48 protein-coding genes (1 of these 48 running past the window's edge) are annotated in these 55,862 nt (G+C 71.8%); 28 read left to right on the forward strand and 20 right to left on the reverse strand.

All coding sequences use genetic code 11. The annotated features are described in order from the left end of the window. From JMV16_RS06555 to JMV16_RS06590, 8 genes are all read left to right on the forward strand, one after another. Nucleotides 1–4,245: filamentous haemagglutinin family protein (locus tag JMV16_RS06555; RefSeq protein ID WP_201493385.1), on the forward strand; the 4,245-nt coding region annotated here is incomplete at its 5' end. A 162-nt stretch (nt 4,246–4,407) separates the two neighbouring features. Continuing rightward, nucleotides 4,408–6,258 carry an SLBB domain-containing protein gene (locus tag JMV16_RS06560; protein WP_201493386.1) on the forward strand — a complete coding sequence of 617 codons (1,851 nt, stop codon included), beginning with the start codon at nt 4,408–4,410 and terminating at the stop codon, nt 6,256–6,258. Beyond that, nucleotides 6,258–7,433 (forward strand): lipopolysaccharide biosynthesis protein, encoded by a 1,176-nt coding sequence (locus JMV16_RS06565; protein WP_201493387.1) that lies wholly within the window; start codon nt 6,258–6,260, stop codon nt 7,431–7,433. Before JMV16_RS06560 ends, JMV16_RS06565 begins: the two co-directional genes overlap by 1 nt. After that, nucleotides 7,430–8,863 carry an oligosaccharide flippase family protein gene (locus JMV16_RS06570; protein ID WP_201493388.1) on the forward strand — a complete coding sequence of 478 codons (1,434 nt, stop codon included), beginning with the start codon at nt 7,430–7,432 and terminating at the stop codon, nt 8,861–8,863. The genes JMV16_RS06565 and JMV16_RS06570 overlap by 4 nt, the downstream gene beginning before the upstream one ends. Beyond that, nucleotides 8,860–9,972, forward strand: coding sequence for a glycosyltransferase (locus tag JMV16_RS06575; RefSeq protein WP_201493389.1), 1,113 nt, complete (start codon nt 8,860–8,862; stop codon nt 9,970–9,972). The genes JMV16_RS06570 and JMV16_RS06575 overlap by 4 nt, the downstream gene beginning before the upstream one ends. Beyond that, the gene (locus JMV16_RS06580; RefSeq protein ID WP_201493390.1) at nt 9,972–11,255 is read left to right on the forward strand and encodes a hypothetical protein; all 1,284 of its coding nucleotides are present in this window, start codon (nt 9,972–9,974) and stop codon (nt 11,253–11,255) included. Before JMV16_RS06575 ends, JMV16_RS06580 begins: the two co-directional genes overlap by 1 nt. After that, the gene (locus tag JMV16_RS06585) at nt 11,252–12,466 is read left to right on the forward strand and encodes a glycosyltransferase (RefSeq protein WP_201493391.1); all 1,215 of its coding nucleotides are present in this window, start codon (nt 11,252–11,254) and stop codon (nt 12,464–12,466) included. Before JMV16_RS06580 ends, JMV16_RS06585 begins: the two co-directional genes overlap by 4 nt. Further along, the gene (locus tag JMV16_RS06590; protein ID WP_201493392.1) at nt 12,454–13,110 is read left to right on the forward strand and encodes a class I SAM-dependent methyltransferase; all 657 of its coding nucleotides are present in this window, start codon (nt 12,454–12,456) and stop codon (nt 13,108–13,110) included. Before JMV16_RS06585 ends, JMV16_RS06590 begins: the two co-directional genes overlap by 13 nt. A 21-nt stretch (nt 13,111–13,131) precedes the next feature. Here JMV16_RS06590 and JMV16_RS06595 read toward each other — a convergent pair whose 3' ends face one another. Both JMV16_RS06595 and JMV16_RS06600 read right to left on the reverse strand, forming a co-directional pair. After that, nucleotides 13,132–13,923, reverse strand: coding sequence for a WecB/TagA/CpsF family glycosyltransferase (locus JMV16_RS06595; RefSeq protein WP_201493393.1), 792 nt, complete (start codon nt 13,921–13,923; stop codon nt 13,132–13,134). Nucleotides 13,924–14,076: 153 nt separating this feature from the next. Continuing rightward, nucleotides 14,077–15,081, reverse strand: a complete 1,005-nt coding sequence (locus JMV16_RS06600; protein WP_201493394.1) for a class I SAM-dependent methyltransferase — start codon at nt 15,079–15,081, stop codon at nt 14,077–14,079. Between the two features lie 187 nt (nt 15,082–15,268). Between JMV16_RS06600 and JMV16_RS06605 the strand changes: the two genes are divergently transcribed. Next, nucleotides 15,269–17,089: a GGDEF domain-containing protein gene (locus tag JMV16_RS06605; RefSeq protein WP_236580390.1), complete on the forward strand. Its 1,821-nt coding sequence runs from the start codon at nt 15,269–15,271 to the stop codon at nt 17,087–17,089. A 33-nt stretch (nt 17,090–17,122) separates the two neighbouring features. Here the strand turns inward: JMV16_RS06605 and JMV16_RS06610 are convergent, their stop codons facing one another. From JMV16_RS06610 to JMV16_RS06630, 5 genes are all read right to left on the reverse strand, one after another. Next, entirely contained in the window at nt 17,123–19,477 is a 2,355-nt protein-coding gene (locus tag JMV16_RS06610; protein ID WP_201493395.1) for a phosphocholine-specific phospholipase C, read from the reverse strand. A 183-nt stretch (nt 19,478–19,660) separates the two neighbouring features. After that, a complete protein-coding gene (locus tag JMV16_RS06615) occupies nt 19,661–20,641 on the reverse strand; it encodes a Bug family tripartite tricarboxylate transporter substrate binding protein (RefSeq protein ID WP_201493396.1) in 981 nt (326 codons plus the stop codon). Nucleotides 20,642–20,649: 8 nt separating this feature from the next. Further along, on the reverse strand, nt 20,650–21,969 hold the full coding sequence (locus JMV16_RS06620; protein ID WP_236580391.1) for an esterase-like activity of phytase family protein: 1,320 nt from the start codon (nt 21,967–21,969) through the stop codon (nt 20,650–20,652). Next, complete coding sequence (locus JMV16_RS06625) at nt 21,939–22,907, reverse strand: alpha/beta hydrolase (protein ID WP_201493397.1); 969 nt, start codon at nt 22,905–22,907, stop codon at nt 21,939–21,941. Before JMV16_RS06625 ends, JMV16_RS06620 begins: the two co-directional genes overlap by 31 nt. A gap of 14 nt (nt 22,908–22,921) precedes the next feature. Then, nucleotides 22,922–23,539 (reverse strand): hypothetical protein, encoded by a 618-nt coding sequence (locus tag JMV16_RS06630; protein WP_236580392.1) that lies wholly within the window; start codon nt 23,537–23,539, stop codon nt 22,922–22,924. 258 nt (nt 23,540–23,797) lie between these two features. On the opposite strand from JMV16_RS06630, the gene JMV16_RS06635 reads away from it, so the two are divergent. Next, nucleotides 23,798–24,682, forward strand: a complete 885-nt coding sequence (locus tag JMV16_RS06635) for a hypothetical protein (protein WP_201493398.1) — start codon at nt 23,798–23,800, stop codon at nt 24,680–24,682. Here JMV16_RS06635 and JMV16_RS06640 read toward each other — a convergent pair. From JMV16_RS06640 to JMV16_RS06655, 4 genes are all read right to left on the reverse strand, one after another. Further along, on the reverse strand, nt 24,643–25,608 hold the full coding sequence (locus JMV16_RS06640; RefSeq protein ID WP_236580393.1) for a HupE/UreJ family protein: 966 nt from the start codon (nt 25,606–25,608) through the stop codon (nt 24,643–24,645). The two genes, JMV16_RS06635 and JMV16_RS06640, sit on opposite strands and share 40 nt — an antisense overlap. Then, entirely contained in the window at nt 25,605–26,495 is an 891-nt protein-coding gene (locus JMV16_RS06645) for a peptidyl-prolyl cis-trans isomerase (protein ID WP_201493399.1), read from the reverse strand. Before JMV16_RS06645 ends, JMV16_RS06640 begins: the two co-directional genes overlap by 4 nt. Before the next feature lie 103 nt (nt 26,496–26,598). After that, a complete protein-coding gene (locus JMV16_RS06650) occupies nt 26,599–28,881 on the reverse strand; it encodes a hypothetical protein (RefSeq protein WP_201493400.1) in 2,283 nt (760 codons plus the stop codon). Nucleotides 28,882–29,044: 163 nt separating this feature from the next. Next, nucleotides 29,045–29,485 carry a copper chaperone PCu(A)C gene (locus JMV16_RS06655; protein WP_201493401.1) on the reverse strand — a complete coding sequence of 147 codons (441 nt, stop codon included), beginning with the start codon at nt 29,483–29,485 and terminating at the stop codon, nt 29,045–29,047. Between the two features lie 190 nt (nt 29,486–29,675). Here JMV16_RS06655 and JMV16_RS06660 point away from each other — a divergent pair, with 190 nt between their 5' ends. From JMV16_RS06660 to JMV16_RS06670, 3 genes are all read left to right on the forward strand, one after another. Beyond that, a complete protein-coding gene (locus JMV16_RS06660; RefSeq protein ID WP_201493402.1) occupies nt 29,676–30,299 on the forward strand; it encodes a putative 2OG-Fe(II) oxygenase in 624 nt (207 codons plus the stop codon). Further along, a complete protein-coding gene (locus JMV16_RS06665) occupies nt 30,289–32,889 on the forward strand; it encodes a fused MFS/spermidine synthase (RefSeq protein WP_236580394.1) in 2,601 nt (866 codons plus the stop codon). Before JMV16_RS06660 ends, JMV16_RS06665 begins: the two co-directional genes overlap by 11 nt. A gap of 68 nt (nt 32,890–32,957) precedes the next feature. Next, nucleotides 32,958–33,449 (forward strand): hypothetical protein, encoded by a 492-nt coding sequence (locus tag JMV16_RS06670; RefSeq protein ID WP_201493404.1) that lies wholly within the window; start codon nt 32,958–32,960, stop codon nt 33,447–33,449. 117 nt (nt 33,450–33,566) lie between these two features. On the opposite strand, the gene JMV16_RS06675 is transcribed toward JMV16_RS06670, so the two are convergent. Both JMV16_RS06675 and JMV16_RS06680 read right to left on the reverse strand, forming a co-directional pair. Then, nucleotides 33,567–34,331, reverse strand: coding sequence for an alpha/beta fold hydrolase (locus tag JMV16_RS06675; protein WP_201493405.1), 765 nt, complete (start codon nt 34,329–34,331; stop codon nt 33,567–33,569). After that, complete coding sequence (locus JMV16_RS06680; protein WP_236580395.1) at nt 34,325–35,374, reverse strand: M14 family zinc carboxypeptidase; 1,050 nt, start codon at nt 35,372–35,374, stop codon at nt 34,325–34,327. The genes JMV16_RS06675 and JMV16_RS06680 overlap by 7 nt, the downstream gene beginning before the upstream one ends. Nucleotides 35,375–35,476: 102 nt before the next feature. Here JMV16_RS06680 and JMV16_RS06685 point away from each other — a divergent pair, with 102 nt between their 5' ends. Further along, entirely contained in the window at nt 35,477–38,416 is a 2,940-nt protein-coding gene (locus JMV16_RS06685; RefSeq protein ID WP_201493406.1) for an ExeM/NucH family extracellular endonuclease, read from the forward strand. Nucleotides 38,417–38,433: 17 nt separating this feature from the next. Next, a complete protein-coding gene (locus JMV16_RS06690; protein ID WP_201493407.1) occupies nt 38,434–39,006 on the forward strand; it encodes a PEP-CTERM sorting domain-containing protein in 573 nt (190 codons plus the stop codon). Between the two features lie 12 nt (nt 39,007–39,018). Here the strand turns inward: JMV16_RS06690 and JMV16_RS06695 are convergent, their stop codons facing one another. Further along, nucleotides 39,019–39,594, reverse strand: a complete 576-nt coding sequence (locus JMV16_RS06695; RefSeq protein WP_201493408.1) for a YceI family protein — start codon at nt 39,592–39,594, stop codon at nt 39,019–39,021. A 138-nt stretch (nt 39,595–39,732) separates the two neighbouring features. On the opposite strand from JMV16_RS06695, the gene JMV16_RS06700 reads away from it, so the two are divergent. The 4 genes from JMV16_RS06700 (at nt 39,733) to JMV16_RS06715 (ending at nt 43,130) form a co-directional block, all read left to right on the forward strand. Beyond that, nucleotides 39,733–41,154 (forward strand): sensor histidine kinase, encoded by a 1,422-nt coding sequence (locus tag JMV16_RS06700; protein WP_201493409.1) that lies wholly within the window; start codon nt 39,733–39,735, stop codon nt 41,152–41,154. Then, on the forward strand, nt 41,126–41,734 hold the full coding sequence (locus JMV16_RS06705; RefSeq protein WP_201493410.1) for a response regulator transcription factor: 609 nt from the start codon (nt 41,126–41,128) through the stop codon (nt 41,732–41,734). Before JMV16_RS06700 ends, JMV16_RS06705 begins: the two co-directional genes overlap by 29 nt. Before the next feature lie 101 nt (nt 41,735–41,835). After that, on the forward strand, nt 41,836–42,354 hold the full coding sequence (locus JMV16_RS06710) for a GlcG/HbpS family heme-binding protein (RefSeq protein WP_411565013.1): 519 nt from the start codon (nt 41,836–41,838) through the stop codon (nt 42,352–42,354). Between the two features lie 89 nt (nt 42,355–42,443). After that, complete coding sequence (locus JMV16_RS06715; protein ID WP_201493413.1) at nt 42,444–43,130, forward strand: ankyrin repeat domain-containing protein; 687 nt, start codon at nt 42,444–42,446, stop codon at nt 43,128–43,130. Between the two features lie 30 nt (nt 43,131–43,160). Here the strand turns inward: JMV16_RS06715 and JMV16_RS06720 are convergent, their stop codons facing one another. Continuing rightward, complete coding sequence (locus JMV16_RS06720) at nt 43,161–43,880, reverse strand: hypothetical protein (protein ID WP_201493414.1); 720 nt, start codon at nt 43,878–43,880, stop codon at nt 43,161–43,163. Nucleotides 43,881–44,041: 161 nt separating this feature from the next. On the opposite strand from JMV16_RS06720, the gene JMV16_RS06725 reads away from it, so the two are divergent. From JMV16_RS06725 to arsB, 4 genes are all read left to right on the forward strand, one after another. Beyond that, the gene (locus tag JMV16_RS06725) at nt 44,042–45,085 is read left to right on the forward strand and encodes an ArsJ-associated glyceraldehyde-3-phosphate dehydrogenase (protein ID WP_201493415.1); all 1,044 of its coding nucleotides are present in this window, start codon (nt 44,042–44,044) and stop codon (nt 45,083–45,085) included. Between the two features lie 16 nt (nt 45,086–45,101). Then, nucleotides 45,102–46,394, forward strand: a complete 1,293-nt coding sequence (arsJ, locus tag JMV16_RS06730) for an organoarsenical effux MFS transporter ArsJ (RefSeq protein WP_201493416.1) — start codon at nt 45,102–45,104, stop codon at nt 46,392–46,394. A gap of 23 nt (nt 46,395–46,417) precedes the next feature. Beyond that, nucleotides 46,418–46,753: an ArsR/SmtB family transcription factor gene (locus JMV16_RS06735; protein WP_201493482.1), complete on the forward strand. Its 336-nt coding sequence runs from the start codon at nt 46,418–46,420 to the stop codon at nt 46,751–46,753. Nucleotides 46,754–46,849: 96 nt separating this feature from the next. After that, nucleotides 46,850–47,914, forward strand: coding sequence for an ACR3 family arsenite efflux transporter (gene arsB / locus JMV16_RS06740; protein WP_201493418.1), 1,065 nt, complete (start codon nt 46,850–46,852; stop codon nt 47,912–47,914). 111 nt (nt 47,915–48,025) lie between these two features. Here the strand turns inward: arsB and JMV16_RS06745 are convergent, their stop codons facing one another. Beyond that, nucleotides 48,026–49,090 carry a tartrate dehydrogenase gene (locus JMV16_RS06745; protein ID WP_201493420.1) on the reverse strand — a complete coding sequence of 355 codons (1,065 nt, stop codon included), beginning with the start codon at nt 49,088–49,090 and terminating at the stop codon, nt 48,026–48,028. A gap of 151 nt (nt 49,091–49,241) precedes the next feature. Next, nucleotides 49,242–49,889, reverse strand: coding sequence for a class II aldolase/adducin family protein (locus JMV16_RS06750; RefSeq protein ID WP_201493422.1), 648 nt, complete (start codon nt 49,887–49,889; stop codon nt 49,242–49,244). A gap of 105 nt (nt 49,890–49,994) precedes the next feature. Here JMV16_RS06750 and JMV16_RS06755 point away from each other — a divergent pair, with 105 nt between their 5' ends. Further along, on the forward strand, nt 49,995–50,933 hold the full coding sequence (locus JMV16_RS06755) for a DMT family transporter (RefSeq protein ID WP_201493423.1): 939 nt from the start codon (nt 49,995–49,997) through the stop codon (nt 50,931–50,933). Nucleotides 50,934–51,039: 106 nt separating this feature from the next. Further along, nucleotides 51,040–51,255 carry a hypothetical protein gene (locus JMV16_RS06760; protein WP_201493424.1) on the forward strand — a complete coding sequence of 72 codons (216 nt, stop codon included), beginning with the start codon at nt 51,040–51,042 and terminating at the stop codon, nt 51,253–51,255. Between the two features lie 51 nt (nt 51,256–51,306). Here the strand turns inward: JMV16_RS06760 and JMV16_RS06765 are convergent, their stop codons facing one another. Beyond that, a complete protein-coding gene (locus JMV16_RS06765) occupies nt 51,307–51,768 on the reverse strand; it encodes a thioredoxin family protein (RefSeq protein WP_201493425.1) in 462 nt (153 codons plus the stop codon). Between the two features lie 150 nt (nt 51,769–51,918). Here JMV16_RS06765 and JMV16_RS06770 point away from each other — a divergent pair, with 150 nt between their 5' ends. The 3 genes from JMV16_RS06770 (at nt 51,919) to JMV16_RS06780 (ending at nt 54,412) form a co-directional block, all read left to right on the forward strand. Further along, nucleotides 51,919–52,806 (forward strand): amidohydrolase, encoded by an 888-nt coding sequence (locus JMV16_RS06770; protein ID WP_236580396.1) that lies wholly within the window; start codon nt 51,919–51,921, stop codon nt 52,804–52,806. A 68-nt stretch (nt 52,807–52,874) separates the two neighbouring features. Continuing rightward, nucleotides 52,875–54,014 (forward strand): DSD1 family PLP-dependent enzyme, encoded by a 1,140-nt coding sequence (locus JMV16_RS06775; RefSeq protein ID WP_201493427.1) that lies wholly within the window; start codon nt 52,875–52,877, stop codon nt 54,012–54,014. A gap of 11 nt (nt 54,015–54,025) precedes the next feature. Then, nucleotides 54,026–54,412 (forward strand): RidA family protein, encoded by a 387-nt coding sequence (locus tag JMV16_RS06780; RefSeq protein WP_201493428.1) that lies wholly within the window; start codon nt 54,026–54,028, stop codon nt 54,410–54,412. A 63-nt stretch (nt 54,413–54,475) separates the two neighbouring features. Here the strand turns inward: JMV16_RS06780 and JMV16_RS06785 are convergent, their stop codons facing one another. After that, a complete protein-coding gene (locus JMV16_RS06785; protein ID WP_201493429.1) occupies nt 54,476–55,390 on the reverse strand; it encodes an NF038132 family protein in 915 nt (304 codons plus the stop codon). 274 nt (nt 55,391–55,664) lie between these two features. After that, nucleotides 55,665–55,862: the end of a hypothetical protein gene (locus JMV16_RS06790; RefSeq protein WP_201493430.1), read on the reverse strand. The gene runs 246 nt beyond the window's last position; only the last 198 of its 444 coding nucleotides appear in the window; its start codon lies beyond the right edge, outside the window; its stop codon occupies nt 55,665–55,667.

The raw sequence follows: 55,862 nt of genomic DNA on the forward strand, positions 1-55,862 counted from the left end.
CCGATCTTGCCGGGCGCCACGCTGCCCGCCCAGGCCGGCGCTGCCGCCACCGCCCGCGGCGGCCGGCTCGAGATCGATGTCGCCAGCCTGGCCGACGCCGACGCGCTGCTGCGGCTGGCCGGCGCCGGCGGCGCCACGCGCAGCTTTGCGCTGCGCCAGCGCAGCGGCGATCTGGCGCTGAGCGGCCAGCTGCAGGCCGAGGACATCCGCATCGCCGCCGACGCCGGCAGCCTGGCGCTGGCCGGTGCCACGCTGGATGCCCGCGCGCCCGGCGGCGGCGTGGTGCAGCTGGCCGCCGCGGGCGACCTGCGCCTGGACGGCACCAGCCGCATCCTGGCCGGTTCCAGCCGCGCCGGCGCCCAGGGCGGCGACGTGCTGCTGGCCAGCGGTAGCAACAACCGCAGTGGCCTCGTCGCGCTGGCTGCCGACGCCGTGGTCGACGCCCAGGGCGACAGCGCCGCCGACGGCCGCATCGTGCTGCGCGCCGCGCGTGGCGCCGACAACGCCTCGGTGGCGGTGGACGCGCTCAACACCGCGAACCTGCGTGCCGGCGAAGTCGACATCGAGGCGGTGCGCCGCTACAGCACGGTGACGGTGGGCAGCGAGACGCGCGCCATCGCCACCATCGCCGCCGGCAACAGCCTCATCAGCGGCGTCGGCGCCGCACGCGCCGCCACGCTGGGCCAGACCACGCTGCGCAACGACAGCGCCGCCTTCATGGCCGCCGCGGCGGCGATCAACCGCGCGCTGGGCCTCACGGCGGCCGACAGCGGCCGTGTGCAGCTGCGCGCCGGTGTCGAGGTGCAGGCCGCCGGCAATCTGAATGTGGCCGCCGACTGGGCGCTCAACGCCGACCGACCGGGCGGCGACGCCGGCTTTCTGACGCTGCGCGCGGCCGGCAACCTGAGCGTGAACGGCTCCATCAGCGACGGCTTTGCCAGCGCCGCCACCACCGCGGCACTGAACGACAACGCGCGCTCCTGGTCCTTGCGCCTGGCCGCCGGCGCCGACCTCGCGGCGGCCCACCCGCTGGCCACCCGCGACTTCTCGGCCGGCGCGGCCGAGACCGGCAACCTGAACATCGCCGCCGGCCGCCTGCTGCGCACCGGCGCCGGATCGATAACGCTGGCCGCCGGCCGTGACATCGTCTTCGGCGCCGGCAATGCCAACACCGCACCCGGCCTGGCCTATGTGGCCGGGCGCAAGACCGCCGACCTGGCCCCCGTGCTGACCAGCCTGTTCGCGCCCCAGGCCGCCAAGCCCGCCTTCACCGAGCAGGGTGGCCGCCTGGAGCTGCGCGCCGCACGCGACATCAGCGCCTTTGAGTCGACCCAGCTCGTCAACAACTGGCTCTGGCGCAGCGGCCTGCAGAGCACGCGCGCCGGCGAGGAAGGCCTTTATGCCAACGGCGCCCAGCTGGCCTGGTGGGCCGAGTTCAGCCGCTTCCGCCAGACCCTGGGCTCCTTCGGGGGCGGCGCGCTCAGCGCCAGCGCCGGCCGCGACGTGCGCAATCTGCAGGCGATGCTGCCCAGCGCCGGCTGGGCCGACAGCCGCGTGATGGCCACGGCCGGCCTGCACACCTTGGGCGGCGCCGACCTCGAGGTACGCGCCGGGCGCGACCTGCTGGGCGGGCAGTTCCTGGTGGCGGCGGGCGCGGGCCGCATCGATGCCGGCCGCAGCATAGTCGCGGCCGGCGGCAACCTCGGCATCGCCGACCCGGTGCTGGCGCAGATGGACGGTGGCCGCTGGCAGCTGCAGGCGCGCAACGGCCTGCAGCTGGTGGGCAGCTTCAACCCGACCGCCGCGCCCGCCTCGGCGGCCGACAACCGCGCCAATGTCTCGGGCTTCTTCTACGGCTGGGGTGACGATGCGGCCCTGGTGCTGCGCGCCAACGCCGGCACGCTGAGCCTGACCGGCGGCCTGAGCGCGTCGCAGACCACGCGCTACGGCCTGCAGGGCGGGGTTGAGACGCCCGACTACTTCCGCGTCCTGCCGGCCACGCTCCGGGCGCAGGCCCTGGGCGGCGATCTGCAACTGCTGGGTGCCGAGACCGCCGGCGCGCTGCTCTTCCCCTCGGCGCGCGGCCAGCTCGACCTGTGGGCCGCCGGCGCGCTGCGCCTGGGCGGCAGCGGCAACACGCCCAACTTCGCCATGGCCGACAGCGACCCCGCGCTCTGGCCCGACGCCAGCCGCCCGGCGGGGCGCACCGCCAGCCTGCTTGCCGGCCTCACCGGCCTGGTGAGCAACACGCTGGCCGACACCCAGCCGCGCCAGGCCTTGCACAGCGGCGACAGCGAACCGGCGCGCCTGCACGCCGGCGGCTCCATCAGCATGAGCGGCGACGCCACTCTGCTGCTGGCCAAGCCGGCGCGCCTGGACGCGGGCGACGACATCGTCAACCTGCGCCTGGTGGGCCAGAACCTGGCCGCCGGCGACACCACCACGGTGACGGCCGGGCGCAATCTGCTGGCCGGCCTGCAAGGCCTGATCGCGATCGGCGGCCCCGGCGCGCTGGAAGTCAACGCCGGCCGCGGCATCGACCTCGGCGCCTCGGGCGGCATCGTCACCTCGGGCAACCAGCGCAATGCGCGCCTGCCAACCCAGGGTGCCGACATCCGGGTCGCCGCCGCCACGCGCGGCGTGCTCGACCTGGCCCAGTTTGCCGCCACCTACCTGGACGGCGTGGACGGTGCGAACGGCTTGGATGGCAACACCACGCCGCGCTACCGCGACGCGCTGACGCGCTTCATGCGCGCCGCGCTGGCCAGCCCCACGCTGGACTACGACAGCGCCTGGGCCCAGTTCCAGGCCCTGCCGGCGGCCGAACAGGCGCGCTTCGGCGAGCAGGTGCTGGCGGCCGAGTTCGGCCGCCTCTACCTGGCCGCCACGCCGCCCGACGCGGCGCAGATGAGCGCGGCGCTGCGCAGCGGCTTCGAGCGCCGCAAGGCCCAGGTGCTGGAGGCCGGCACCAAGGCGCTGGCCGGCGGCGGCGCCCTGGTGCTGCCGGGCCGCGAAAGCCTGGCCGGCGCTGCGCTGGCCGACTACCTGGCCGAGCTGCGCGGGCTGGACTTCGGCCGCCTCGACATCGACAGCACGCTGCAAGCGCGCGTGGCCAGCCGCGCCGCCGTGTACGACGGCTGGCGCGACGCCGTCGCCGCCCGCCTGGGCGGCAGTGCGGCAGCGCTGGAAGCGATGGCCGCGGCCGACCCGGCGGCGCCGGCGGCCCTGGCCTGGCGCGGCGCGCTGGCGCAGCGCAGCGGCGCCTTCTTCGAGGCCTACCGCCAGCAGGTGCTGGAGACCGAGACCGCCAGCGCCGCGGCCGCGGCCTCGCTCTTCGGTCGCCGCTCGCTGCCGCTGCGCCTGGCGCTGTTCGACCAGGGCTTCGCGGTGGCCACGCTGGCGCTCGCCGGCAGCTTCACGCCGCAGCCGGTGTGGCCGGGGCAAACCCCGGTGATCGCCTACAGCGGCACGCTGGAGATGACGCAGAGCGCCGTGCTCAGCGAGCGCGGTGGCGACATCCGCATCGTCAACCCCGGCGGCGGCATCAGCGTGGGCCTGAAGGAAAGCGGCGCCAACGCCGGCCCCAAGGGCGTCATCGCGCTCGGCGGTGGCCAGGTCTATGGCTTTGCACGCGACGATTTCCAGGTCAACACGCAAAGGGTGTTCATCGTCGGCGAGGGCAACATGAACATCTGGTCGTCGCGCGGCGACATCGACTCCGGCCGCGGCGCCAACACCGCGGTGGCGGCGCCGCCGCTGGCGGCGCGGCGCTCGGCCGACGGCGTGGTCTTCGAGGTGCCGGCCACCACCACCGGCAGCGGCCTGGGCATCCTGGAAGACGCGCGAGGGCGGCGCCTGGGCACGATAGGCCTGTACCCGGCCTTCGGTGAAATCCTGGCACTCGACGCCTTCATCCGCGCCCCCAGCGTGGTGCTGGGCTCCACCATCAAGGGTGCCGACAACCTGCAGGCCGCGGCCGTGGGCGGCGCCGTGGCGGCCGTGGGCGCGCCGGCGCTGGCGGTGGCCGCGCCGCCGGCCACGGCGCAGAAGACCGAGGGCGAGGGCGCCGCCAGTGGCGCCACGCAGACGGCGCAGGCGCGCCAGCGGCAGTCGCTGCTGACGGTGGAACTGCTGGGCGTGGGCGAGGAGGCCTGCAGCGACAAGGATGAGCGCGAAGGCAAGTGCAATCGCCCCGCGGATGGGGCCTGCACGCCGCAGCAGAAGGCCGACGGCCGCTGCTCCTGAGCGAGGTGGCGGTGCCCCGGCACCGCCACCAAAGCGCCATCGAAGCGCCATCGAAGCGCCATCGAAGCGCCATCGAAGCGCCATCGAAGCGCCATCGAAGCGCCATCGAAGCGCCACCAAAGCGCCACAGCCCTGCAACACGGGCGCCCTAGAGTGGGCCGAATGGTCCATCTTCTTGCTTCGCGCGGCGCGCTCGCCGGACGCGCGCTCTTCGGTTGTCCACGCGCCCTGTGTGGGCTGGTGCTGACCCTGGCCGCCACCGCGCAAGCGCAGTCAGTGCCAGCCGTCACGCGCCTGAGCGCTGGCGATGCGGTTACCACCGTGGTACAGCCTGCGGCGGCCACGGCCACCGCGCCGGCGCGGGTGCAGGCCCTGCGCGAACCCGATCCCAAGCCCGAGCCCGGCGACTTCGAACGCCTGGCCACCGAGGCCAATGGCGGTCAGCCGGTGTGGCGGCTGGGCACGCAGGCGCGGCGCGGCGAGGCCACGCTGGCACACCTGGAGACGCCGGCGCGTGTGCCGCCCAGCTATGTGGTGCAGGTGGGCGACGAGATCTCGGTCACGGTCTGGGGCAGTGTCGACGCGCAATGGACGCTGCGCGTCGACCGCGCTGGCCGCATCACGCCGCCCCGCGTGGGCCCGGTGGCGGTGGCCGGGGCCACGGCGGGCGAACTCGATGGGCTGCTCAAGGCGCGGCTGGAGCGCGTCTTCAAGGGCTTCGAGCTGAGCGCCGCCGTCACCGACCTGAGCCCGGTGCGCGTCCACATCACCGGCTTCGTGGCGCGGCCCGGCGACTACCTGGTGCCGGGCCTGACCACCGTCTCGGGCGCGCTGGCCCTGGCCCAGGGCCCGGCCGCCGGTGGCAGCTGGCGCCGCATCCGCCTGCTGCGCAACGAGGCGCCGGTGACCGAATTCGACCTCTACACGCTGCTGGCCAGCGGCAGCCGCCGCGACGACCGTTTGCTGCAGCCGGGCGATGTGCTGCACGTGGAGGCCGCCGGCCCCCAGGTGGCGGTGCTGGGCAGCGTCAACCGCGCCGCGGTGTTCGAGTTCCTGCCCGGTGAAACGGTGGCCGACGCGCTGCGCCTGGCCGGCGGCTCCACTCCGGTGGCCGAGCGCGGCGCGCTCACGCTGGAGCGACTGCAGCAGCGCAACGGCGCCGGCGCGGTGGAACTGGCGCTGCCGCGCGACGCCGCCGCGCCGCTGGCCAATGGCGACATCCTGCGCGTGCGCTCGCAGGTGGCGGCCGGCGCGCCGACGCAGCTGCGCAACAAGCGCGTACTGGTGGAGGGCGAGGTCTACAAGCCCGGCGAGTACCTGTTGCCGCCGGGCTCCACCCTGGCCGACGCCGTCGCCGCGGCCGGCGGCGCCACGCCTGGAGCCTGGCTTTACGGCACGGCCTTGAAGCGCGAGAGCGTGCGCCTGACGCAGGAGGCCAATTACGCCCGCGCGCTGCGTGAGTTCGAGGCCGAGCTGGCGCGCAGTGGCGCCACCCGTACGGCCCGCGACGACGGCAATGCCGACGCCGCCGCTGCCAACCAGCAGATGCTGGCCCGCCTGCGCACCCAGCGCCCCGAGGGCCGCATGGTGCTGGAGCTGACGCCGCAGTCGACCACATTGCCAGCCGTGGCGGTGGAAGACGGCGACCGCATCCAGCTGCCAGCCTCGACCCAGGGCGTGGGCGTCTTCGGCAGCGTCTACAACGGCGGCAGCTTTGTGCATGACGGCGGCCGCACCCTGGGCCACTATGTGCAGCGCGCCGGTGGGCCCAAGGGCAATGCCGACTACGAAGCCGCCTTCGTGGTGCGCGCCAACGGCAGCGTGATCAGCGCCAGCCAGGGCAGCCTCTGGAGCCGCGCACGCGAGTTCGACAGCCAGCCGGCCCTGCCCGGCGACACCGTCTTCGTGCCCGAAGAATCGGCGCGCGTGACCTGGGTGCAGGGCGCCAAGGACTGGACCCAGATCCTCTACCAGCTGGGCGTGGGCATGGCGGCGCTGTTCTGGACGCGATGATGAGCCCCGACCTGCCCCTGGCGACGCCGGCAACGGCTGGCGCACCGGCCGCCGCTTCGGCCGCCAGCGCCGGCCTGCTGGAGATCGCGTTGCCCCTGTGGCACAGGCGCTGGCGCCTGCTGCTGGCCACGCTGCTGTGCGGGCTCTTGGGCCTGGGCCTGAGCCTGGTGCAGACGGTGCGCTTCACCGGCCAGGCCAGCTTCGTCGTGCAGCCGCTGCTGCGGCCCTCGCAATCGGTGGTGTCGAGCGCGCTGCCGGCGCTGGCCGGCCTGGTGAGCACCAGCAGCGGTGCCGTCGACCTGCACCTGGCCATCCTGCGCAGCCAGACGATTGCTGACCGCATCATCGACCGCTTCGACCTGCAGCGCGGCTGGGAGCTGCCGCTGCGCGCCCAGGCGCATGCCAGGCTGGCCCGCCGCGTGAGCTTTGGCGCCGGCCGCCGCGACGGCCTGGTGCAGGTGCTGGTGGAAGACGAACACCCGCAGCGCGCCGCCGCCATGGCCAATGAATACATCGAGGAGCTGCGCCACACGCTGCGCGGCTTTGCGCTGGAAGAGGCGCGCCAGCGGCTCAAGTTCTACGAGGCCCAGCTGGCGCGCGCACGCGGCGCGCTGGACGAGGCGCAGAAGAAGCTGCAGGCCAGCGGCTTCGACCGTGCGGCGCTGCGCAGCGAACCCCGCGCTGCCGCCGAGGCCTATGGCCGGCTGCAAGCCGAGGTCACCGCGGCCGAGATGCGCCTGGCCGCCACCCGCCGCGTGCGCGCCGAAGGCAGCGCCGAGGTGCAGCAGGTGCAGTCGGAACTGGCGGCGCTGCGCGCCCAGCTGGCACGCGCCGAAGTGCCGCGCGACGACGGCCCCGGCGCCTTCGTCACGCGCGTGCGCGAATTCCGCTATGCCGAGACGCTGGCCGAATCGATAGCCCGCCAGGCCGAGGCGGCGCGCGTCGACGAGGCCTCCGATTCGGTGCCGCTGCAGGTGCTGGACCCGGCGCGCGTGCCCGAGCTGCCGAGCAGCCCGCGCATCCCGATGTGGGTTCTCGTGGGTGCGTTGCTGGGCTTTAGCGGGCAGGCGGCCTGGGTGCTGCTGCATCACCGCATGCGGCTGGCGCGGCTGGACCCGGCCTACCGGGAACGCATCGCGCTGATCCACTCGACGTTGCCGCGGCGCGGCCCATGAGTCGCGGCGTGCTGAGCCTGGCGCTGGCCCAGGCGCTGGCGCTGCTGGCGGCCCTGGTCTCGGCGGCCTGTTACGCGCGCTGGCTGCGGCCGGATCAGCTGGCGGTGTGGGCGATGGCGCTGGCCGGTGCCCGGGCCGGCCTGCTGCTGCTGGACGGCGGGCTCAAGACCGCGCTGGTGCGGCGCGACGATCTCCCCGGCGCGGCCACGCTGCGCCGCCTGGGGCTGGGCTGCGCCGGGGCCGCCGCTGTGCTGACCGCGCTGGCGGTGCTGGCGGCGCTGGCGCTGCAGGCCGCGGGCCGGGTCGACGTCGGCGGTGCCTGGCTGCTGGCCGCCTATCCCGCGGCCTATCTGCTGGCCTATCCGCCGCTGTTGACGGCCTTGGCGCGGCTCGAGCGGGCGCAGCAATTCGGCCCCGTGGGGCGCGCCGAGGGCGCCTCGGTGGTGCTGGAGTTCGCGCTGCCGGCGCTGCTGATCGCCGCCGGGTTGGCCTGGTGGACGGCCTTCGCGGTGGCGGTGCTGGCGGCGCGCCTGCTGCGCACGGCCTGGATCGTGGCCGCCGCCCGCGGCCTGGCCGATGCCGCCCCGGGCGCGGGCGCAGCGCCGGTGCGCCAACTGCTGGCCGAAGGCGCGGGGGTGCAGGTGGTGGCCGGCGTCTCGATGCTGCGCGACCAGATGCACCTGTGGCTGCTCGCGCCGCTGTTCGGCGCCGTCTGGGCCGGCGTCTACAGCCTGGCGCTGAGCGCCTGCGCCCTGGTGGCCCAGGTCGGTGCCGCCACCGCCGCACGCGTGGCGCTGCCGGCGCTGCGTGCCAGCGCGAGCGCGGCGCAGTGGCCGGCGGTGCTGGCGCAGACGCGGCGCCTGGCCATCGCCACGCTGCCGCCGCTGGCGCTGCTGCCGGCCTGGGTGGCCCATGCCGACAGCCACTGGTGGGGCGGGCAGTGGCAAGAGGCGGCTGCGCTGATGCCCTGGCTGGCCCTGCGCATGCTGCCGGGGCTGGCGGCCACGACGCTGGGCGCATGGCTGCTGCTGGCACGCACGCCGTGGCAGGCCGCGTGCGTCCACGGCGCCTGGTTGCTGGCCGAGCTGGCGCTGGCGCTGCCGGCCGTGCTGCTGCTGGGGGCGCCGGGGCTGGCGGTGGCCGGCGCGTTTTCGGCCTGGGCCGGCGTGCTGCTGTTCCTGGCCGCCGTCGCGCCGGCGGCGCCGCTGTGGCCGCGCTTTGGCGACCTGTTGCAGGCCCTGCTGCTGCGGCCTTCGCTGGCCATCGCGCTGGCGCTTGCCGCCTGGGCCTGGGCTCGGCCAAACGATTTGTTCCTGGCCAGCGCGGGCATGGTGCTGGCCTGGTGGAGCGAGCCGACGCTGCGGCGCTGGGCGCAGGAGCTGATGCGCCCGCAGCCGGCCGTCGCTGCCCGCAGGCCTCAGGCGCTATGAGTGCCGCCGATGCCGACTTGTGCGTGGCGCTGACGCCGCGCGAGCCGGGCGGGCACGAGGTGGCGCTGTTCGGCTGGCTGGCCGATGCGCGGCGCCTGGGCCTGCTGCGGACCACGGTCATCGCGCCCACGCCGGCCCTGGCCGAGGCCTGCCGTGCGGCCGGCCTGGAGACGGACGCAGGCGGCGCCGCGCCGGCCGGCCGGCCCCAGCGCCGCGATCTGCTGCGCAGGCTCAGCCTGTGGCCACGCCACAAGCCGTTGCTGCTGGCGCCCGGCGTGCTGCATGCCGACGCCTGGCTGCTGGCCGCGGCCGCCTGGCAGCGGCGTCCGCTGTGGGTTTACGTGCCGATGGCCCACACCGCCGCGGCCATGGGCTACCGCGCCGCGCGGCTGCGCGACAGCCTGCTGGCACCCTGGCTGCGCGCGGTCGACGCCTGGATCACCATCGACGAGCAGCAGGCGGCGTTGCTGGCCGGCACCTGGGGCCTGAGCGTGCCGGTGCATGTGCTGCCCAATGTCGCGCGCTTGGCCAGCCCGGCGCCGCTGCCCGAGACCGTGTCCGCCGACGGGCGTCTGCGCCTGGCCTTCGTCGGCCGCTTCGATCTGCACCAGAAGGGCCTGGACTGGCTGGCGCAGACGCTGCAATCCGACCCCGCATGGGGCGCGCACCACCGCTGGCGCTTTCAGGGCCGCGGCGCCGGCGAGCTGGCGTTGCTGGAACTGGCCTCGGCGCTCGGCCCCGGGATCGTCACGGTGCATGGCCATGCGCCCATCGAGCAGGCACTGGCGGCCAGCGATGTGCTGATCCTGCCCTCGCGCTACGAGGGCCTGCCGCTGGTGGCGTTGGAGGCCACGGCCTGCGGGCGCGCGGTGGTGGCCAGCCGCGAGGCCAACCTCGGCGCGATCCTGCCCGCGGCCTCGCTGTTCGACTTCGGCGACGCCGCCGGCCTGCGGCGCGCGCTCGACGGCCTGCGCGCGCCCGTCGCGCGCGCCGCCGCCGTCGCCCATGCGCGCAAACGCCTGGCCGCGGCCCAACCCGAGCAGTGCTATCGCACGGCGCTGCTGGGCCTGGCCCGGGCCTTGCGGTCCGGTGCCGGTGCCGCTTGCTGATGCCGCCGCCGCTGCCCCGGCCGGCGCCGGCCAGCGCCGCGGCGCCAGCCTTCGCGCTGGTGGTGCTGCTGATCCTGGCGCTGCAGTTCGGGCCCCTGGTGGGGCTGCTGGGCTTTCGCCTCACTGCCGATCCGCAGTGGGCGCTCAATGGTGTCGTGCGCGACGCCGCCGTCGTCGCGCTGTTGCTTCTGGGCGCCATGGCGCTGGCCGGCGCGTCGCCCGCGCCGCCGCTGCCGGCGTCGGCGCGCTGGGCCCTGCTGATGGTGCTGGTCTACGGCGTGCTGGCGCTGCGCTCGTCCAGCGGCCTGGTGCTGACGGCGCTGAACCTGCGCCGACTGGCGCTGGTGCCGCTGCTCTTCGCGGCGCTGCTGGCCATCCCCTGGTCGCGCCCACAACTGGAGAGGCTGTTCGCGCTGCTGGTGGCCAGCAGCGTGGCAGTGGCCTTGCTGGGCCTGGCGGAACGCGCCGCGCCCGAGTCGTTGTGGACCGGGTGGCTGGACGTCGAAAGCTATACCGCCGCCAATGCGCTCGACCGCTTCGGCAGCCTGCCCTACGCGCAGAGCGGGCGCTTCTTCACCTGGGATCTGGAGCCCTGGACCGGCGTACCGCTGCGGCGCATGGTCTCCAGCTACCTCGAGCCCACCACGCTGGCCGCCGCGATGGCGGTGCTGCTGGTGCTGGCCCTGGCGCGCCGGGCGCGCGGCCACGCTGCTGCCGCTGCGGTGGCGCTGGCGCTGCTGTGCGGGCTGGCCACCTGGTCCAAGGGCTTCGTGCTCTTCCTGCTGGCGCTGGCCGGCTGGCGGCTGCTGGGCCTGCCGTCGCCGCGCCAGGTCTGGAGCCTCGCCATCGCGGCGTCGGCGCTGGCACTGTGGGCCGCCGCCACCGGCCACCTGGAAGGGCCGCTGGAGCATGTGGAAGGCCTGGCCTCGTCGCTGGACTATCTGCGCGCCGGCAACTGGCTGGGCGAGGGCGTGGGCGCCGCCGGCAACTACACCGACACCGACACCGACTTCGGCAACGAAAGCGGCTTCGGCAACGTCGTCGGCCAGGTCGGCCTCGCCGCCCTGCTGCCCCTGGCCTGGGTGGCGGCGCTGGCGCGCGAGGTGCTGAGTGCCGCGGCCGCGCGCGGCGACAGTGGCGGCCCCTGGCTGGCGGGCTGGCTGCTGTACTGGACCCTGTCCTACCTGCTGTCGGCATCCAGCCTGGGCGTGGGCGGCAATGCGCTGGGCTTCGCCATGCTGGCGCTTTACCTGCATCCGGCCGCCGGCCGCATGGTGCGATGAACATCGCCTTCGTGACCCCGCGCCTGTTCGACCAGCCGGGCAGCGGTGGTGAGATCTGCAGCGCCCGCCTGCTGGCCGCGCTGGCCGCCGGCGGCCACGGCCTGCACTGCCTGGGCCGCGGCGCGGCGGCGGCCCCGGCTCTGTCGCTGGGGCCGGTGGTGCGGCCCTTCGACGAGCTGTCGCCCTGGCGCCGCGCCGGCAGCCTGCTGGCCGCCTTGGCCAGCGGCCAGGCCTCGACGGTGCAGCGCCTCGATGCTGGCGGCGCCGGCCGTGCGGCGCGGGCCGGGCTGGCGCGCGGGGCGGGCGCCGACGTGCTGGTGGTCGACCATCTGCAGGCCTGGGCTTGGCTGGAACCTCACCAGGCCCGCCTGCCGGCGCCGCTGCTGGTGATGCACAACCTGGAGGCCGAAGGCTATGCCGAGCGCGCGGCGCAGATTGCGGGCGGCGCCGGAGCGCGCCTGCGCCGCGCCGTGCTGGAACGCGAGGCGCGGCTGTTGCGGCGGCTGGAGGAGCGTGCACTGCGGGCAGCCGCGGTCGTGGCCTGCCTGAGCGAAGAGGACGCGCAGCAACTGCGCCGCCAGGCCGCGGCCTGCGGCGCGCGGGCGCCGGTCGAGGTTTTGCCGGGCTATCCGCTGCAGGCACCGGCCGCGCCGCGCCCGCCGCCGTGCCATGGCCGCCGCATCGGCATGATGGGCACCTGGACCTGGGGCCCCAACCGCAGCAGCCTGGACTGGGTGCTGCAGCAGGTGCTGCCGCTGCTGCCGCCCGACTGCCGCCTGGTGCTGGCCGGCGCCGGCCTCGAAGGACTGCGGCTGCCGCCACGCGTGCAGGCCCTGGGCCGTGTTGCCCGCGCGCAGGATTTCTATGACGCGGTGGACGTGCTGGCCATCGCCTCGCTGGGCGGATCGGGCGTGCAGGAAAAGTCCATCGAGGCGCTGGCCACGGGCCTGCCGGTGGTGGCCACCGCTCACGCGCTGCGCGGGCTCGCGCCCGGCCTGCCGCCGCAGTTGCAGGTGGCCGACGGTCCGGCGCGCTTTGCCCAGCTGTGCCAGCAGGCCACCGCGCCTGACGCACCGGTGGTGCAGCAGTGGATAGCGGGCCGGCGGCGCGCCTACCGCGACGCGCTCGGCCGCTGCCTGGAGATTGCCGCGGCCCGCCACGGCCGGCCTGCCGCAGACCCGCGCCCGGCGGGCTCCGCATGCGGCGCCTGAAGCGTCGCCGCCTCGGCCTGCTGCAGCGCGACTACCTCGTGCACCGGGCGCTGTGGCCGGCCATCGAAGCCGCCGTGGCCGGCGTGCTGCAGGGGCGTGATCGCGCCGGGCTGACGGTGATCGACCTGGGCTGCGGCGAAGGGCCCTATGCCGACCTGTTCGAGGGCTGCCGGCGCATCGCCATCGACCGCAGCTGCGAAGGTGCCGCGCCCGACCTGCTGGCCGATGTGGCCGCACTGCCGCTGGCCGGCGGTTGCGCCGACATCGTGTTCTGCACCCAGGTCATCGAGCATGTGCCGCGGCCCGACCGCCTGCTCGCCGAATGCTGCCGCACGCTCAGGCCCGGCGGCCAGCTCGTGCTCACCGGCCCCTTCTACTGGCCGTTGCACGAAGAGCCGCACGACTACTACCGCTATACCCGCCACGGCTTCGCCCATCTGCTGCGTGAAGCCGGCCTGCTGCCCTTGCAGATCGTGCCTGATTGCGGCTCGGTGACGCAGGCCGCGGTGTCGCTGATCGAGGCGCTGCCGCGCTGGGCGCTGGTGCTGCTGCCGCTGATCAACGCGCTGACGCCGCTGCTGCAGCGCGGCTCGAACGATTGCCGTTCGCCGCTCAACTACGTGATCGTGGCGCGCAAGCCCTGACGACGGCCGCTGCGGCCTGGCTCAGAAGCTTCCGAGCGCCAGCGCCGGCAGCACCCTCAACACGCGCACGAAGCGCGCCGCCCGCGCTGGCTGCTGCAGCACGCGGTAGATGCCTTCCAGCCCCAGGCGCTGCCACCCGATGGGCGCGCGCCGCACCACGCCGCTGGCGAGGTCGATCGCGCCACCGAAGCACAGCAGGCCGTGGGTGACGCCGTCGAGTTCCGGCGCGGCCTGCCAGGCGAAACGGTGTTCCTTGGTGGCGCCCAGGCCCAGCACCACGTAGTGCGCACCGAAGTCGCGTATCGCCGCCAGCGACGAGGCCTTCATGCGCGCCTCGCTGGCCTCGCCGATCTCGTAATGGGGCGGGGCATAGCCGGCCACTTCCAGCGCCGGCCAGCGCTGGCGCAGCACCTGCACCGCGCGGGCATTGGCCTGCGGCGTGCTGCCCAGCAGCAGCAGGCGCTGGCCCTTCTGCGCGCAATGCGCGGCAATGCGATGGATCAGGTCCGATCCCGAAAGCTTTTCCAGCGGCCGCGTCGGGTACTTGCGTCGCAGCGCCCACCACAGCCATTGGCCGTCGACGCTGACGCGCACGCGCGGCGAATGCAGCAGGCTTTGCAGGCCGGGGCTGTGCGGCAGCGACAGCGAAATCTCGGCGTTCAGCGTCACATAGGCCCAGCACTGGGCGCGGCTGGGGGGCGGAAAGCTCTGCGTCTCGGTGATCGCGAATTCGCCGAAGTGCATCACGTCGCCAGCGGCCGGCTGAGCCAGCGCCAGGTCGTCGTAGGTGGTGCCGGCGGTGGTCATCTGCATCGTGCGGGCGAGTCGTACAGCCCCCAGTGTCGCGACGCACTGTGCAGGTTTCGTGATCGCGCGCCGGAGTCACCCATGCCCGCAGGGTGATGGCTGGAAAGCCGCGCCGGACGGACTCTTTCGGCGCTTGTGCCCGCCGCGTCAGCGTTAGGTCTATGGGCCGAAAGAACCAGGCTTGCGCATCACCACGGTCACGGTGTGGCCGCGCCGGGGCGCTGATCGCAGCCGCAGCGCGGCGCGCAAGGGCAGGGCGGCGGCACCCAGCGCGCGGCGCAGCAGGCGCTGGCGCGACAGCATCACCAGCGGTGGCGTGCGCCGCCCCACCAGCCGCGCCACGCCGCGCAGCACGCGGGCCAGTGCGTCGGCACGGCCATGGCCGGGCGCGAGCGCTTCGTTGAGCGCCTGCACCGCCTGCAGGCCCAGCAAGGCAGGCAGGCGCGCCAGCGTGGCATCGGGCCAGCGCGTGCAGTGGTGGGGCGGCATGTTCAGCACGTTGTTGACTTCGCGCCCCAGAAAGCTGTCGTCGGCCGGCACCGAGACAATGACCAGCCCGCCCGGCCGCACGCAGCGCGCAAGGTCTTGCAGGAAGGCCAGCGGCTGCGGCACATGCTCCAGCACCTGGAAGGCCAGCGCGACGTCGAAGCGCTCGGGGTCGCGCTCGGCAAGCCGCTGCAGGTCCAGCGAGCGCACGTCCAGCCCCTGGGCGCGGGCCTGCGCCAGCGCCTCGGTGTTGGATTCCAGCCCCAGGTAGGCCACCCGTGGCGGCAGAAAGCGGTGGAACTTGCCGCTGCCACAGCCCACTTCCAGCACCGCCTGGCCGGGCCGGATCTGCGCCGCCGCGGCGCGGAACTCGGACTTGTCGGCCTGGTAGTACCAGGGATGGACCTGCAGCGCGCGGTAGACCGCCGGCGGCGCTACCCAGTCGGGCGAGAACTGGCGCAGCCGGCAGCCCGGGCATTGCAGCAGGTGGTAGCGGGCGGCCGGGGGCGCGCAGCCGAGAGCGGCCAGGTCCATGCCCAGGTCCTGGCGGTAGAGCGCCTCGATATCGGCCGCCGTGACGGTCTCGCCCTCGGCGGGCAAGGCCTGGCCGCAGAGCCGGCAGGGCGGCGCAGCTTCGCGGGGCGGGTCGAGTCTGGCCGTCGGCAAGTCGCTTCGCATGGTCTGGGGCCGGCGAGCACAAGGCCTGCGGGCCGGTCATCCTGAACGTCAGGCATGACCCGTTGATGACCGTCCAAGACTTTGTACAGCCCGCGTTGCAGCCCTTATTCGGGCCTTCATTCCATGTGTTCGCAGACGATATTGCGGCCACACCAGGCTCGCCGGCCTGCCCTGGAGCTGTACCCCCATGATCGCCCTCAGCCCGACGCCGGCCCTGGCCGCAATGCGCCGCAGCGTCGAAGACGCGCTCAAGGTCCACTCGGTGGCCCAGGTGCTGTCGCGGCGGCTGCTGCACGCCGTCTACCAGCCCATCGTGGCGCTCAAGGACGGGGCCGTGGTGGCCCACGAGGCCTTGATCCGCGGCCCCGCCGACAGCGATCTGCACGGCCCCGATGCGCTCTTCGCTGCGGCGCGCACCGAAGGCCTGGGCCTGGCGCTCGAGCAGGCCTGCCTGCGCCAGGCCCTGCGGCAGTGGACGCCGCATGGGCAGGACCGGCGCCTCTTCGTCAACCTCAGCGCCCAGGCGCTGGCCGAACTGGTGCAGACGCTCACGCCCGGCGGCTTGATGCACCTGCTGCAAGAGCTGGGCGTGGCACCCGCAGCGTTGGTGGTGGAGATCACCGAGCATGAGCGTGTGGCCGACCTGCCGCGCCTGATCGAGGCCACCACGGCGCTGCGCGCCCAGGGCGTGCGCTTCGCGCTCGACGATTTCGGCGATGGCCGCTCCAGCCTGCGCCTGTGGGCCGAGCTGCGGCCCGAGCTGGTGAAGATCGACAAGTACTTCGTCCACGACCTCGACCGCGAGGCCGTCAAGGTGCAGACGCTCAAGGGCCTGGCGCGCTTTGCCGAGACCTTCTGCACCGCGCTGGTGGCCGAGGGCATCGAGACCGAGGCCGAGCTGCAGGTGGTGCGCGATCTGGGCATCGAGCTCGGCCAGGGCTGGTTGCTGGGCCGGCCGGCGGTCGATCCGGCCACGGCCGTCCTGCCGCGTGCGGCGGCCATCATCGCCAGCTCGCAGATTGCGGTGCTGCCCGAATTGAAGCGCGCCGCCGGTGCCGACTTCACGGTCGAGCGCCTGTCCATCCAGGTGCCGCCCATCGCACCCGACACCCCCATCGACGAGCTGGCGCGCCGCTTTGCCGCCGACACCCTGCTGCGCGGCGTGGCCCTGGTGGAAGGCGACAGGCCGGTGGGCCTGATCAACCGCCAGTCCTTCGTCGACCGCTATGCCAAGCCCTTCTTCAAGGAGCTTTACGGGCGCAAGCCGGTCTCGCTGTTCGCCAATGCCACCCCGCTGATGCTGGACAGGCACACCGGGCTCGACGCCATGACCGCGGTGCTGACCTCGTCGGACCAGCGCTACCTGACCGAAGGCTTCATCGTCACCGAAGGCGGGCGCTACCTGGGTCTGGGCACGGGCGAGCAGCTGGTGCGCGTGGTCACCGAGGTGCGCATCGAGGCCGCCCGCCATGCCAACCCGCTGACCTTTCTGCCCGGCAACATCCCCATCAGCGAGCACATTGCACGCCTGCTGGCCAGCGGCGGCGAGTTCGTCGCCTGCTATGGCGATCTCAACGACTTCAAGCCCTACAACGACCACTACGGCTACTGGCGCGGCGACGAGATGATCCGCCTGGCGGCGCGCACGCTGATCTCGCACTGCGACCCGCGGCGCGACTTCGTCGGCCATGTCGGCGGCGACGATTTCGTCGTGCTGTTTCAGAGCGACGACTGGATGGCGCGCTGCGAGCGCATCGTCGATGCCTTCAACCTGCTGGCGCTGGAACTCTACGACGTGGCGGCGCTGGAGCGCGGCGGCATCGAGGCCGACGACCGCCAGGGCATCAAGCGCTTCTTCGGCTTCACCACGCTGTCGATCGGCGCGGTGCCCGTGCGCCCGGGCCTGTATGCCCGCGCCGACCAGGTGGCCTCGGCCGCCGCGATGGCCAAGCACCAGGCCAAGCAGAGCAAGCGCGGGCTGGCGGTGGAGCAGGGCGCGCCGCGCTGAGGCGGCGCGCCGAGGACGGGGGTTGGCCCCGCTTCAGAAGCTGTCGGCCAGGCCCATGGCCGGATCGCTCACCGAGTGGCGGCCGGTCTCCATGCGGCCGGCCAGGCGGCGCAGAAAGCTGGGGTCGGCAGCGCTGGTGACGATGAAGTCGTACCACCAGCCGGTGGCCTCCAGCTTCCAGTGCAGCGATTTCTCGTCGCGGCCGTCCAGCCTGATCTCCCAGGCCGTGCCGCGGCCGGATTTGCCGGAGCCGCCCGCGGCCAGCGCGCCGTAGCGCTTGTTCGAGCGCACCTGCAGCACCACGGGCGCATCGCCCTCGTTGCGCGCTTCCAGCTTGAGCACGCCGCTGCGCCCCTCGTAGCTGACCCGCACCTCGGGCGCTGCCGCCTGCCGGCCGCGCAGCGCCGTCAGGTCGCCCTTGAAGCGGCGGTGAAAGCCGTTGGGGCCCAGCACCCACAGGTCGTAGCGGCCGCCGTTCTCGGCCTGCACGGCCCAGACGTCGTCGAGCTGCTTGTCCGGTTGCACCATGTAGCGGCGCGGACGCGGGTACTGGCGGTCGCGGAATTCGAGCAGAGCCAACGGGTCGGCCGGCACCGGCTGTCGGCTGGGCATGGCGTCGAGCTTGAGCTTGTCGTAGACGTGGAACACGGCGCCGGCGCGGCCGGTGTTGCGCAAGGCCAGGCGCACGCCGCCGCTCGGCTGATCGATGTGCGAGGTGACGTGCAGCTCATAGGGCAGGGCGCGCGACGGGCGGTAGCCCGGGGCCTGCACCGGCAGGCCGCGATCAGCCGGCGGCCTGATCTGCGGCAGTGCCTGCTGGGCGGCGCGCAGCGCATCGGCTTCGGCCATCGACTTACGGCCCGCCAGCGTGGGCAGAGGCTCGTTGTTGGGGTTGGCGAAGTTGAAGGCGCTGGTCAGGTCGCCCAGCGCGGCGCGCCGGAACGGGCTGATATTGGGCTCCATCACGCCGAAGCGCGCCTCGAGGAAGCGGATCACCGAGGTGTGGTCCAGCGCCTGCGAGTTGACCCAGCCGCCGCGGCTCCAGGGCGAGACCACGTACATCGGCACGCGCACGCCGGGGCCGAAGACGCGGCCGTCACCGGCGCCGTAGTCGAAGTTGCCGCCACCCTGGCGGGGCTGGCCGGTGGTGCCGGGGGGCGAGGGGTAGGTGTTGTATTCGAAGGCCAGGTCGGCGGCCGACAGCGTGGTCTTGCCGGCCAGCGTGCCATCGGGGTTGCGCGAGGGCGCGGCCGGCGAAGGGTAGTGGTCGAAGTAGCCGTCGTTCTCGTCGAAATTGATGAACAGGACGGTCTTGCTCCAGACCTCGGGGTTGGCCGTCAGCGCATCCAGCACCTGCTGGATGTACCAGGCGCCCTGCACCGGGCTGGAGGGGCCGGGGTGCTCGGAGTAGGTGGCCGGCGCCACCACCCACGACACCTGCGGCAGCTTGCCGTTGCGGCAGTCTTCCCGGAACTGCCGGAAGTAGGAATCGGCGTTGTCCGGCGTGCCCGGCATGGTGTTGGCCACGCCCTTGTAGAGCGGGTTGTGGGCGTCGTCGCTGGCCGCGTCATAGGCCGGGTAGGGGCCGCCATCGGTGCCGACCGGCTTGCCCGACGCCACGTTGGCGGCGCGGTACTGCCTGAAGCCGACCAGCGAGTTGTCGCCGAAGTTGTCGGGCATGTTCTCGTAGACGATCCAGCTCACGCCGGCGGCCTGCAGGCGCTCGGGGTAGGTCACCCAGTCGTAGCCCACATTGCCCGTGTCGGTGGGGCTGAAGCCGTCCCACTCGTTGTTGAGCGAGGCCACGCCGGCGCCGGTGGGGCCATTGGTGCCGGTCCACAGGAAGAGGCGGTTCGAGTTGGTGCCCGTGTGCATGGAGCAGTGGTAGGCGTCGCAGGTCGTGAAGGCATTGGCCAGCGCGAACTGGAACGGCAGCTCGGCCTGCTCGTAGTAGGACATCGAGAAGTTGTTCTTGACCGCGGGCCAGTAGCCCAGGCGGCCGTCCAGCCAGGCGAGCTGGCCGTCGACCCAGCTGTGCGGCGTGCCCGACACGCGCTGGGCGTTGCCCTGGGTGGCGTCCAGGTGATAGGGCAGCACCGGATTGCCGGCGAGGTCGAGCTGTTCCCAGACGCTGCGGCCACCAGGCTGCGGGACGGTGAAGCGGTCACCGAAGCCGCGCATGCCCTTGAGCGTGCCGAAGTAGTGGTCGAAGGCACGGTTCTCCTGCATCAGGATGACCACATGCTTCACGTCCTTGATGGTGCCGGTCTCATGAAAGGCCGGGATTGCCAGGGCCTTGCGGATGCTGGGCGGAAACGCGGTGAGCGCTGCAGCCGCGACGCCCGATTGGGCGGCACCCTGGATGAACTTGCGACGAGAGGTTGTCATGGCGATTCTGGCTCCGGTGGCTGAGGGACGTGGCAGGCATGGGGCCTGGGTCGAGCTTTGCCGTTGCCAGCAGAGCATCGGCAGGCCATGCTTGCCCGGGCCGGTGACAGCGCCGTGTAAACCTCGGCCGGGCGGGCCGCGAGTCCTTGGTGATTCGTGGGGGGTGGCCGGGCCCGGACTTGGTCAGTCCATCACCAGCTGGACGGCGCGCACCGCCTTGCCCCACTTGTCGATTTCGGCGCTCACGAAGCGGGCGAATTGCTCGCTCGCCTCGCCGCCGGTCTCGGCGCCTTGCTGGTGCCAGATGCTCTTCATCTCGGGCGCCTCGAAGGCGCGTGCGACTTCGCTGCGCAGCCGCGCATTGATGGCCGCCGGCACCGCCGCCGGTGCCCACAGGCCGTACCAGGACAGCGATTCGAAGCCGGGCAGGCCGGCCTCGGCCGTGGTGGGGATGTCGGCAAAGGCCTCGGGGCGCCGCGGCGAAGTGACGGCCAGGGCGCGCACCTTGCCGGCGCGGATGTGCGAGGCGGCGCTGCCCAGGCCTTCGAAGATGAGCTGGATCTCGCCGCCGAGCAGGGCCGTCATCGCCGGGCCCGAGCCCTTGTAGGGGATGTGGGCCATGGCCATGCCGGTGCGCGCATTGAAGACCTCGCCGATCAGGTGGCGCGTCGTGCCATTGCCCGAGGAGCCGAAGTTCACCTTGCCCGGGTTGGCCTTGCACCAGGCGATGAACTCCTGCAGCGTCCGCGCCGGCACCTCGTTGTTGACCACCAGCACATCGGGCACATAGGCGATGCCGGTGATGGGCGTCAAGTCCTTCTGCAGGTCGTAGCCGAGGCGGCGGTAGGCGGTGACCGCCACCGTGTGGTGGACGGCGCCGACGAGAAAGGTGTAGCCGTCGGCCGCGGCCTTGGCCGCGGCATCGGCGCCGACCGTGCCGCCGGCGCCGGCGCGGTTGTCGATCAGCACCTGCTGGCCCAGCTGCGTGCTCAGCTTGGCGGCCAGCGGCCTGGCAAAGGTGTCGGTGCCGCCTCCGGGCGCGAAGGGCACGATGAGCCGGATGGGCTTGGCCGGCCAGGCCTGCGCCCGCGCCCAGGGGGCGGCGACGCAGGCGGCCAGGCCCGCCACGACCTGGCGGCGGTTGGGGTGGGAGATGGCTCGCATGGCGCGGCTCAGTCCTCGTCCTTGTCGTCGTCGTGCCCGTCGGCCACCAGCGACACCGGCAGCCGGATGCGCAGGAACTCGGTGTCGTCAGACGCCAGGGCACGGCCGCCGCCGTAGGGGAAGTTGTTGTCGTTCACCACCAGCAGCGTGCGCGGGTCCAGCACCAGCACGTTTTCGATGGTGACGTAGGGCAGGGTGAAGAGCGCGCTGCCGTCGCCGTTGAGATCGTGCGGGTCGGCCAGCTTCATCAGGTCGACCAGTTCCGTCTTGCGCGCCACACCGCCGGCGGCCACGTCCTCGAGGTCGATCAGGTAGACCTTCTTGAACGGCGCCAGGGCGGGCGTGGTGGCGGTGCCGCCGTTGCGCTCGAGCACCACGAAGCGCTTGTCGTCGACGGCCACCATGTCGCCGATGTTGGTGCCGGCGGCCTCCAGCGGATAGAAGAAGCGGCGGCCGGTGTAGCGCTCGCTGGCGATGTCGAACTCGTCGATGCGCAGGGTCTTGTCGGGGTCGCCAGAGACGCCGCGCTCGAGCAGGGTGTACAGGCGCGTGCCGCTCTTGTTGATGGCCATGCCCTCGAAGCCGCCCGAGCCGGGCAGGTTGGCCGCCGCGCGGCCGGCCGCCACGTCCTTGTGCTGGGGCGCATAGACGCCCGGCAGCGCGATCTCGCTGCGCAGCACCGTGCCCTGGGCATTGGTCTTCACGAGGTAGGGGCCGAACTCGTCGCCGAACCAGTAGTTGCCCCAGCGGTCCTGGCGCAGCGATTCGACGTCGAAGTCGGCGCCGGTGAGCAGGCGGCCGGCGCGGATGGCCGGGTCCACGGCCGGGTTGGCGGGGTTGTTGTAGTAGTTCGCGTGGTCGGCCTGGATGGGCAGCGTGAGCTGGCGGCGCGCGTCATTGAGCTGCAGGCGCGTGTGCAGGTCGAAGGCCGGGCGCGTGCCGCCCGACAGCCAGTCGGCCGGCGCCACGGTGCCGGCGCCGCCGCGCACGCCGCGCCAGTTGACCTGCACGCTGTAGGCGCGCAGCACCGAGTCAGCCGAGTTGCCCTGGCCGCCGAAGCCGTTGTCGACCAGGAAGCGGAAGACGTTCTTGCGCGGGCCGGGCAGCACGCCCGAGAAGCCCTGCACCGGCTGGCGGTTCAGGTAGGGCGGCAGGTTGCTGCCGTAGGGATTGGGCGCGGCGAACTGGCCCGAAGTGGGGCCGTCGGCGAAGCTGGCGGCGGGCATGCGGGCCCAGCCGGTGAGGGTCTGCGCGGTGGCCGCATCGGACATCAGCAGCGCGGCGGCCAGGGTGGGAATCAGGTGCAACTTGAGGGGGACGGCTCGCATCGGGGGGCTCCGGTCGGTCGGCGTGAACTGGTGGGTGATCTGGACGGGGCCAGGGCGCCGGCGATGCTGGCCGTTGCGGATGTCGCTCTGATGACCGGCGGCGCTGCCGTCGCCCGAAGCAGGCTGTCCAGGTAGTCGGCGAGCACGGCCTGGGCCGGCACGCAGCGCGGCAGGCTGCGGTGGTGCTGGCCGTCGAGCTGGCACAGAGTGACGGTGCCGGCGATGAGCCGGGCGATCTCCCGGCTCGCCCGCGGCGGCACGCGGCGGTCGCCGCGCGCCATCAGCACCAGGGTGCGGCAGCCGACCCCGGGCGCATGCGGCGTTGAATCCATGGCGTGGCGCAGCAGCGGCGCGGCGGGGGCCAGCAGCGGATGCATGCGCGCCAGCCGGGGCAGGCTTGGGAAGGGTGACAGCAGCACCAGGGCCTGGGCCCGCACCTGACTGGCCAGGCGCAGCGCCACTGCGCTGCCCAGGCTGCGGCCCATCAGTACCACGGGCCCGTCCTGCGGTGCCAGGAAGGCATCGAAGATGCGGCGCGCATCGGCCATCACCGTGGCCTCGCTGGCGGTGCCGGTGGAGCCGCCGAAGCCTCGGTGGTTGAGGGCCAGCACCGACCAGCCGGCGTTGTAGGAACTCATCTGTGGCGCCCAGGCGACGTGTTCGCCGCGGCCGCCGAAGTAGAGCAGGGTGCCAACCGCGGAGCCCTGCAAGGGCCGCGACCGCCAGCCCTCGAGCACTGCGCCGCCCGCCACCGGCAGTGACAGGCGTTCGATCGCGAAGCTGCCGTCGTGCGGCCCCGGCGGCAGCGTGCGTAGGCGCCGCGGCGGCTTGAAGATCAGGCGGCGCTGGCCAGTGGCCGCTGCCGCCAACCCGAGGGCCCACAGGCCGATGCCGCCGCCGGTCGCCAGGCCCAGCGTGCCGAGGGCTTCAGGCCACATCGCCTGGCGGCAGCTCAGGCCCGGGCTTCGATTTCTTCCGCCTGCATGGGGTCGTAGCGCTGGCCGCTCAGCAGCGCCAGCGGCGACTTCCAGTAGATGGCGATGTTGTGGAAGGGGTCGGTGATGATCTTGGTGGCCCAGGCCAGGCCCCAGGCCGGGCTGCGCAGGAAGAACAGATGTACGGTGCGGAACAGCAGGCCGCCGGCGCCCAGCGCGAGCCAGCCCAGGCCCACGTCGTGTACATAGCCCTGCAGGCCGTCCTCGGGCTGGATGAGGCCGAAGAGGGAGGGGCTCAGCCCCAGCAGCAGCGGCAGCATCAGCCAGATGCCGATGAGGACGGACTTGCGCTGCATGTTGAAGCCGACCTTGATCGCCTCCTTGTGCGAGTCGGTGGCCTGGTTGATGCGGTCGTAGCCGCGCGGCTCGAAGAAGATGTGGCCCGATTGCCGCGTCACCATGCCGACCAGCCAACCCACGATCGCCGCCGCGGCGGGGTCGACGAAAAGCAGGCCGTAGGCGACGACGAAGCTGATGGCGCTGACGAGGTGCAGCGTCTGGTTGATGCGGCACTGGTGGTAGTAGCGGTGGTCGTCGTGGCGCAGCACTTCGACCTTGTTCATGAACTCGCCCACGGCTGGCTCCCGGTTTGAAAAGGATGTCCGTAGCGTGACGTTCGTCTGTGGCGGCCCTTTGACAGATCGGCGTCGCCAGCGTGTCAGTCCTGGATGCGCGCCCGCTGCGCACGGCCAGCGGACGCCTGCGTGTTGTCCAGCTTGCGCCGGCCCATGAAAAGTGTATAAACGGTTTATACCGTTCATACACTTCCGGACCATGGAACTCAAGATCGTGACCCGCCCGCCTGTGTGCGGGCCCCATGCAGGGGGAAGGCCATGAGCACGGGCGTGCTCTCCTGGTGGTTGTTCCTGTGCGGCGCGAGCCTGCTCAATGTGCTGGCCTGGACCGCCTCGGTGGCCGCCTTGCGGCGCCGCGCCTCGTCCATCCCGCCGCAGACCTGGCTTCTGCTGCGCCTGCAGTTGCTGCTGTCGGCGGGCTATGTGCTCGGCTGTGCCTACCGCTCGGTGTTTCCGGTCTTCGACGTGCAGCGCCTGTGCCTGGTGGACAGCTGGCTGTCCAGCGTGATCGTGGGCCGCACGGTGGCCACCATCGCCGAGCTGTGCTTTGCCGCGCAGTGGGCCTTGCTGCTGCAGACGCTTGCGAAGGCCACGGACAGTCCGTCCGCGCTGCGCGTGTCCCGCGCGGTCGTGCCGATGATCGCCGTGGCCGAACTGTGCTCCTGGAACGCCGTGTTGACGACGTCCAACCTGGGCCACGTCATCGAGGAATCGCTCTGGGGCCTGTGCGCCGCTTTGCTGGTGGTGAGCTTCGCGCAGCTCTGGCCGGGGTGCCGCCGCGAGGCGCGTCCGCTGCTGGCCGCCACCTGCACCATCGGCCTGGCCTATGTGGCCTATATGTTCCTGGTCGATGTGCCGATGTACTGGGCGCGCTGGGTGACCGACACCGAGCAGGGGCGTCCCGTCCTCAGCCTGGCCCAGGGCCTGGTCGATGCGTCACAGCGCTGGGTGGTGTCGCACCGCTGGGCCGACTGGGAGACCGAGGTGGTCTGGATGTCGCTGTACTTCAGCGTCGCGGTCTGGCTGAGCATAGGCCTGGTCCACGCGACGGGCCGCCTGGGCTCGGCCTTCGAGCCGAGGCTGACATTCGCGGGCAGTCGCGCTCAGGCCAGTATGGCCACCACGCGCGTCCACGACCAGTAGGCCGCCATCGAGCCTATGGCGTAGAGCGCGGGGCTCACCAGGCGCGGCGCCCAGGCCTGCCGGCCCGCCCAGCGCACCAGGGCCCAGGCCAGGGCGACGCAGAACAGCTGGCCGATCTCGACCCCCAGGTTGAAGCTCAGCAGGGCCGCCACCAGGTGCTGTTGCGGCAGGCCGATTTCCTGCAGCACGCCGGCGAAGCCCAGGCCGTGAACCAGCCCGAAAACGAAGGCCACCAGCGCCGGCAGGCGGCGCGACAGCGTCGCGCGCCCGTGCAGCGCCTCGCGCGCCACCAGCACGATGGACAGCGCGATGCAGGCCTCCACCGGCGCCGGCCGCAGGCTCAGCCAGCCCAGCGCGGCGCAGGCCAGCGTGAGACTGTGCGCGGCCGTGAAGGCGCTGATGGTCCACACCAGCTGGCGCCGGAAGCCCACCAGGAAGAGCAGGCCGGCGACGAAGAGCAGGTGGTCGTAGCCGCTCAGGATGTGCTCGAAGCCCAGCAGCGTGTAGGCCCAGGCGATCTCTCCCAGCGCCCGCTGGTCGTCGGCAGAGCCGAACAGCTGCACCACCGGCTGGCGCGCGGTGAGCGTGTAGACGCGGGTCTGGCCGTCGCGCCAGTGGATCCGGACCAGCGCCGCCGAATAGCGCTCGCCCACGCCTTCGATGCGCAGCGGCCCCTTGAGGCCACCCGCTCCGCAGTGCAGCAGGTTGTCCTGGGCGACGCAGCCCGCGGGCCACACCGGGCTCAACTCCGAGATCGCCGGGCGGTTGCCGCTGGCCACCCACTGCCAGACGAACTCGCCGGGCCCGGCCTCGTGCATTTCCATCTCGGCCATGCTCAGCTCGTGCGCCCGGGCGCCCACGCAGGCCAGCGCCAGCGCCAAGGCCCACAGCAGCGCACGCCAGCCGCGTCGGATCGTGCCGCTCATCGCGCCGTCTCTTCGAAGCGCAGCGTGTAGCGCTGGCCGCGCACGCGCACGGCGTCGGTGCGCAGGCGGGCCATGGTGGCGTCGGTCCAGTCGGCCTGGACGACATTGCGCAAGGCCTCGAAGCGGGCCGGCCGCGCGGGGGTGACGGCGTCCAGCCGCATCACGCGCAGGCCTTCGCGCGTGGGCAGCACCCGCCATTCGCCGGCCGGGCCTTCTTCCAGCGCCTTGGCGAAGTCGGCACCATAGCTTTGCAGCAGGTTGTCCAGCGGCCGGCCCTTGAACACGCGCAACCCGGCCTTGGCGTCGCCCGGCGTGCCGGTGTTCAGGGTGCGCGCAAAGGCACGCACCGCGTCCTCGTTGCTGTCGGCGGCCAGCACGGCCTCCTGGAAGTCGTAGCGCGTCGGTTCGTCGTACTTGGCGCGCTGGGCCTCGAACCAGGCGCGCAGTGTCGCCTCGTCCACGGGCGGCAGCTTGACGCCGGTCTCGACCACCATCAGCGCCTTGAAGATGACGCGGTCGCGGATCATGGTGTCGCCCTGGTCGACACCCAGGGCCAGTCCTTCGCGGTAGAGGATCTCGTTGTCGATCCAGCGCCGTGTCAGCGCTTCCAGCTCAGTGGCATTGGGCTCGCGGTTGCGCGCGGCGCGAAAGGTCTTGCGCGCCTCGTCGGCGACGGCGCGGTCGACGACGATGGTGCGCGGGTCGTCGCGCTGCGCGACGATGAAGTGGTCGACCGCGAAGACGAGGCCGCCCAGCACGACGAAGTGCAGCAACGGCTCGCGCAGCCAGCGCGGCCAGGCGCGGTGCAATGCGGGAGAGGCCGCTGCGGCGAGCTTGGTAGCGATCTCGGTCGTGGTCTCTGGGCTCTCTGAATAGGCAGAGGACATCGGCGTTCCGTTCGGATGGCTGTGCGGGCCTGCGGGTCGGGCCCGCAATGGGAATGGCGCCGCGCGTGGCCGCGCGGCGCCATTGGGGGAGCGATGGCGCGGCTTATCGGACGCCGGCGACGGCGCTCGAGCCCTTGACCTCGACGAAGACCGGGTTGCTGTAGAACCAGAGGTCGGCCCAGGCCGCCACGTCATAGGCCGAGAACTTGCCGGTGTAGCTGCCCAGCGTCTTGGTCGGCAGGTGCGAGGGGCAGCCGTCGAACTCGGTCGTGCCCACCGTCGTGCAGGGGATCTTCAGGAAGGCGTTCTCGGCAAAGCCGTCGCCGCTGGTGGCGGTGGTGGCGTTCACGGCGCCGGCATTGGTCTCGAGGTCGCGCAGCGGGTTGCCGTTGGCATCGGTCTCGAAGGGCACGCTGGCGGGCAGGTTGGTGCCGCGCAGGCGCAGGTACTGCGAGGCCTTCACCGCCGGGATGCGCAAGCTCATCTTCAGCAGGCCGTCGCCGATGGCGGTCCAGGTCTGGCTGTTGAAGGTCTTGTGCAGCGTGGCACTGGTGTTCCTGGCCGCCGCGGGCACGGTGGCCAGGTCGGGGTTGAAGGCCCAGTTGTTGGGCCAGGTGCCGGCGTAGTCGGCCGAGCCCGGCGCCTTGTAGCCGCTGACGAAGCCGCGGATCACGTCGATGTGGTCGAGCACCGGCTTGTTCAGCGGCTGGTCGATGCCGATCTGCTTGAGCGAGGGGTTGGCGAAGGTGTAGGGCGCGTAGTTGGTGCCCGCCGGGTCGCGCACGACGATCACCACCGTGAGGTCGGTGCCCGGGCGCACCACCAGCTTCTGGCCCATGGTGGCGCAGCCTTCGATGGCGACCTCGGTGTTGGCACGCGCGGCGTGGACGGCCGCGCTCTCGAAGCCGCGGTGGCGGCCGTGCTCGCGTCCTTGACCTTCCTTGCCGGTCTTGCTGCTCTTGCCGTCCTGGCGGTGCTCGTCGGCTTCACGCTCGCTGGCGCAGACGGCGAAGGCCAGGCGGTCGATCAGCTGGCCGCTGGTGGCGTAGTTGTTGCCGCTGCGCAGGCCGTCGACGATGGTCTGCGGGCGCAGCTTGTCGGCACCGTTGCGCACGAAGGTGTAGTTGCGCTGGTACTCGCCGGGCAGGAAGTCCTGCGTCGAGCGGCGGTCGTCGGCGCTGAACTGGCCGCGGTTGTGCCAGTCGGAGCTGGCGAAGAACCACCAGTTGCGGCCTTCGCCAAGCAGGGCGTCCCAGACGCCGCCAATCTGCGCGGCATAGACGCCGGTGCCGCCGAAGGTGGTGCCGCCGGCCGAGTCGACGCGCACGCCGGCAATCAGGTTGCGGCGCGGCGCGTACTCGCCGCGGTCCGACGAGGCGCCGTGGCCCGGCTGCGACTCCATGCCGAAGGCCACGCGCGGCGCGGCGTTGTTGAGGTTGCGCAGGTGCTCGATGTTGAAGCCGTTGTTGCCGTCGGGGTTGAAGGGGCCGGCGCGCTCCAGGTGGGCCGGCACGTAGTAGCTGCCCTCGCCATGGAAGGCGGCCATCCACTTGACCGCCTCCACCGTCTTGTTGTGGCCCTTGACGCCGCTGCCGGCGCCGCCGGCGGGCACCAGCTTGGCCGCCAGCGCGCTCCAGCTCGCATCGGCCGCGTTGGCGCTGCCCGGCACCGAGCAGTCCCAGCCCTGGCCGCCGCCGCGGCTGGTGTCGGTCACGCCGCGGTCGAAGCAGTAGGCCCACTGGCCCAGCGCGTTGGCATTGCCCTGCGCGGTGTAGGGCGGCGCGCCCGGCAGCACCGCGGTGTCCAGGGCCAGAGGCATCTGGCCGGTGATGACCGACATCGAGCTGTGCTCGTGGCCGGCAACCACCGATTCGATGCCCAGGAACATCGGCTTGTTGTCCTTGGCCGCGAGGTATTCCAGCACCGGGTACTGGAACTCCTGCACCGCCTGCCAGCGCCACATATTGCGGTTGGCACCGCTGCCGCTGACGTCGCCCTTGACCGTGACGCCGCTGGTCACCCAGGTCGTGTTCGGGCCCTGGCCCGCCACCAGCGGGTAGGCCGGCGTGGCCAGCGATTCATCCTCCACCAGCGTGCAATTGCGGTTGCCCGAGCCGCCGTGGCCGGCCTGCACGAACCAGTCGAGCCCGTAGGTGCCGTCGCCCTTGTCGGTGGACTTGCGCACCAGCTTCTGCATCGAGATCGAGCCGTCGGAACAGGTCGTGTGGTTGTGGAAGTCGCCCGACACATAGCGGCCGGCGGTCTTGGTCGCACGGTGGCCTTCCTTCTCGGACGGCCCGGCGGTGGCCAGCGTCACCATGCCGGCGGCGCTGACCGCTGCCAGCACGGCGGTGGCCACGGGGTGGTGGCTGAATCTGAACTTCATGGAAGGATTCCTGTCTCGAATGGGGGTGGAGGCGGTCGGGTGCTGCAGGCATCCGCCGGGTTGGGCCTGGGGACGGGAAGAGGCTAGGGAGGCGAGATGTCGGCGCCGTGACCGCGCCGCGACCCCCCTTGAATGAAGGCTCGGGCGCTCTTGGCGCTGGCCCTCAGCGGAAGCGGCCGTAGTCGACCGTGAGGTTGGCCTTGAAGACACCGGCCTTCTCGAAGCCCAGGCGCAGCGGGTAGCTGCGGCCGAGCTCAAGCGGAAATCTCAGCCCCAGCAGGCGCACATAGGTGCCCGCTTCCTCCAGATGGACGGTCTGTCCCGCGGGGATCAGGAAGTCCACATGGGGCAGCGCCAGCTCGCCCGCCATCTCGGCGCGGGTGGCGATGGGCGTTTCCACCAGCACCAGGCGGTCGGCCTCGACCACCTCGTCGAACTTCATGCACAGCACGGCCGTGTCGCCGTCGCTGGCGCGCGTCCAGGGGTGGGTGACGCGCAGCGTGCCGGTGGTGAACTCGCAGGCGCGCGCCGCGGGCAGGGCCAGCGCTGCACCCAGCGCCAGGCCGGTGCGCAACAGCTGGCGGCGCAAGGGGGTTGCATTCATGGCTTTGGTGCCTCCAGGAGCTGCGGCCCAAACTCGGGGCGCTCAAGGGGCGCGACGCTAGGCGGCGGCCGTGACAGCGTGAAGACAGCAACGCCGTGCGGGCGCGTCATCGTCCTGTCGCCAGACCCTGCATAGACTGACCGTTTGCCCGCCGCGCGGGTCTTTGGTGGGTCTTTGCGCCGGGGTGACGATGGATGAAGTGATCGGGATCTTTGCCACGCCGTTGCTGCGTGCGCCGGCCACGCTGCCGCCGGGCCTGGTCGATGCGCTGGTGGCGCATTTCAGCGCCGAGGCCATCGAGTCCAACAGCTCTTCGGCCCACCTGTCGCACACGCGCATGCTGCACCCGTCGCAGAGCCCGCTCTATGGCCAGGTGGCCGCTCTTGTCACGCCCAAGGTGGTGGACTTTGGTGGCCTGCTGTTTGGCGAGCGCCTGGGCTGGTCCATCAAGGAGATGTGGGTCAATGTGCTGGACAACGGCGGCAAGCAGGCCATGCACAACCACGCCAACAGCTTCGTCTCCGGCGTCGTCTACCTCACGCCCACGGCCGAGGGTGCCGAGACCGTGTTCATGAAGTCGCCCGGCGGCACCGATTTCGCGTTCCGCAATGATCACAAGGGCACGACGCCAGGCCCCTACAGCGCCGACAAGTGGGTCAGCCCCAGCCCCGATCCCGGCGACCTGATGCTGTTCCCCAGCTACCTGATGCATGCCGTGCCGCCCAACCCGGGCGGGCGGCGCATCAGCCTGGCCTTCAACGCCATCCCGACCCGGCTCGATTCCTGGGGCTATGCAGTGTCCTTTGCCGGCTGAGCGGGCCGCGACCGAGCCAGGGACAGGCCGCGGCCGGCTGGCCGTGGCGCTGGCGGTGATGGTCGCCTCGGGCTTTGCCGGCCTGGGCTACCAGCTCGTCTGGACGCAGCAGAGCGCGCTCTGGCTGGGCCACGAGGCCGCGGCCGTGCTGGCCGTGCTGACGGCCTTCTTCGGCGGCCTGGCGCTGGGCGCCTGGGCCCTGGGCTCGCGCATCCGGCGCAGCGCCCGGCCCGAGCGCTGGTATGCGGGCTGCGAACTCGTCATCGCCGCCTGGAACTTGGTGCTGGCCTGGTTGATGGCGCCCCTCAGTTCGCAGCTGCTGGCCTGGACCGGCGCCGAGCCCGGCGCGGCCTGGCAATGGGCAGTGGCCTTGGTCGGCAGCTTCGCCTGCCTGCTGCCGGCCACTGCGGCCATGGGCGCCACGCTGCCGGCGATGGAGCGCGTCACGGCCCGCCTGCATCCCGCGGGTCGGGCCATCCCGGCGCTGTACGCCGCCAATACGCTGGGGGCCCTGGCCGGCGTGCTGGTCGTGGCGTTCTGGTGGCTGCCCGGCTTCGGTCTGGCGCAGACGGCGGCCCTGTGTGGCGGCCTCAACCTCCTGTGCGCCGCCGGTGCGCTGGCGCTTGCCGGCGGGCCGCTGCCGGCGGCGCTGGATGCCGGCGGTGGCAGCGGCAAGCGTCTGCTGTGGCTGCTGGCCGCCACCGGCCTGCTGGGCATAGGCTACGAGGTGCTGGTGGTGCGCGTGCTGAGCCAGGTGTGCGAGGACACGGTTTACACCTTCGCCCTGCTGCTGGCAATGTACCTGGGTGGCACGGCGGCCGGGGCAGCAGCCTACCAGCGCTGGGGCCTGGCCTGGCAGCCGGGCGCGGCACCGGCAGCCCTGCAGGACCGGCTGCTGCGCCTGGTGGCGCTGGCCTGCCTGCTGGGCACGACCGGGCTGTGGTTCGCCGACGACGTGCGACAGGCGGTGCAGCCGGCGCTGCAGGGCCGCGTGCTCGACGCCATGGCCGCGGCGCTGGCGGCCGAGGCGGTGCTGGCCGGCCTGGCCTTCATCCTGCCCACGCTGGCGATGGGCGCGCTGTTCAGCCACCTGGCCGCGCGTTCGCGCGGGGCCGGCCTGGGCGCGGCCCTGGCCGCCAACACCCTGGGCGCCGCGGCGGCGCCGCCGTTGCTGGGCGTGCTGCTGGTGCCGGCGCTGGGCGCCAAGGCGAGCCTGCTGGCGTTGGTGGTTGGCTACCTGGCGCTGACCCTGCCGCGCATCAAGGCGGCCACGCTGGCGCTGGGCGGCGCCGCCGCGGCGCTGGCCGTCTGGGCGCCGCCGCTGGCCTTTGTCGACGTGCCCGAGGGCGGGCGCATCCTCAGCTACCGCGAAGGCACGTTGGCCGCGGTGAGCGTGGTGGAAGACGCCGCCGGCGTGGCCCGTCTGCGCATCAACAACCGCCAGCAGGAGGGCAGCAGCGGCACGCGGCTCACCGATGCGCGCCAGGGCCTGCTGCCGGTCTTGCTGCACCCCGGGCCGCAGCGGGTGCTGTTCCTGGGCCTGGGCACCGGGGTCACGGCGTCTGCGGCGGCGGCAGACCCCTCGCTGCAGGTCGACGCTGCCGAGCTGCTGCCCGAGGTGATTGCCGCGTCGGCCCATTTCGTGGCGGCCGATGTCCCCCAGCGCCTGCGCGTGGTGGCGGCCGATGCGCGGCGCTTCGTGCGCGCCGCCGGTCCGCGCTACGACGTCATCGTGGCCGACAACTTTCATCCGGCGCGCAGCGGCTCGGGTTCGCTCTACACCGTGGAGCATTTCCAGGCCGTGCGCCAGCGCCTGGCCCCCGGCGGCCTGTTCTGCCAATGGCTGCCGCTGCACCAGCTGGACCTGGCGACGCTGCGCAGCATCGTCGCGTCCTTCATGCAGGTCTATCCCGGCGCCTGGGCCATGCTGGCCACCAACAGCCTGGAGACGCCGGTGCTGGGCCTGGTGGCGCGCGACGACGGCCGCCACTTCGACCTCGCGCAGACCGGCCGGCGGCTGGCAAGCCACACGCTGCCGCAGGACCTGGCGGATTACGGGATTGCCGACCCCTGGGCGCTGCTGGGCGGTTTCGTCGCCGGGCCGCACGCCCTCGCCCGCCTTGCCGACGGCGCCCCGGTCAATACCGACGACCTGCCCGTCGTTGCCTACCGTGCGCCCCGCCTCATCTATGCCAACGACTCGCTGCCGCGCGACCGCTTGCTCGAACTGCTTGCCGGCTTCTCGCTCGGTGCAGCCGAACTCGTCGACACCCCGGCTACCGCGGCGGACCTGCGCCGCCTGCAAGCCTACTGGCGTGCCCGCGACGGCTTCATCGCCGCCGGCCGTCATGTGCGCCCCGCGGGCGACGCGCGCCAGATGCTGGCCCAGGTGCGCGAGCCGCTGCTGGCCGCATTGCGCACCAGCCCCGATTTCCGGCCCGCCTATGACCCCTTGCTGAGGCTCGCGGCTGCGCTGGCCCGCAGCGATGAGGCCGCGGCGCGTGCGCTGTTGCATGAACTGGTGCGGGTTCAGCCGCAACGCGGCGAGGCTGAGAAGCTGTTGATTCAGCTCTTCGGCGCTGCACGCTGAACGGCCTGCCATTCGGCGATCCGCCGTGTCCTGCTTGCCTTGTCGAAGGCACCGCTACCATCCGGGCCATGGAACCCAGGCCGCACCCCGAAGACGACAACGAAGCCATCCGCGAGCCGCGCCTGTGGCGCGACGAAGGCTGGACCGCGCGGGTGATCAAGAACAACGACGACGAAGGCTGGGCCGTCGAGATGACGCGCCAAGGCGACCCGGAACCCGCCTTGACCGGCCCCTGGACCATGGGCCGCGACAAGAAGAACCCCAAGCCGCTGGACACCAACGCCTTCCACACGCTGGTGAAGACGGCGTCCGAGGTGCTGCGCCGCCATGAGCAGCAGCTTCATGCCCGCCTGCACAAGAGCCAGGCGGTGGAGACTTCCGCCGGGCGCGTCACCGTCACGCTGGACATCGTGCCCGACGACGACGACCCGCATGCCCTGCTCGCCGCCACCCGCGCCAACGGCGAACGCCTGGCCAGCCAGCGCGTCAACGCCGACTTCCGCTTTACGCCCGCCAGCGCCCTGGCCTGGGTCGAGAACGGCTGCCAGCGAATCGGCTGAGCCGGCGCCAGGCCTTCTGGCGGCGCCGGCCCCCAGCGATGCGACCGCTGCGCCTGCGCTGCTGAGTGAACGGCTGCAGGGCGAGCCGCAATGCAGCGAGGCAGCGAGGCAGCGGGATCATCTGGCGGGCGCAACGCGCTGGGCTGCCTGCCACTGGGCGATCCGCTGCGCCAGCCAGGGCCCGTCGTCCAGCGGCAGGTCATGGCCAGCACGCGGGTGGCTGACGATTTCGGCGCTCCAGGCGCGGGCGATCAGGCGCGAGCATCCGGGGTCGACCAGCCTGTCGCCCTCGCTGCAGGCCAGCAGCAATGGCAGCGCCGGTGCCGGCCCGCTCCAGCGGTAGCGCGCGGCGGCCAGCAGCTGGCGCAGCGCATTGGCGCGGCTCACCGGCCGCGATTCGCGCACGGCCTGCCAGCAGGCCAGCGCCTGGGCATGGCGCTCGGGGCGGCTGCTGGTCAGGCGCAGGATGGCCTCTTCGGCGCCGCGATCGCTGGCCAGCAGGCGCAGCAGCTGCGGCCACAGCGCCGCGCGCAGGCGGCGCCCGGGCGGGCTGTAGGGCCGCAGGCTGGTGTTGACCAGCACCAGGGCCGCCAGCTCCTGCGGCCAGGCCCGGGCCCAGGCGCTGGCCACCATGCCGCCCAGCGACAGCCCCAGCAGCGCATACGGCGGCGCCGCTCCGGCCTCGGCCAGCTGATCCCGGCAGGCCTGCACCATGGCCTCGACGCGCCAGGGGCAGGCCTGGTGGCGCAGCTGGCCGGCGCCGGGCAGGTCGACGGTCACGATGCGCGTGCCGGGCAGGGCCTGCGCCAGGGTGGACGGGAATTCGCCCCAATGCGCCTGCTCGCGCGTCAGGCCCCGCAGCAGCACCCAGGTCTTCACCATGCCCTCGGGCCGTACCAGTGGGCCAGCGCCTGGCGCTGCAAGGCCTCGCGCTCGGCGGGCGCGGGCAGCCAGCGCGCATGGCTCATCGCGGCGCGCATCACAAAGTCCAGCAGCCCCATGTGGCGGCGCAGCACGCGCTGCTGGCGGTGCGCGATGAGGGGGTTGAAGATGCCGTGACGCGTGAACAGCTGGCGCGGGTTCTTCTTGACCCACAGCCAGGAACCCATCTCCAGCGTCAGCGGCAGGAAGACGCGGTCGCCCGCCGCCAGCGACACCTGGTGCAGGTGGTCCCACAGGTCGCCGTGGGTCAGGTACTGGCGGCTCTGCGGCTCGAAGACATAACGGTGGTGCAGCAGGGTGGCGTCCAGCAGCGCCTTGAAGGCCTGCAGCTCGGGCAACTGTGCGATGGGCCGCGCCGTGTGGGCATACGGAAACCACAGACGGTCGCTGAGGCCGAAGCCCGAATGGCAGTCGACGCTGATGGCCAGGCGGTGCGGCAGCAGTTCGGCCGTGACCACCTCGCACAAGGCTTGCGCCTCGGCCTCCATGGGCTGGCCGGCGACTCCGCGGTACCAAGGCAGGGTGGCGCTCAGGCGCTGGCCGCCGAGCATGAAGGCGGCACCCGTGGCGGCCTCTACCGGGGCATTGCGCATCAGGTCCACGCCGCGCGGGTTGGCTCGCGTGCGGCGCAGCATGCCGCCGGGGTTGACCACCGGCATGAAGACCAGGCGCAGGTGTTCGAGCAGGTGGTGCAGGGAGTCGTCCCAGGCCAGGCGCGCGACGATGCTGCGCAGGCAGGCCAGCACCACCTGGGCCCCGATGTGCTCGAGCCCGTGTACGCCGCCGAAGAAGCCGACGGCCGCGCACTCGGGTGCCGGGTTGCCCAGCGTCAGCGCATACACCGGATAGGCGGCGCCGCCGGTCGTGATCTCGCAGACACTGCGGCAGTGCAGGGCCGCACCGGCCTGGCGCGCCAGCGTCTCGATTTCGTCCAGTTCGAACAGCGCGGCCCGTGGCCGGGCGGCTTCAGGCCCGCCGCTCAAAGCCCGACGCCTCGGCCACCCCGGCCGCTACGGACCATGCGGCTGCCATCAGCCTGACATCCGCCTGCGCCAGCATCGCCTGCTTCACTTCTGCCCGAGACCATGCCCACACCCCGACTGCCCTCGCCCCGCGTCTGGCCTGCCCTGACGGCTGCCCTGATCTCCGGCCTGTTCGAGTGGGCGGCATTGTGCCGATCACGCGCGGCAGATTTGCGACAGCGCACCCATCGCCCGGGCCCGGCCCAGGCCTGGGCCCTGGCCCTGCCGGTTGCGCTGGCCGGCCTGGCGGCTCCGGCCGACGCCGCCGTGGTCATCAGCCAGGTCTACGGCGGCGGCGGCAATACCGGCGCCACGTACCGCAATGACTTCATCGAGCTGTTCAACAACGGCACCAGCGCCGCCAGCGTGACCGGCTGGTCGGTGCAATACGCTTCGGCCGCCGGCACCAGCTGGACTGCCACGCCGCTGGCCGGCACCATCCCGCCCGGTGGCTACCTGCTGGTGCAGCAGGCCGCGGGCACCGGCGGAACGACGCCGCTGCCGACGCCGGACGCCACCGGCAGCATCGCGATGTCGGGCACCGCCGGCAAGGTGGCGCTCGTGAACGGTGCCGCCGCGCTGACCGGCGTCTGCCCGACGGCGGGCGTCATCGACTTCGTCGGTTATGGCAGCACCGCCAGTTGCTCCGAAGGCAGCAGCCCGACCGCCGCACCTTCCAACACTCTGGCCGTGCTGCGCGCCGCCAATGGCTGCACCGACAGCAATGTCAACAGCGCCGACTTTGCCGTCGCGCCGCCCAACCCGCGCAACAGTGTCAGCACGCTCGCCGCGTGCGGCATCGTCACGCCGCCGCCCGCGGGCGCCGAGATCGCGATCTACAGCATCCAGGGCAGCGGCAGCACCAGCCCGCTGCTCAACCAGGTGGTGCTCAGCCACGGCGTGGTGACCAAGCTCACCAACAACGGCTTCTTCATGCAGGACCTGGTGGGCGATGCCAACCCGGCCACTTCGGACGGCATCTTCGTCTTCACCGGCACCGCCGCCTTCCCGGCCGTGGCCGTGGGCAATCTGGTGCAGGTGGCGGGCACGGTGGTCGAGTTCAACACCGGCGCCGCCGGCAATGCCGACACTGCGGCCCACACGGTCACCCAGCTGAGCAGCGTCACCGCCGTCACGCTGCAGGGCACGGGCCTCGGCATCACGCCCACCGCCGTCACCCTGCCCGAGGCGGTGGAGGGCGATCTCGAGCGCTGTGAGGGCATGCTGGTCACGCTCGCCGGCCCCTTCACGGTGGCACAGAACTTCTTCCAGGGCCGCTTCGGCCAGCTCACCCTGGCTGCCGGTGGCCGGCTCGAGACCCCGACCAACCGCTTCCGCCCCGGCGCCCAGGCCAATGCCCTGGCCGACGAGAACGCGCGCCGCCGCATCATCCTGGACGACGGCACTTCGCTGCAGAACCCGCGCCCCACGCCCTATCTGGGCGCCGGCGCCCTGCCGCGTGCCGGTGACACGGTGGGCGCCATCACCGGCGTCATCGACTACGGCCTGGCCACCAGCAGCACGGCCGGCTTCGGCGACACCAGGATCCACCCCACGGTGGCGCCGGTCTTCGCCACCGCCAACCCGCGCAGCGCCGCGCCCGAGGCGGTGGGCGGCAATATCCGGGTCGCCAGCTTCAACGTCCTCAACTACTTCACCACCTTCGGCAACGGCGCCACCGCCAGCGGCCAGACCGGCCAGGGTTGCAGCCTGGGTGGCGCGGTGAGTGCGGCCAACTGCCGCGGTGCCGACAGCCTGGCCGAGTTCCAGCGCCAGCGCGCCAAGATCGTCGAAGCCATGGCCGCGCTCAATGCCGACGTGCTGGGCCTGATGGAGATCCAGAACAACGGCAGCACTGCGGTGCAGAACCTGGTCGATGCGCTCAATGCCCGCGTCGGCGCCGGCACCTATGCGGCCGTCGCGCTGCCGGCGCGGGGCACGGGCAGCGACGCCATCCGCGTGGCGATGATCTACAAGCCCTCGCGCATGACCCCGGTGGGCGCGCCCCTCAGCGACACCGACGCCATCAACAACCGCCCGACGCTGGCCCAGCCTTTCGTGATGCCCAACGGCGAGCGCTTCTCGCTGCTGGTCAACCACTTCAAGTCCAAGGGCAGCTGCCCGGCCGCCGGCGACCCCGATTTCGCCGGCAACAACGACATCGGCGACGGCCAGGGCTGCTGGAACGCGCTGCGCCTGGCCCAGGCCCAGCGCCTGCGCACCTTCGTGGCCCAGGTGCAAGCGGCAGCCGGCAGCAACGACGTGCTGCTGATCGGCGACTTCAACGCCTATGCCCAGGAAGACCCGATCTTCGACCTCGTGAGCAGCGGCTACAGCGACCAGGTGGCCCGTTTCGGCGGCTTCGGCTACTCCTATGTCTTCGACGGCGCCGCCGGTCGCCTGGACCACGCCATCGCCAACGCCAGCATGGCCACGCGCGTCAACCGCGTTGCCCATTGGCACATCAATGCCGACGAGACCGCGCTGGCCGACTACAACCTTGAGTTCAAGGCGCCGCTCACCTGCACCGGCGGCGCGCTGTGCCCCGACGACCCCTATGCCGCCACGCCCTTCCGCTCGTCCGACCACGACCCGGTGCTGTTGGGCCTGAACATCTACAAGACCATCACCGCCACGGCGGCCAGCACCAGCGTTACCGGCACGGCGGGCGACGACATCATCATCAGCGGCGCCGGCCGGCGCACGATCACCGGCGGTGGCGGCAATGACCAGTTCGTCTTCAGCGCCAGCTTCGCGGGCGGGGCCACGATCACCGACTTCCAGCCCGGCCTCGAGACCATCTCGCTGCGTGCCGTGCTGCAGGCCCTGGGCATCAGCAGCACCAACCCCATAGGCCAGGGCTACGTCCGCTGCGCCGCCTCGGGTGCCGACGCCATGATCTCCATCGATCCCGACGCCGCCGGCGCGGCCGCGCCGCGCCCGATGGTGCTGATCCGGGGCCGTGGCTGCAGCGTGCTCGCCAGCGCCAACTTCGTCTTCTGAGCCCGCGAGCGTCCATCATGCAAGCCTCCACCCTGGTTCGATGCGCCCGCGGCCTGCCGCCGGCATTGCTGCTGGCCCTTCAGTTGACGCTGGGCGCGTCCGCGGCGCAGGCGGCGACGTTCAGCTTTGAAGGCGCCACCGATTCGGGGCCGCTGGCGGGCCTGACGTTCAGCGGCAGCTTCGGCTACGACGAGCCCGTCGCCGGCTTCGACGGCAGCGTGGCGTTGCAGGCCTTCTTGCTGGATTTCGGCGGCCAGACCTACAGCCTGGCCACGGCCGATGCCGGCACGCTGCCGGCAGCCGTCTTCGCCGCCGGCGGCTTTGTCGGCATCGACTTCCTGGACACGGGCTCGGCTGACCTGGCGCTGCGCCCGCAAGTGCAGTTCACGGCCGGCTTCTTCGACCTGGGCCAGGCCTTCCTGAGCTACCAGGGCCGCGATGCGGCCGGCGCCACGCTGCTGGGCTTTGGCAGCTACAGCGTCAGCCCCGCGGCCAGCGCCGTGCCCGAGCCCGGCGGTCTGGCAATGGTGCTCGCCGGCCTGGGCGCGCTGGCGCTGCTGCGCCGGTCTCCGCTGCACGCGCTTCGCTGACGGGCCCGCGCCTCACTTGTCGGCCACCGCCTCGGCCTGGATGCGCAGCATGACCTCCATGCGGAAGCCGTAGTCCTTGCCCATGTCGAGCCCGAAATCGGCGCGGTTGAAGCTGGCCGTGGCATCGGTGCCGCAGTACTCGCGCTTGAGCATGGGATGCGGTATGCACTTGAAGCCGTTCATCGTGAGCTCGACCGGCCGCGTCACGCCGTGCAGCGTCAGCTCTCCCGCGACCTTGGTCGGTGCGCCCTCGCGGAAGTCGGCGAAGCGGCCCTTGTAGGTGGCCGCCGGGTAGCGCTTGCTATCGAAGAAGTCCTTGCCGCGCGCCCACTTGTTCATCGCGTCCAGGCCGAAGTCCACGCTGGCCAAGTCTATCGTCACTTCGAGTGTGCCGGTGCCCGCCGCGCGATCCAGCGTGGCCTTGCCCTTGCTGCGGTTGAACTTGCCGCGCCACAGCGAGAGGCCCATGTGGTCGGCCTCGAAGCTCGGGAAGGTGTGGTTGGGGTCGAGCGTGTAGCTCAGGGTTTCGGCCTGCGCCTGGCTGGCCAGCGCGGACATTGCGAGAAGCAGGGCAGTCGGTCGGTACATGGCGATATCGTCCTCGAAGTGGATGGCGATGGCGTTCTGATGCTCCGCCGGCGCCACTTTTAACCGCAAAGCGACGGGCGCAGCCGGCTCAGGGTTGCCGCGCTGCGCCTGGCCTGAATGCATCCAGAATGCCGGCCCATGACCCGCCTGCGCTGGCTTGCCCTGTTTGCCGTGGCCTGGCTGCTGGCCGGCACGGCCCTGGTGCGCTGGGACATCGCGCAGCGCCGCGACGCCTTCCAGGCCGAGGCGCGCACGGCCCACCGTTTGCTGTCGCAGCGCGCGGCCGAACTGGAGGCCGTGCTCGCCACGCTGGTGCTGCTGGCACCGCAGGCCGACGCCGAGGCCCGCCTGCCGGCGCTGGTTCCGCAGGTGCTGCGCGTGCAGCGGGGCGGCGATGCGGCAGCCGTGGCCTTGTCGCGCAGCCGCGGCCAGGCGGTGGTGGCGGGCTTCGACCCGGCGCTGCGGCAGTTCACGCTGCTGCAGGCCGCAGGCCCCGAGGCCGTGGCCCTGGTGGTGGGCATGGACCATTGGCTGCCGCGGGTCGACTGGCCCTATGCCGCCGCCGGCAAGGTGGCCGTGCGCCTGGTGCTGGGCGAACAGGCCCTGGTCTTGAGCCCCGGCGCGCCGGCCCTGGGCGCCACCCCGGGCTTTCGCTTCGCCAAGACGCTGGGCCCACGCAGCCAGCCCTTCGAGTTGCAGGTGCAGCGCGCCACCGGCCCCGCCGACTGGCCGTGGGCGCCGCTGGCCGCGCTGGCCGCCGCCCTGGGCGCGGCCACGGCACTGGCTGCCACGCTGCACCGCCAGCGCGGCGCGCGCCGCCGCGCCGAGGAGTTGCTGCGCCTGGACCGCGTGGCCCGTTTGAACACGCTGGGCGAAATGGCCGCCGGCCTGGCCCACGAACTGAACCAGCCGCTGACGGCCGTGCTGTCGGGCGCGCAGGCCGCGCGCCGCATGCTGGACGACGATGCCCCGGCGCCGCTGGTGGAAGCCCTGGATCTCACCGCCACCCAGGCCCGCCGCGCCGCCGACGTGGTGGCACGCCTGCGCAAGCGCCTGGAACAGCCCGAGGCCGCGCCGCCGCTGCAACCCCAGGATCTGCGCACCGTGGCGCAGCAGGCGCTGGCCTTGCTGCAACCCGAGTTCAGCGCCGCCGGCATCAACGTGCGGCTGCTCGGGCCAGCCTGCATCGTGCTGGCCGAGCCCGTGGCCCTGACGCAGATCATGCACAACCTGCTGCGCAACGCCTTGCAGGCCATGGCCGAAGTGCCGCCCCCCCGCAAGCGGCTGGACGTGGCACTGGCCCGGGGCGCATCCCACGGCGTGCTGGTGGTGCGCGACCACGGCACGGGCCTGGCGCCCGAAGTGCTGGCACGCCTGTTCCAGCCCTTCACCAGCACCAAGACCGGCGGCCTGGGCCTGGGCCTGAGCCTGAGCGAAAGCCTGGCCGTGGCCATGGGCGGCCGGCTCTCGGCGCAGAATCTGCGCCCCCACGGCGCCGAGTTCGCACTGTCCCTGCCCCTGGCAACCCCGCATGACCAGCCCGCTGATCCAGATCGTTGACGACGACGAAGGCGTGCGCCGCAGCCTGGCGCTGCTGATAGGCAGCGTGGGCCTGCGCACGGTGGAGTGGGCCGACCCGCTGGCCTTTTTGCAGGGCTTCGACCGCGAGGCCGTGGGCGCCCTGGTGCTGGATGTGCGCATGCCGGGCCTCTCGGGCATCACCCTGCTGGAGCGCCTGCTGGCCGAAGGCGTGGACCAGCCGGTGGTCATGCTCACCGGCCACGGCACGGTGGAGCTGTGCCGGCGCGCCTTCAAGGCCGGCGCCGCCGAGTTCCTGGAAAAACCGGTGCATGACGAGCGCCTGCTCGAAGCCTTGCACGACGCTGTGCGCCGCCACGTCGCCACGCGCCAGCGCCTGGCCGCCGACCGTGCCGCGCAGGAGCGCCTGGCCCGGCTGTCGGAACGCGAGCGCGAGGTGCTGGTGCAGGTGGTGCGCGGCGACACGGCCAAGCAGGTGGCACGGACCCTGGGCCTGTCGCCGCGCACGGTGGAATCGCACCGTGCCAATGCCGCGGAAAAGCTGGGCACCGAATCGCTGGCGCAGCTGATCCGCCTGTACGGCGCCGCCCTCGACCCCTAGCGATCCGTAAATCTACGCAGCGCGGCGCGTGCGCGGCCGGATGGCGGGCGCGGCGACGTCTTTCTACAGTGGCGTCACCCCATTCCAACAAGGAGATGCCCGTGAACAAGACCCCTGCCTTGCTGACCGTTCTGGCCCTGGCCCTGACTGCGGCGACGGCCCACGCCAACGGCAACGGCAACGCCCCGGCGCAGGCCGTGCGCACCGAGCGAAACATGTCGCTGGCCCTGGCCACGCAACTGGCGCAGGCCAGTGTGGCCAACTGCGCCGCCCATGGCTACGCCGTCACCGCCACCGTGGTCGACCGCGCCGGCAGCGTGCGGGCCGTCGCCCGTGCCGACAATGCCGGCCCCCACACCCTGGACGCCAGCGCGGCCAAGGCCTACACCTCGGCCTCGGCCAGGAACAACACGCTGGCCATGATGGAGGCGGCGCAGAAGAACCCGGCCGCCGCCAACCTGGTACACATCCCCGGCTTCCTGCTGCTGGGCGGCGGCGTGCCGGTGCGCGCGGGGCAGGAGGTGATAGGCGCCATCGGCGTCGGTGGCGCGCCCGGCGGCAATCTGGACGAGCAGTGCGCCACGGCCGCGCTGGACCAGCACAAGTGGCAGCTGCAGTGAAGCCCGCTGCGCCGCGGCCTTGGGGTCATCCCGGCCCGAACCCGTGTGCCGGGCGCAGCGCGCACCGCGTGGCCCGGGCTGCCTTGTGGATGGCCCTGCAAGTCGCGGTGCTGGCCCTGGCGCCCGCCCACCCCGCGCTGGCCCAGGTGTCGCCCACAGCGGCGGAAGCCGCGGCCTACGGCGGCCTGCACAAGGCAGCCTGGACCGGCGACGTGGCCACCATCGAACGCCTGGCGGCCCAGCCCGGCGCCAAGGCGCAGCTGGAGGCGCGCGACCCGCAGGGCCGCACGCCGCTGCATGTGGCCAGCTTCGCGCGCCAGCGCGGCGCCGTGCGGGCGCTGCTGAAGGCCGGTGCCGACACCGCCGCACTGGAAGGCGGCCGCTACGACGCCGTGACCATTGCCGCCGTGGCGGGCGACGATGAGACGCTGGTCCTGCTGCTGGCCGGCGGCGCCAGCGCCAAGCTGGTGACCAGCCGCTACGACGGCACGGCGCTCATCGCCGCCGCCCACCTGGGCCACGAAGGCGTGGTGCGCCAGCTGATCAAGGCCGGTGCGCCGCTGGACCATGTCAACAACCTGCACTGGACCGCGCTGATCGAAGCCGTGGTGCTGGGCGATGGCGGCCCGCGACACCAGGGTGTGGTGCGCGAGCTTCTGGCCGCGGGCGCCAGCCGCGAGCTGGCCGACCGTGGAGGCCAGACGCCGTTGCAACTGGCGCGCGCCCACGGCTATGCAGTCATGGTGCGCCTGCTGGAAACGCCGGCGGCACGCTGAGGCCGGCCAGGGCGGGCGTGTGTCCGCGCGCTACCGGCCTGCGCTGGCCGCGCCGGAGGCAGCCGCTGCCGCGACCAAAGGCGCAGCCAGGCGGGCCTCGAAATCGCCCGGGGCCACGTACTGCAGCACGCTCTTGCGGTCGGGGGCCACGCTGGCCACCAGGCCGCGCTCGGGGTAGAGCAGGGCGCGCCCGCCGCCGGGCGGGTCCAGCACCCGGGCAGGCATGCCGAAGCGCAGCTGCACGTCTTCCTGCGACAGGCGCGCGGTGGGCACGAAGCTCAGGCCCGACAGCAGGGCGCTGCGGGCCTGCTCGCGGTCGGCGGGCAGCAGCTCGAAGCGGCGCACGCCGCCTTCCATCGCCACGGAGCGTGGTGCGCCTTCGCGCCAGCGCAGCAACTGCGCCGGCGGCACCTCGAAGGCCAGCACCAGCCGGCCCGAGACAAAGCCGGCTCTGAAGGGATCGGCCAGCGCCTCCAGCGCACCCACCTCGCCGACCCTGGCCACCAGGGCCACCTGCAGGCTGTCGCCGAGCACGTCCTGAGCCTCGGCCAGCCTGGTGCGGCCGACAGCCAGGCCGAACACCTGCAGGCTGCCGTCCTCGCCCACCCGGGTCTGCCAGGGCAGGCCCATTTCAGCGGCGGGCGATGCCGCCTGCGGCTTGCCTTGCAGTGCCTGCCAGAAGGGCAGGGCGGTGAGGGTCAGCAGGACGAGGGCGCCGAGGGCAAGGGCCAGCCGGAGGGGGTGTTTCATGCGGGGGCATTCTCGCGGCTGGCGGATGCAGGGGTCTGCGGGGTGGCCGGCGCTCAACCTACGCAGCCTGTGGCCGCGGCGTCACGCAACCGTCATCTCTGGACCTCATCATTCGATGATTGTTGAACAGTAGCGCAAACCAGCAAGCGGGAAGGGTAGCCATGAGAGTCGGTATCAACGGAATGGGCCGCATCGGCCGTCTGGCCCTGCGTGCGGCCCTGGGGGCCGCCGAGCGTCCGCTGGACGATCCACGCGCCGGCAACCGGCTGGAGGTGGTACACCTCAACGAGCTCAAGGGCGGCGCCGCAGCCACCGCCCATTTGCTGGAGTTCGACAGCGTGCAGGGCCGCTGGCGCGCCGGCATCGCCGCCGCGGGCGCGGGCGCCATCCGCATTGGTGAGCGCGAGTTGTCGTTCTCGTCGCACGCCACGGCGGCCGAGATCCCCTGGGGTGACCTGGGTGTCGATGTGGTGCTGGAGTGCACCGGCAAGTTCCTCACGCCCGAGACGCTGCAAAGCCACCTGGACCGCGGCGCCAAGCGCGTGATCGTGGCCGCGCCGGTGAAGGTAGGCGATGTGCTCAACATCGTGGTCGGCATCAACCACGGGCTGTACGAGCCGGCCCGGCACCGCATCGTCACCGCCGCCTCCTGCACCACCAACTGCCTGGCGCCGGTGGTGAAGGTGGTGCATGAGGCCATAGGCATACGCCACGGCCAGATCACCACCATCCACGACCCCACCAACACCAATTTGATGGTCGACGCGCCGCACAAGGATTTGCGCCGCGCCCGCAGCGCCATGCTGAGCCTGGCGCCCACCACTACCGGCAGCGCCACCGCCATCGCGCTGATCTACCCCGAGCTGAAGGGCAAGCTCAACGGCCATGCGGTGCGCGCGCCGGTGCTGAACGCCTCGCTCACCGACTGCGTGTTCGAGCTGAAGCGCGAGACCACGGCCGAAGAGGTGAATCAGCTCTTCGCCGAGGCCGCCAAGGGCGCGCTGGCCGGCATCCTGGGCTATGAAGAGCGCCCGCTGGTCAGCGCCGACTACGCCCGCGACACGCGCAGCAGCATCGTCGATGCGCCGTCGACGATGGTCACCGACGGCACGCTGCTCAAGGTCTATGCCTGGTACGACAACGAGATGGGCTACGCCTGCCGCATGGTCGACCTGGCCTGCCATATGCAGCAGCAAGGTCTGTGAGCGGAGCGCCGCGCGCATGAACACCGGCACCCGCAACTACGCCATCGTCACGGCCGCCTACTGGGGCTTCACGCTCAGCGACGGCGCGCTGCGCATGCTGGTGCTGCTGCACTTCTACCGCCTGGGCTACTCGCCCTTCACGCTGGCCTTTCTCTTCCTGCTCTATGAGGCCATGGGCGTGGTGGCCAACCTCATCGGCGGCTGGCTGGCCACGCGCTATGGCATCAAGCGCATGCTCAGCGTGGGCCTCTTCACCGAGATCAGCGGCTTTCTGCTGATGTCGGCGCTGTCGCCGTCGTGGTCGGCCGCGCTGTCGGTGGCCTGGGTCGTGGGCGCCCAGGGCATTTGCGGCGTCGCCAAGGATCTGACCAAGACCGCCAGCAAGTCGGCCATCAAGGCCACGGCGGGCGAGGCTTCGGGCCAGCTCTTCAAGTGGGTGGCCTTCTTCACCGGCAGCAAGAACGCGATGAAGGGCGTGGGCTTCTTCCTCGGCGGCCTGCTGCTGCAGGGGCTGGGCTTCCAGGCTGCGCTGTGGACGCTGGCCGGCCTCCTGGCGCTGGTCTTCGTCGGCGTGGTGAGCTTCGTGCCGCCGCTGATGGGCAAGAGCAAGGCCTCGAAGTCGGCCAAGGAGTTGTTCGCCAAGAACCGCGGCATCAACCTGCTGGCCGCCGCGCGGGTGGCGCTTTTCGGTGCGCGCGACGTGTGGTTCGTGGTCGGCGTGCCGGTCTTCCTCTATGCCTCGGGCTGGAACTTCACCATGGTCAGCGGCTTCGTGGCGGCCTGGACCATAGGCTATGGCGTGGTGCAGGCCTTGGCACCCGCCCTCATCCGGCGCAGCGACGATGGTCTCAGCACCGAGGTGCCGGCCGCGCGCCTGTGGTCGGCGCTGCTGGCCGTCGTGCCCGCAGCCCTGGCCGTGCTGGTGGCGATGAAAGTGCCGAACCTGGAATGGGTGGTGGTCGCCGGGCTCGCCCTGTTCGGCTTTGCCTTCGCCGTCAATTCCTCGGTGCATTCCTACCTGGTGCTGGCCTATGCCGGCTCGGAGAAGGCGGCCGAGGATGTCGGCTTCTATTACGCCGCCAATGCGCTGGGCCGCTTCTTCGGCACCCTGCTGTCGGGCCTGCTCTACCAGTGGGGCGGGCTGCTGTTCTCGCTGGCCGGGTCGGCCGCCATGCTCGCCGCCTGCTGGCTGGTGACGCTGGCGCTGCCGGCCACGGCCCCGGGCCGTCGTTTGTCGGCGCTGCCTGGCGACGGCGCCGGTGCGGTGACCACCGCCGACGCGACGGCCCGCGTGAAGGTCCGGCCATGAAGGCCCGCACTGCCCTGCCGAGCATGGACGAGAAGACCGCCGTCACCGCGCTGGCGGCGCTGGCGCAGGAAGTGCGCCTGCGCATCTTTCGCGCGCTGGTGGGCGCCGGGCCCGCCGGCCTGACGCCGGGCGCGCTGTCCGCCCTGCTGGACGTGCCCGGCTCCACGCTGTCGTTCCACCTCAAGGAGCTGACGCATGCCGGCCTCGTGAGCCAGGAGCGCGACGGCCGCCACCTGATCTACCGGCCGTCGCTGGCGCACATGAACGAGCTGCTGGGCTACCTCACGGCGCACTGCTGCCAGGCGTCGGCGCAGGCCGGCTGCGAGTTGCGCGCGCCCTCGGGCTGCAAGACCTGCTGAACGCTGCCGGGCCGTACGGCATCTCCATTGCGGCGGACGCTGGTGGGCCAGGTTGCGCTGCGGCGCGAGACCGAAAATATCGGTGAACAATGGGTCATGTCCACCGCCACCCTGCCCACACCGCCCGCCGCTCCGGCGCCCATGAGCCTGTTCGAGCGCTGGCTCACCGTCTGGGTCTTGCTGTGCATCATCGTCGGCATTGCGCTGGGCCAGTTCTTCCCGGCGCCCTTCCAGGCCATAGGGCGCATGGAGGTGGCCAAGGTCAACCTGCCCGTGGGCCTGCTGATCTGGGTGATGATCATCCCCATGCTGCTGAAGGTGGACTTCGGCGCCCTCGGCGAGGTGAAGCAGCACTGGCGCGGCATCGCCGTCACGCTCTTCGTCAACTGGGCCGTCAAACCTTTCTCGATGGCGCTGCTGGGCTGGGTCTTCATCCGCCATGTCTTCGCGCCCTACCTGCCCGCGGGGCAGGCCGACAGCTATATCGCCGGACTCATCCTGCTCGCCGCAGCGCCCTGCACGGCCATGGTCTTCGTCTGGAGCCGGCTCACCAACGGCCATCCTCTCTTCACGCTCAGCCAGGTGGCGCTGAACGACACCATCATGGTGTTTGCCTTCGCGCCCATCGTGGCGCTGCTGCTGGGTCTGTCGTCCATCACCGTGCCCTGGGACACGCTGATTACCTCGGTCGTGCTCTACATCGTGATCCCGGTGCTCATCGCGCAGCTGGGGCGCAAGGCGCTGCTGGCGCGCGGGCCGGAGGCCCTGGACGCGGCCCTGGCCCGCATCGGTCCCTGGTCGATCACGGCCCTGCTGGCCACCCTGGTGCTGCTCTTCGCCTTCCAGGGCCGGGCCATCCTCGGGCAGCCGCTGGTCATCGCGATGCTGGCCGTGCCCATCCTGATCCAGGTGTTCTTCAACGCGGGCCTGGCCTACGGGCTCAACCGCCAGCTCGGCGAGCGGCACAGCGTGGCCTGTCCCTCGGCCCTGATAGGCGCCAGCAACTTCTTCGAGCTGGCGGTGGCCGCCGCGATCAGCCTGTTCGGCTTCGAGTCGGGTGCGGCGCTGGCCACCGTGGTGGGCGTGCTGATCGAGGTGCCGGTGATGCTGCTGGTGGTGCGCATCGTCAACCGGACCCAGGGCTGGTACGAAAGGGGCTGAGCCTGCGGTGGCCCGGATCGGGCACCCGAGCAGGCCCCATGGGAGGGCCTCTCAGCCTGGCAGGCCGCTCAAGCCCGTTGCAAGCGAAGCAGCGGGCTTCGCGGCCTCGACCTAGATCAGCGCCGCGATGGCCTGCCCCATCTCGGTGGTGTTGGCGCTGCCGCCCAGGTCGGCCGTGCGCGGCCCGCTGGCCAGCACCTGCTCGATGGCCTCGAGGATGGCGTCGTGGGCGGCCTGCTCGCCCAGGAACTGCAGCATCAGCGCCGCGCTCCAGATCATGGCCACCGGGTTGGCGATGTTGCGGCCGTAGATGTCGGGCGCCGAGCCGTGTACCGGCTCGAACAGGCTGGGGAACTTGCGCTCGGGGTTGAGGTTGGCCGAGGGTGCCAGGCCTATGGTGCCGGTGCAGGCCGGGCCCAGGTCGGACAGGATGTCGCCGAACAGGTTGCTGGCCACCACCACGTCGAAGCGGTCCGGCTGCAGCACGAAGCGCGCGGTGAGGATGTCGATGTGCTGCTTGTCGACGGTGATCTGCGGATAGGCCGCGTGCATGGCGTCGGCGCGGCCGTCCCACCAAGGCATGCTGATGGCGATGCCGTTGCTCTTGGTGGCCACCGTCAGGTGCTGGCGCGGGCGCTCGGCGGCGCGCTCGAAGGCGTACTTGAGCACGCGGTCGCTGCCAAAGCGGCTGAACACGTTCTCCTGGATCACGATCTCGCGCTCCGTGCCCTCGTACATGATGCCGCCGAGCTTGGTGTACTCGCCCTCGGTGTTCTCGCGCACGATGAGGAAGTCGATGTCGCCCGGCTTGCGCCCGGCCAGCGGGCAGGGCACGCCTTCGAACAGGCGCACCGGCCGCAGGTTGATGTACTGGTCGAATTCGCGCCGGAACTTGAGCAGGCTGCCCCACAGCGACACGTTGTCGGGCACGGTGGCCGGCCAGCCCACGGCGCCGAAGAGCAGCGCGTCCTGGTCCTGCAGCTGCGTCTTCCAGTCGGCGGGCATCATCTCGCCGTGCGCCGTGTACCAGTCGCAGCTGGCCCATGCCACGGCCTTGGCCTGCAGCCTGAAGCCGAAGCGCTCTTCGGCGCGTGCCAGCACGCGCAGCGCCTCGGGCATCACTTCCTTGCCGATGCCGTCGCCGGGGATGACGGCGATCTTGTGTGTCTTGCCCATGGGTGTTCTTCCTTCTATGCGCTGCGGTGGCGATTGTCGCTGCCGCCATGCCCGTGGGCAGCGCAGCCCTCAGTCACCACTGCCAGGGGGCCACCGAGCAAGACCCTGTGGTCGAGGTAGAGCGCGTCCGTGGCGCTCGGTGCGCCTGCGCTCAGGCTCTTTCCCTGAGCCCGTAGTGCGCGAACTTCGCCACCACGCGCGCAATCTCTTCATCGGGCAGGATGCGCGGCTTGCCCAGCTGCAGCGCGAGGATGTAGAGGTGCGCCAGCGCCTCCATCTCGACGGCCAGCCACATCGCCTTGGCCATGTTGGCGCCAGTGGCGATCATGCCGTGGTGGGCGAGCAGGCAGCCGCTGCGGTTTTCCAGCGCCGCGATGGCCGCCACCGACAGCGCTTCCGTGCCATAGGTGTGGTAGCTGGCGCAGCGGATGCTGGGTCCGCCAGCGCTGGCGATCATGTAGTGCACGGCCGGGATTTCCATGCCCTGGATGGCCAGTGCCGTGCAGTGCGTGGGGTGGGCGTGGACGACGGCGTTGACCTCGGGCCTGGCAACGTAGATGTCGCGGTGGAAGCGCCATTCGCTGCTGGGTGCCAGCGGGTGGTCGAAGCTGCCGTCGAGCTTCATGAAGACGATGTCTTCCGGCTGCAGCGCGTCGTAGGCGATGCCGCTGGGCGTGACCAGCATGCCGTCGGACCAGCGCACGCTCAGGTTGCCTGAGGTGCCCTGGCTGAGCCCGGATGAGTTCATCTTCAGGCCGTGGACGATGATCTCGCGGCGGTGGTCGAACTCCTTGCTCATCTCGGTTCTCCTGGCAATGGGTTGAGGGTGGGCGTGCGCGCCGCGTTCTGCGGCGCACTGAGACAATGAGATTACAGGCCACCCTGGCCGGATCGCCTCTGCCCCATGTCCACCTCCGCACGCAACCACACGCTGCTCGGCATCGCCTTCGTGATGGGCGCGGCAAGTTGCTTCGCCACCATGGACACGACGATCCGCTACATCGGCGCCTACTTCTCGGTGGCCCTGGTGCTGTGGGCGCGCTACGGCCTGCACGCCGCCATCATGACGTTGTGGATCGCGCTGTCGGACAAGGGTTCGTTCAGGAGCGCCAACCCGATGTTCCAGATTGCGCGCGGGGCGCTGCTGGCCTTCTCGTCGACGATGGCATTCGCCGCCCTGCGGCGCATGCCGGTGGCCGAGTTCACCGCCATCGTGATGCTGACGCCGGTGGTGGCCACGCTCATCGCCTGGCTGTGGCTCAAGGAAAGCGTCTCGCGCCTGCGCTGGCTGCTGGTGTTGGGCGGCTTCATCGGGGCGCTGATCGTCGTGCGCCCCGGCAGCGGCATCGTCGGCTGGGCGGCGCTGCTGCCGCTGGCCGCAGCCTTCTCGAATGCCGCCTTCCAGATCATGACCAGCCGCTTCGCGCCGCACGAAGATCCCTACACCACCAACTTCTACACCGGGGTCACCGGCGTCACGCTGGCCACGCCGCTGCTGCTGGCCAGCGTGGCCGATCCCATCGACACCCTGCTGGCCGCGCCCAGCCTCCAGGTCGGCGGCCTGGTGGCGGTGGCGGTGCTCGGCACCACCGGCCACCTGCTGCTCATCCTGGCACTGGGCAAGGCCCCGGCCTCGACCCTGATGCCCTTCCAGTACGTGCAGTTGCTGGTGGCCGCGCTGGCCGGCTACATCGTGTTCGGCCTGGCCCCCGACGGCTGGAGCTGGCTGGGCATGGCCACCATCGGCATCTGCGGCGCCGCCAGCGCCTGGCTGAACGTGCGGGCCGCCGCTGATCGCCATCGGCCGGTGAGCGCCGTCCAGGTCGACACGGTCGCGGAGTGAAGGCACGGGCACAGGCCCGGCCCGAGACGGGAATCCACTTGTTGCGGCGGGTCTTCGTCGTGGCGCATGATGGCGCCCCTCATCCCCAACCGCAGCAGGCACGCAGATGAAGCAGCTCCTCCTGATCTCCCTCGTGTTCGTGGCCGGCAGTGCGCTGGCCTGTCCGGGCGACGCCGCCAAGGAAGCCATGGCGCCCGCGGGCGACAGCAAGGCGGCCGTGGCCGAGAAGGCCAGCCCCAAGGCCAGGGTCGCCGCGGCCAAGGCCGAGCCCAAGGTGGCCGCCAAGGCCGCCCCCGAGGCGCGCAAGGTCGCCGGCCTCTAAAGCACCCGCGGATCGGCGGCGGGCCGCGCGCTCAACAGCGCCGGCCCGTCGTCACTTCGGCGCCGCGTCCAGGCGGGTGAAGAAGTCGTGGATGCCCTGGTCGCCCATCTTGCGGGCGTCGGCGAGTTCGCCTGATCGGGTTGCGGCGGCCGGGCGGCCCTCGGCGTTCAGCAGCACCACCGCCGGGATGCCCTTCTTCAAGGGCACGCCGTAGGTTTCGGCCACGTCGACATTGCGGTCGAAGCGGCCCACGTCCACCTTCACCACCTTGAAGCGCGCGGCGATGAGGGCCGCGCTGGCGCCGCTCTTGAAGGCCGTGTCCAGCATGCGGCAGTCGCCGCACCAGTTGGCGCCGAAGACCACCAGCACCTGCTGGCGCGAGCCGCCGGCCGCGCGCAAGGCCGCGGCGATCTGCGCCTTGGCGTCGGCGGATTCGTCGTAGATCGCCGTGCCGGCCGCGGACGCCGCCAGCGCGAGGAAGGCGGTCAACAAGGCCGCAAGCCGCTTGAGCATGGAAGGCTCCCGTCAGTGAGCGTGGATGGCGCGCCAGTGTAGTGAAGGCCGGCGCTGCCGCCACTGTCGCCGCGGCGGGCCGTCCGGGCGCCGGGGTCTTGGCCTTCGTGCGTAGACTGGGCGCGCCTTGTGCCCGATCTGGAGTCCACCATGCTGCGACCTATCCTCAGACAAGCCCTGGTGCTGGCGGCCTGTGCGCTGGGGCTGGCCCTGCCGGCCCCGGCGCTGGCGCAGCGCTACGCCGGGCCGCTGTTCGATGCCCACCTGCACTACAACGAAGAGGCCTGGATGTCGGAGCATCCGCTCGACGACGCGCTGGGCCGCCTCAAGCGCGCCGGCGTGCGCGCCATCGTCGCCAACAGCAGGCCCAATGACGGCACGAAATCGCTGGCCGCGGCGCGCGAACAGGCCGCCGCGGCCGGGCTCACGGTCGTGCCCTTCGTGCGCCTGTACCGCAACCGCGCCGACTACGGCAGCTGGTTCAACGACGAGACCATCTACGAGATGGTGCTGCGCGAACTCGCGGCCGGAACGGCGGCCGGCCCCTACCGCGGCCTGGGCGAGTTCCACCTCTACGACAGCGCCAATGCCAACGGGCCGGTGGCGCGCAAGCTGATGCAACTGGCCCAGGCCCGGGATCTGGCCGTGCTGGCCCATGTTGACGACGACGCCATCGACAAGCTGATGGCCCACGCGCCGCAGGCGCGGCTGATCTGGGCCCACACCGGCATCGCCGGCGTGCCGGTGGAGCGCGTGCGCGCCCTGCTGCTCAAGTACCCACGGCTAGTCGGCGAGCTGTCCTACCGCCCAGGCCTCACCGGCGCTGGTGGCGGCCTGAGCGACGAGTGGAAGGCGCTGCTCAGCGCCCACAGCGAGCGCTTCGTCATCGGCTCGGACACCTGGATCAACGCCCGCTGGGCCGGCTACGAAAGCCTGATGGCCGACGCGCGGCGCTGGCTGGCCGACCTGCCCGAAGCGGCGGCGCGTCGCATCGCCTGGGACAACGGCGCGGGCCTGTTCGGGCTGGCGCCGCCCTGAGCCTGCGGGCCATCGCCGCAGGTGGTCCGTCACTCGCTAAAGTGCCGCCAGGCAACCGGACGCAGAGCATGCCCCACCTGACCGAACTCGATACACCCGCCGCCCTCGTCGACATCCCTTGCATGCAGCGCAACATCGCGCGCATGCAGCAGCGCATGGAGGGGCTGGGCGTCAAGTTCCGCCCCCATGTCAAGACCAGCAAGTGCTTGCCGGTGGTGCAGGCGCAGCTCGAAGCGGGCGCCCAAGGCATCACCGTCTCCACGCTCAAGGAAGCCGAGCAGTTCTGGGCCGCGGGCATCGCCGACATCCTCTACGCGGTGTGCATCGTGCCGGCCAGGCTGCCCCAGGTGCTGGCGCTGCGCCGCCAGGGCTGCGGGCTCAAGATCATCACCGACAGCCTGGCCGGTGCCGAGGCCATCGCGCGCTTCGGCCGGCAGCAGGGCGAGGCCTTCGAGGTGTGGATCGAGGTCGACGTCGACGGCCATCGCTCCGGCATTGCGCCCGAGGCCGAAGCCTTGCTGGCCGTGGGCCGGGCGCTGCACGCCGGCGGCATGAAGCTGGGTGGCGTGATGGCCCACGCCGGCGCCAGCTACGAATGCGACGAGCCCGTGGCGCTGCGCCGCATCGCCGAACAGGAGCGCGCCGGCACGGTGCGCGCGGCAAACAGGCTGCGCCAGGCGGGCCTGCCCTGCCCGGCGGTGAGCGTGGGCTCGACCCCGACGGCCCTGTCGGCGCAGAGCCTGGAAGGCGTCACGGAGGTGCGTGCCGGCGTCTACGTCTTCTTCGACCTGGTGATGCACAACGTGGGCGTCTGCCCGTTGCAGGACATCGCCCTGTCGGTGCTCACCACCGTCATCGGCCACCAGCCCGAGAAAGGCTGGGCCATCGTCGACGCCGGCTGGATGGCCATGAGCCGCGACCGCGGCACGCACAAGCAGAGGCGCGATTTCGGCTACGGCCAGGTCTGCAGCGAAGCCGGCGAGCCGATCACGGGCTATGTGATGGACGGCGCCAACCAGGAGCACGGCATCGTCTGCCGCCAGGGTGGGGGCGAGATCGATGGCGACATCGAACGGCGCTTTCCGCTCGGCACGCGGCTGCGCATCCTGCCCAACCACGCCTGCGCCACCGCGGCGCAGCACCCGGTGTACCAGGCACTGGGGCCTGACGGCCAGGCCCGGGCCTGGCCCCGCTTCTACGGATGGTGAGACGAGCCGCCATGACGCTGCAATCCATCAACCCCGAGGCGAACGCGCGGCCGGGCGGCCACTATTCCCACGGCACGGTCGCCAACGGCTTTGTCTTCGTGTCGGGCCAACTGCCCATCGCAACCAGCGGCGAGAAGCGTGTCGACGCCAGCTTCGCCGAGCAGACCCGCCAGGTGCTGGCCAACGTCGAAGCCGTGCTGACGGCCTGCGGCAGCGGCATCGACTGCCTGGTGCAGGTGCGCGTCTACATCGACGACCTGGCGCACTGGCCGGAGTTCAATGCGCTCTACGCCCAGTGGGCCCAGGCCAGCCGCCCTTCCCGCGCGGTGGTGCCCACCGGGGCACTGCACCATGGCTTGAAGATCGAGGTGGAGGCGGTGGCCGTGGTCAGGGCCTGACCGCGCGTGGTTGCGCGCGTGGCGGCGGGAAGCCGCTGCCGCCGTGGGCCTGCGGCGGGCCGATCAGGCCTGCGCGGCCACCGGCTTGCGCCTGCGCATGCCGCCCAGGCCGAAGGCCGCCAGGCCGGCCAGGGCCATGGCCAGCGCGCTGGGTTCCGGCACGGTGGTGGTGACGACGCCGGCGTAGTCGAAGGCCAGGCCCGAGTTGTAGGCCTCGTCACCGAAGTTGGTGACGCCTACCTCGAGCTTGTAGGTGCCGGCGCCGAGCACGAGGTGCGAATTCAGCCAGCCGGTCTGGCCGCAGTTGGCGCCTTCGTAGCAGAAGCTCGTATCGAAGCTGCCCAGCTGGCTCCACAGCGGCGACACCATGTCCGTCTTGGAGAAGATCGTCGTGTTGGTGAGGGTGTCGAAGAACGAAACCATCGGCGCGAGCTGCATGTTCCAGTCCTTGAACCCGACCAGGGTCGCCCTGGGGTCGAAGTCCCTGCCGACCAGGCCGCCCGGGATGATGCCGCTGCTGCCTTTTTGGGAGCTGCGCGCGGTGAACATCCATGCCGCGGTGGATTCGGTGCTGCCGACGACGCGGATCACGCGGGCCCAGCCATAGTCGGCGTAACCCGAGCCGTCGGAGGTGATGTAGTTGAGGAACACGTCAAGCGTCTGGCCGGCCTGGGCGGTAAAGGCGCCGGAGGTCCACTTCGAGCCGTTGGTCTCGGCCGCGGCCAGATTGCCGCCGGAGTCTGCCGTGATCGACGAAACGCCCGTGGCCGACGATCCGAAGGTGGTCACATAGCCATAGCTCGAATGGCCGGCGATCGGCGACAGGCCGACGCTGGAATCGACGCCATCGACGCCGCAGGCGCCGACGCAGGTCCATGTCGCCAGATTGGCGGGCGGCGTGACCGCGACGGCCAGTGCCGCCGTGGGCAGCAGGGCGGCGACGGCAAGGGCCTTGCCCAGGCGAAGAATCGAGTACATCGGTGGATTCACGGAAATCAGGGGTTGCTCTTGCGGGGCCGGTGTCCCGGGAAGTGGCCCTAGAACCCAACAGAGAGTGGGGTCATCGAATAAATACAGGACAAGTTCTGTCGGGCATAGGCCGTTCAAACATCATCGGCAAGACACGGCACAGATTGCGGGCCGGAACTGCCGCCGGACACTGCGCTGCACATGGGGTGCTTGCAAGCCATGCCCGCCTCGGGACCAGCTCCCCGCCATCGCCCTGCGACCCTTGTTTCACCGGCCCGCGCGTCTAGTGCAACACGCCCCGCAAGGCCATGCGGCGCGCATAGGCGGTAAAGGCCAGCAGCAGCACGGCAATGACGGCACTGGTGACCGCCATCTGCGTGCCCATCAAGGCGCCGGCACCGCTCAGGACATAGGTGTGGAACAGGCTCACCAGAAAGGCCGCCAGCGACACCACGAAGACCGGCAGCGCCAGCCTGCGCCG

The sequence above is a fragment of the Rubrivivax sp. A210 genome (genome assembly GCF_904426505.1).
Taxonomy (GTDB): domain Bacteria; phylum Pseudomonadota; class Gammaproteobacteria; order Burkholderiales; family Burkholderiaceae_C; genus Rubrivivax.

Coding starts and splice junctions, on each gene's coding strand:
- JMV16_RS06560 (WP_201493386.1), top strand. CDS start 4,408: ATGGTCCATCTTCTTGCTTCGCGCGGCGCGCTCGCCGGACGCGCGCTC.
- JMV16_RS06565 (WP_201493387.1), top strand. CDS start 6,258: ATGAGCCCCGACCTGCCCCTGGCGACGCCGGCAACGGCTGGCGCACCG.
- JMV16_RS06570 (WP_201493388.1), top strand. CDS start 7,430: ATGAGTCGCGGCGTGCTGAGCCTGGCGCTGGCCCAGGCGCTGGCGCTG.
- JMV16_RS06575 (WP_201493389.1), top strand. CDS start 8,860: ATGAGTGCCGCCGATGCCGACTTGTGCGTGGCGCTGACGCCGCGCGAG.
- JMV16_RS06580 (WP_201493390.1), top strand. CDS start 9,972: ATGCCGCCGCCGCTGCCCCGGCCGGCGCCGGCCAGCGCCGCGGCGCCA.
- JMV16_RS06585 (WP_201493391.1), top strand. CDS start 11,252: ATGAACATCGCCTTCGTGACCCCGCGCCTGTTCGACCAGCCGGGCAGC.
- JMV16_RS06590 (WP_201493392.1), top strand. CDS start 12,454: ATGCGGCGCCTGAAGCGTCGCCGCCTCGGCCTGCTGCAGCGCGACTAC.
- JMV16_RS06595 (WP_201493393.1), bottom strand. CDS start 13,923: ATGCAGATGACCACCGCCGGCACCACCTACGACGACCTGGCGCTGGCT.
- JMV16_RS06600 (WP_201493394.1), bottom strand. CDS start 15,081: ATGCGAAGCGACTTGCCGACGGCCAGACTCGACCCGCCCCGCGAAGCT.
- JMV16_RS06605 (WP_236580390.1), top strand. CDS start 15,269: ATGATCGCCCTCAGCCCGACGCCGGCCCTGGCCGCAATGCGCCGCAGC.
- JMV16_RS06610 (WP_201493395.1), bottom strand. CDS start 19,477: ATGACAACCTCTCGTCGCAAGTTCATCCAGGGTGCCGCCCAATCGGGC.
- JMV16_RS06615 (WP_201493396.1), bottom strand. CDS start 20,641: ATGCGAGCCATCTCCCACCCCAACCGCCGCCAGGTCGTGGCGGGCCTG.
- JMV16_RS06620 (WP_236580391.1), bottom strand. CDS start 21,969: ATGCGAGCCGTCCCCCTCAAGTTGCACCTGATTCCCACCCTGGCCGCC.
- JMV16_RS06625 (WP_201493397.1), bottom strand. CDS start 22,907: ATGTGGCCTGAAGCCCTCGGCACGCTGGGCCTGGCGACCGGCGGCGGC.
- JMV16_RS06635 (WP_201493398.1), top strand. CDS start 23,798: ATGAGCACGGGCGTGCTCTCCTGGTGGTTGTTCCTGTGCGGCGCGAGC.
- JMV16_RS06640 (WP_236580393.1), bottom strand. CDS start 25,608: ATGAGCGGCACGATCCGACGCGGCTGGCGTGCGCTGCTGTGGGCCTTG.
- JMV16_RS06645 (WP_201493399.1), bottom strand. CDS start 26,495: ATGTCCTCTGCCTATTCAGAGAGCCCAGAGACCACGACCGAGATCGCT.
- JMV16_RS06650 (WP_201493400.1), bottom strand. CDS start 28,881: ATGAAGTTCAGATTCAGCCACCACCCCGTGGCCACCGCCGTGCTGGCA.
- JMV16_RS06655 (WP_201493401.1), bottom strand. CDS start 29,485: ATGAATGCAACCCCCTTGCGCCGCCAGCTGTTGCGCACCGGCCTGGCG.
- JMV16_RS06660 (WP_201493402.1), top strand. CDS start 29,676: ATGGATGAAGTGATCGGGATCTTTGCCACGCCGTTGCTGCGTGCGCCG.
- JMV16_RS06670 (WP_201493404.1), top strand. CDS start 32,958: ATGGAACCCAGGCCGCACCCCGAAGACGACAACGAAGCCATCCGCGAG.
- JMV16_RS06675 (WP_201493405.1), bottom strand. CDS start 34,331: ATGGTGAAGACCTGGGTGCTGCTGCGGGGCCTGACGCGCGAGCAGGCG.
- JMV16_RS06685 (WP_201493406.1), top strand. CDS start 35,477: ATGCCCACACCCCGACTGCCCTCGCCCCGCGTCTGGCCTGCCCTGACG.
- JMV16_RS06690 (WP_201493407.1), top strand. CDS start 38,434: ATGCAAGCCTCCACCCTGGTTCGATGCGCCCGCGGCCTGCCGCCGGCA.
- JMV16_RS06695 (WP_201493408.1), bottom strand. CDS start 39,594: ATGTACCGACCGACTGCCCTGCTTCTCGCAATGTCCGCGCTGGCCAGC.
- JMV16_RS06700 (WP_201493409.1), top strand. CDS start 39,733: ATGACCCGCCTGCGCTGGCTTGCCCTGTTTGCCGTGGCCTGGCTGCTG.
- JMV16_RS06705 (WP_201493410.1), top strand. CDS start 41,126: ATGACCAGCCCGCTGATCCAGATCGTTGACGACGACGAAGGCGTGCGC.
- JMV16_RS06715 (WP_201493413.1), top strand. CDS start 42,444: ATGGCCCTGCAAGTCGCGGTGCTGGCCCTGGCGCCCGCCCACCCCGCG.
- JMV16_RS06720 (WP_201493414.1), bottom strand. CDS start 43,880: ATGAAACACCCCCTCCGGCTGGCCCTTGCCCTCGGCGCCCTCGTCCTG.
- JMV16_RS06725 (WP_201493415.1), top strand. CDS start 44,042: ATGAGAGTCGGTATCAACGGAATGGGCCGCATCGGCCGTCTGGCCCTG.
- arsJ (WP_201493416.1), top strand. CDS start 45,102: ATGAACACCGGCACCCGCAACTACGCCATCGTCACGGCCGCCTACTGG.
- JMV16_RS06735 (WP_201493482.1), top strand. CDS start 46,418: ATGGACGAGAAGACCGCCGTCACCGCGCTGGCGGCGCTGGCGCAGGAA.
- arsB (WP_201493418.1), top strand. CDS start 46,850: ATGTCCACCGCCACCCTGCCCACACCGCCCGCCGCTCCGGCGCCCATG.
- JMV16_RS06745 (WP_201493420.1), bottom strand. CDS start 49,090: ATGGGCAAGACACACAAGATCGCCGTCATCCCCGGCGACGGCATCGGC.
- JMV16_RS06750 (WP_201493422.1), bottom strand. CDS start 49,889: ATGAGCAAGGAGTTCGACCACCGCCGCGAGATCATCGTCCACGGCCTG.
- JMV16_RS06755 (WP_201493423.1), top strand. CDS start 49,995: ATGTCCACCTCCGCACGCAACCACACGCTGCTCGGCATCGCCTTCGTG.
- JMV16_RS06760 (WP_201493424.1), top strand. CDS start 51,040: ATGAAGCAGCTCCTCCTGATCTCCCTCGTGTTCGTGGCCGGCAGTGCG.
- JMV16_RS06765 (WP_201493425.1), bottom strand. CDS start 51,768: ATGCTCAAGCGGCTTGCGGCCTTGTTGACCGCCTTCCTCGCGCTGGCG.
- JMV16_RS06770 (WP_236580396.1), top strand. CDS start 51,919: ATGCTGCGACCTATCCTCAGACAAGCCCTGGTGCTGGCGGCCTGTGCG.
- JMV16_RS06775 (WP_201493427.1), top strand. CDS start 52,875: ATGCCCCACCTGACCGAACTCGATACACCCGCCGCCCTCGTCGACATC.
- JMV16_RS06780 (WP_201493428.1), top strand. CDS start 54,026: ATGACGCTGCAATCCATCAACCCCGAGGCGAACGCGCGGCCGGGCGGC.
- JMV16_RS06785 (WP_201493429.1), bottom strand. CDS start 55,390: ATGTACTCGATTCTTCGCCTGGGCAAGGCCCTTGCCGTCGCCGCCCTG.